The sequence below is a fragment of the Pararhodobacter sp. genome (genome assembly GCF_034676075.1).
Taxonomy (GTDB): Bacteria; Pseudomonadota; Alphaproteobacteria; order Rhodobacterales; family Rhodobacteraceae; genus Pararhodobacter.
Map to the genome: position 1 here is coordinate 1 of NZ_JAUCCQ010000028.1, position 41,185 is coordinate 41,185.

Annotated in this window: 39 protein-coding genes, 1 tRNA gene and 1 pseudogene; 16 read left to right on the forward strand and 25 right to left on the reverse strand. The window is 66.7% G+C overall.

What is annotated here, in order from left to right:
- From VDQ18_RS10395 to VDQ18_RS10430, 8 genes and pseudogenes are all read right to left on the reverse strand, one after another.
- A pseudogene (locus VDQ18_RS10395) lies at positions 1-685 on the reverse strand (hypothetical protein); the annotation flags it as partial.
- Between the two features lie 33 nt (positions 686-718).
- Complete coding sequence (lptB, locus tag VDQ18_RS10400) at positions 719-1,459, reverse strand: LPS export ABC transporter ATP-binding protein (RefSeq protein ID WP_323020872.1); 741 nt, start codon at positions 1,457-1,459, stop codon at positions 719-721.
- Positions 1,460-1,467: 8 nt separating this feature from the next.
- Positions 1,468-1,965, reverse strand: coding sequence for an LptA/OstA family protein (locus VDQ18_RS10405; protein ID WP_323020873.1), 498 nt, complete (start codon positions 1,963-1,965; stop codon positions 1,468-1,470).
- A complete protein-coding gene (locus VDQ18_RS10410; protein ID WP_323020874.1) occupies positions 1,965-2,600 on the reverse strand; it encodes a hypothetical protein in 636 nt (211 codons plus the stop codon). The genes VDQ18_RS10405 and VDQ18_RS10410 overlap by 1 nt, the downstream gene beginning before the upstream one ends.
- 1 nt (position 2,601) lies before the next feature.
- On the reverse strand, positions 2,602-3,213 hold the full coding sequence (locus VDQ18_RS10415) for a ribonuclease D (protein WP_323020875.1): 612 nt from the start codon (positions 3,211-3,213) through the stop codon (positions 2,602-2,604).
- Positions 3,214-3,308: 95 nt separating this feature from the next.
- Positions 3,309-4,193, reverse strand: coding sequence for a formyltetrahydrofolate deformylase (purU, locus tag VDQ18_RS10420; protein WP_323020876.1), 885 nt, complete (start codon positions 4,191-4,193; stop codon positions 3,309-3,311).
- A gap of 164 nt (positions 4,194-4,357) precedes the next feature.
- Positions 4,358-5,026, reverse strand: coding sequence for a dienelactone hydrolase family protein (locus tag VDQ18_RS10425; protein WP_323020877.1), 669 nt, complete (start codon positions 5,024-5,026; stop codon positions 4,358-4,360).
- Between the two features lie 147 nt (positions 5,027-5,173).
- A tRNA-Leu gene (locus VDQ18_RS10430) sits at positions 5,174-5,258 on the reverse strand.
- A 201-nt stretch (positions 5,259-5,459) separates the two neighbouring features.
- On the opposite strand from VDQ18_RS10430, the gene VDQ18_RS10435 reads away from it, so the two are divergent.
- Positions 5,460-6,449 (forward strand): complex I NDUFA9 subunit family protein, encoded by a 990-nt coding sequence (locus VDQ18_RS10435; RefSeq protein WP_323020878.1) that lies wholly within the window; start codon positions 5,460-5,462, stop codon positions 6,447-6,449.
- Positions 6,450-6,470: 21 nt separating this feature from the next.
- Here the strand turns inward: VDQ18_RS10435 and VDQ18_RS10440 are convergent, their stop codons facing one another.
- Positions 6,471-7,274, reverse strand: a complete 804-nt coding sequence (locus VDQ18_RS10440; protein ID WP_323020879.1) for an undecaprenyl-diphosphate phosphatase — start codon at positions 7,272-7,274, stop codon at positions 6,471-6,473.
- 215 nt (positions 7,275-7,489) lie between these two features.
- Here VDQ18_RS10440 and VDQ18_RS10445 point away from each other — a divergent pair, with 215 nt between their 5' ends.
- Genes VDQ18_RS10445 through gltB form a run of 4 tightly spaced genes read left to right on the forward strand, consistent with a single transcriptional unit; the run spans position 7,490 to position 14,652 of the window.
- Positions 7,490-8,926 carry an NAD(P)-dependent oxidoreductase gene (locus VDQ18_RS10445; protein ID WP_323020880.1) on the forward strand — a complete coding sequence of 479 codons (1,437 nt, stop codon included), beginning with the start codon at positions 7,490-7,492 and terminating at the stop codon, positions 8,924-8,926.
- Positions 8,923-9,660: a hypothetical protein gene (locus VDQ18_RS10450; protein WP_323020881.1), complete on the forward strand. Its 738-nt coding sequence runs from the start codon at positions 8,923-8,925 to the stop codon at positions 9,658-9,660. Before VDQ18_RS10445 ends, VDQ18_RS10450 begins: the two co-directional genes overlap by 4 nt.
- A complete protein-coding gene (locus VDQ18_RS10455) occupies positions 9,657-10,100 on the forward strand; it encodes a GFA family protein (protein WP_323020882.1) in 444 nt (147 codons plus the stop codon). The genes VDQ18_RS10450 and VDQ18_RS10455 overlap by 4 nt, the downstream gene beginning before the upstream one ends.
- Positions 10,101-10,113: 13 nt before the next feature.
- Positions 10,114-14,652, forward strand: a complete 4,539-nt coding sequence (gltB, locus tag VDQ18_RS10460; protein WP_323020883.1) for a glutamate synthase large subunit — start codon at positions 10,114-10,116, stop codon at positions 14,650-14,652.
- Positions 14,653-14,740: 88 nt separating this feature from the next.
- Here the strand turns inward: gltB and VDQ18_RS10465 are convergent, their stop codons facing one another.
- The 6 genes from VDQ18_RS10465 to VDQ18_RS10490 are packed head-to-tail and all read right to left on the reverse strand — an operon-like array spanning position 14,741 to position 21,358.
- On the reverse strand, positions 14,741-15,928 hold the full coding sequence (locus VDQ18_RS10465) for an ABC transporter substrate-binding protein (protein ID WP_323020884.1): 1,188 nt from the start codon (positions 15,926-15,928) through the stop codon (positions 14,741-14,743).
- Between the two features lie 44 nt (positions 15,929-15,972).
- The gene (locus tag VDQ18_RS10470) at positions 15,973-17,838 is read right to left on the reverse strand and encodes a long-chain fatty acid--CoA ligase (RefSeq protein ID WP_323020885.1); all 1,866 of its coding nucleotides are present in this window, start codon (positions 17,836-17,838) and stop codon (positions 15,973-15,975) included.
- On the reverse strand, positions 17,835-18,605 hold the full coding sequence (locus VDQ18_RS10475) for an ABC transporter ATP-binding protein (protein WP_107751475.1): 771 nt from the start codon (positions 18,603-18,605) through the stop codon (positions 17,835-17,837). The genes VDQ18_RS10470 and VDQ18_RS10475 overlap by 4 nt, the downstream gene beginning before the upstream one ends.
- Positions 18,602-19,402 carry an ABC transporter ATP-binding protein gene (locus VDQ18_RS10480; RefSeq protein ID WP_323020886.1) on the reverse strand — a complete coding sequence of 267 codons (801 nt, stop codon included), beginning with the start codon at positions 19,400-19,402 and terminating at the stop codon, positions 18,602-18,604. The genes VDQ18_RS10475 and VDQ18_RS10480 overlap by 4 nt, the downstream gene beginning before the upstream one ends.
- Positions 19,399-20,478, reverse strand: a complete 1,080-nt coding sequence (locus tag VDQ18_RS10485; RefSeq protein WP_323020887.1) for a branched-chain amino acid ABC transporter permease — start codon at positions 20,476-20,478, stop codon at positions 19,399-19,401. The genes VDQ18_RS10480 and VDQ18_RS10485 overlap by 4 nt, the downstream gene beginning before the upstream one ends.
- Before the next feature lie 4 nt (positions 20,479-20,482).
- On the reverse strand, positions 20,483-21,358 hold the full coding sequence (locus VDQ18_RS10490; protein ID WP_323020888.1) for a branched-chain amino acid ABC transporter permease: 876 nt from the start codon (positions 21,356-21,358) through the stop codon (positions 20,483-20,485).
- 339 nt (positions 21,359-21,697) lie between these two features.
- Here VDQ18_RS10490 and VDQ18_RS10495 point away from each other — a divergent pair, with 339 nt between their 5' ends.
- Together VDQ18_RS10495 and VDQ18_RS10500 are read left to right on the forward strand one after the other, a co-directional pair.
- Positions 21,698-22,771: a transglutaminase family protein gene (locus tag VDQ18_RS10495; RefSeq protein ID WP_323020889.1), complete on the forward strand. Its 1,074-nt coding sequence runs from the start codon at positions 21,698-21,700 to the stop codon at positions 22,769-22,771.
- On the forward strand, positions 22,768-24,036 hold the full coding sequence (locus tag VDQ18_RS10500; protein ID WP_323020890.1) for a phosphopantothenoylcysteine decarboxylase: 1,269 nt from the start codon (positions 22,768-22,770) through the stop codon (positions 24,034-24,036). The genes VDQ18_RS10495 and VDQ18_RS10500 overlap by 4 nt, the downstream gene beginning before the upstream one ends.
- A gap of 83 nt (positions 24,037-24,119) precedes the next feature.
- Here the strand turns inward: VDQ18_RS10500 and VDQ18_RS10505 are convergent, their stop codons facing one another.
- Together VDQ18_RS10505 and VDQ18_RS10510 are read right to left on the reverse strand one after the other, a co-directional pair.
- Entirely contained in the window at positions 24,120-24,830 is a 711-nt protein-coding gene (locus VDQ18_RS10505; protein WP_107751481.1) for a hypothetical protein, read from the reverse strand.
- Entirely contained in the window at positions 24,802-25,092 is a 291-nt protein-coding gene (locus VDQ18_RS10510; protein ID WP_323020891.1) for a hypothetical protein, read from the reverse strand. The genes VDQ18_RS10505 and VDQ18_RS10510 overlap by 29 nt, the downstream gene beginning before the upstream one ends.
- Positions 25,093-25,332: 240 nt before the next feature.
- Here VDQ18_RS10510 and VDQ18_RS10515 point away from each other — a divergent pair, with 240 nt between their 5' ends.
- The 3 genes from VDQ18_RS10515 to VDQ18_RS10525 all read left to right on the forward strand — a co-directional run bounded on the left by VDQ18_RS10515 (position 25,333) and on the right by VDQ18_RS10525 (position 28,122).
- A complete protein-coding gene (locus VDQ18_RS10515) occupies positions 25,333-26,076 on the forward strand; it encodes a hypothetical protein (RefSeq protein WP_323020892.1) in 744 nt (247 codons plus the stop codon).
- 209 nt (positions 26,077-26,285) lie between these two features.
- Positions 26,286-26,903, forward strand: a complete 618-nt coding sequence (locus tag VDQ18_RS10520) for a ribonuclease HII (protein ID WP_323020893.1) — start codon at positions 26,286-26,288, stop codon at positions 26,901-26,903.
- Positions 26,904-27,015: 112 nt separating this feature from the next.
- On the forward strand, positions 27,016-28,122 hold the full coding sequence (locus VDQ18_RS10525; RefSeq protein WP_323020894.1) for a site-specific DNA-methyltransferase: 1,107 nt from the start codon (positions 27,016-27,018) through the stop codon (positions 28,120-28,122).
- Between the two features lie 243 nt (positions 28,123-28,365).
- Here VDQ18_RS10525 and VDQ18_RS10530 read toward each other — a convergent pair whose 3' ends face one another.
- From VDQ18_RS10530 to VDQ18_RS10550, 5 genes are all read right to left on the reverse strand, one after another.
- A complete protein-coding gene (locus tag VDQ18_RS10530) occupies positions 28,366-28,533 on the reverse strand; it encodes a hypothetical protein (RefSeq protein ID WP_170121818.1) in 168 nt (55 codons plus the stop codon).
- 11 nt (positions 28,534-28,544) lie between these two features.
- Entirely contained in the window at positions 28,545-29,315 is a 771-nt protein-coding gene (locus tag VDQ18_RS10535) for a FadR/GntR family transcriptional regulator (protein WP_323020895.1), read from the reverse strand.
- Positions 29,316-29,426: 111 nt separating this feature from the next.
- Complete coding sequence (locus VDQ18_RS10540) at positions 29,427-30,062, reverse strand: OmpA family protein (protein WP_323020896.1); 636 nt, start codon at positions 30,060-30,062, stop codon at positions 29,427-29,429.
- 128 nt (positions 30,063-30,190) lie between these two features.
- Positions 30,191-31,042, reverse strand: a complete 852-nt coding sequence (locus VDQ18_RS10545) for a bifunctional helix-turn-helix domain-containing protein/methylated-DNA--[protein]-cysteine S-methyltransferase (RefSeq protein ID WP_323020897.1) — start codon at positions 31,040-31,042, stop codon at positions 30,191-30,193.
- 87 nt (positions 31,043-31,129) lie between these two features.
- Entirely contained in the window at positions 31,130-32,305 is a 1,176-nt protein-coding gene (locus VDQ18_RS10550) for a 4Fe-4S double cluster binding domain-containing protein (protein ID WP_416235101.1), read from the reverse strand.
- 102 nt (positions 32,306-32,407) lie between these two features.
- Between VDQ18_RS10550 and VDQ18_RS10555 the strand changes: the two genes are divergently transcribed.
- The 4 genes from VDQ18_RS10555 to htpX are packed head-to-tail and all read left to right on the forward strand — an operon-like array spanning position 32,408 to position 36,253.
- Positions 32,408-33,625 (forward strand): MFS transporter, encoded by a 1,218-nt coding sequence (locus tag VDQ18_RS10555; RefSeq protein ID WP_323020899.1) that lies wholly within the window; start codon positions 32,408-32,410, stop codon positions 33,623-33,625.
- Between the two features lie 39 nt (positions 33,626-33,664).
- A complete protein-coding gene (gene nth / locus VDQ18_RS10560) occupies positions 33,665-34,309 on the forward strand; it encodes an endonuclease III (RefSeq protein WP_323020900.1) in 645 nt (214 codons plus the stop codon).
- On the forward strand, positions 34,306-35,295 hold the full coding sequence (locus VDQ18_RS10565; protein WP_323020901.1) for an adenosine kinase: 990 nt from the start codon (positions 34,306-34,308) through the stop codon (positions 35,293-35,295). Before nth ends, VDQ18_RS10565 begins: the two co-directional genes overlap by 4 nt.
- Positions 35,296-35,350: 55 nt before the next feature.
- Positions 35,351-36,253, forward strand: coding sequence for a zinc metalloprotease HtpX (gene htpX / locus VDQ18_RS10570; protein WP_323020902.1), 903 nt, complete (start codon positions 35,351-35,353; stop codon positions 36,251-36,253).
- A gap of 168 nt (positions 36,254-36,421) precedes the next feature.
- On the opposite strand, the gene VDQ18_RS10575 is transcribed toward htpX, so the two are convergent.
- The 3 genes from VDQ18_RS10575 to VDQ18_RS10585 are packed head-to-tail and all read right to left on the reverse strand — an operon-like array spanning position 36,422 to position 38,822.
- Complete coding sequence (locus VDQ18_RS10575) at positions 36,422-37,552, reverse strand: CaiB/BaiF CoA-transferase family protein (protein WP_323020903.1); 1,131 nt, start codon at positions 37,550-37,552, stop codon at positions 36,422-36,424.
- Positions 37,552-38,238 (reverse strand): DsbA family protein, encoded by a 687-nt coding sequence (locus tag VDQ18_RS10580; RefSeq protein ID WP_323020904.1) that lies wholly within the window; start codon positions 38,236-38,238, stop codon positions 37,552-37,554. The genes VDQ18_RS10575 and VDQ18_RS10580 overlap by 1 nt, the downstream gene beginning before the upstream one ends.
- Positions 38,235-38,822, reverse strand: a complete 588-nt coding sequence (locus tag VDQ18_RS10585) for a DUF721 domain-containing protein (RefSeq protein ID WP_323020905.1) — start codon at positions 38,820-38,822, stop codon at positions 38,235-38,237. Before VDQ18_RS10585 ends, VDQ18_RS10580 begins: the two co-directional genes overlap by 4 nt.
- Before the next feature lie 86 nt (positions 38,823-38,908).
- Between VDQ18_RS10585 and VDQ18_RS10590 the strand changes: the two genes are divergently transcribed.
- Both VDQ18_RS10590 and VDQ18_RS10595 read left to right on the forward strand, forming a co-directional pair.
- Complete coding sequence (locus VDQ18_RS10590) at positions 38,909-39,988, forward strand: A/G-specific adenine glycosylase (RefSeq protein ID WP_323020906.1); 1,080 nt, start codon at positions 38,909-38,911, stop codon at positions 39,986-39,988.
- Positions 39,989-40,010: 22 nt separating this feature from the next.
- On the forward strand, positions 40,011-41,162 hold the full coding sequence (locus VDQ18_RS10595) for an alkane 1-monooxygenase (RefSeq protein ID WP_323020907.1): 1,152 nt from the start codon (positions 40,011-40,013) through the stop codon (positions 41,160-41,162).
- The last annotated feature ends 23 nt before the right edge of the window (positions 41,163-41,185 follow it).

Below are 41,185 nucleotides of genomic sequence, written 5' to 3' on the forward strand. Positions count from 1 at the left end.
GCCGCAGGTCGGGCAGCAGCGGCGCGGCCTCGACCTCGGGCTCGGCGGCGGGCAGAGCCGGGCGCGGGGTCAGACCCTTGAGCAACGCCGCCCGGGCCTCGGCCCCGGCGGGGTCGAGCCCCAGCTCGCGCCCGATCCGCCCCCAATCGCGCCGGGCAAAGAGCGGCAGCAGGCGCAGGGTCGCCGCCGCTTCATCCCGGCCCAGCCCCTTGTCCACCAGTTGCAGCAGCAGGCATTCGGTGACGTTGCGCGCGCCGATCCCGGGCGGATCGCAGCGATGCAGCGCGGCCAGCGCCTGTTCCAGCCGCTCCGGGTCGATGCCCTGCTCCTCGGCCAGCACCTCAAGATCGGTGTCCAGAAACCCGTCCGGCCCCAGTTCGGCAATGAGGAACAGCGCCAGCGCAGCGATCCCGCGCGGCAGGTCCATCCGCTCGATCTGCAGGCGCAGGTCTTCCTGAAACGGCGCGGACCGCGCCTGCGCGTCGATGTCCAGCCCCTCGAACGGGGCCGAGGGGCGGGACGCCGGACGGTCGAGCAACAGGAAGGGATTGCGCGCAGCCTCGCGGGCCAGTTCGTCGGCCAGCTCGCCCGGCCCCATGCGCAGCATGTTGAGCCTGAGCCGAACATCCGGGGTCAGCGCCAGCCGCTGCTGCTGGCGCAGCTCAAGCCGAGGGTTCAGCGCCATCGGGCACCTCCCCCGTCTTCAGCGGCCCCGTCTCTAGCGGAACGAGTCGCCCAGATAGACCCGGCGCACATCCGCATTGCCCACAACCTCGTCCGGCGTGCCGCTCATCAGCACGGTTCCATCATGAAGGATATAGGCGCGGTCGACGATCTCAAGGGTCTCGCGCACGTTGTGATCGGTAATCAGCACGCCGATGCCGCGCGCCGTCAGATCGCCCACCAGCCCGCGGATATCGCCCACCGCGATGGGATCGACCCCGGCGAAGGGTTCGTCCAGCAGCACGAAGGACGGGTTCGAGGCCAGACAACGCGCGATCTCGGCCCGCCGCCGCTCGCCGCCGGACAGCGCCAGGGCGGGCGACTTGCGCAGCTTCTCGATGCGGAATTCGTGCAGCAGCTCTTCCAGCCTTGCGGCGCGGGTGGCGCGGTCGGGCACGGCGATCTCCAGGATCGCCTTGATGTTGTCCTCGACGGAAAGGCCGCGAAAGATCGACATCTCCTGCGGCAGATAGCCGATGCCGAGCCGGGCGCGGCGATACATCGGCCAGCCCGTCACATCCAGCCCGTCGATCGAGACATGGCCGCCATCCACCGGCACCAGCCCCGCCACGCAATAAAAGCAGGTGGTCTTGCCGGATCCGTTCGGGCCCAGCAGCGCCACGACCTCACCCCGGTGCAGATCCAGGTCGATGCCGCGCAGGATCGGGCGGCGCTTGTAGCTTTTCTTCAGGCCACGGATGCGCAATCCGTCGGGCCGGGCGTCGGGTTCATCCATCGGTGGCGTCATTCCATGCGGATGATGGTCCGGACCCGGCCGATCATCCGGCCGGTCCCGGCCCTGAGATCGGCCACGAACCGTTCGCCCGACAACAGGTTCGTCCCCTGCACCAGCATCACCGCCCCGGTCATTTCCAGCGATTGCGTATCGAGGGAATAGACCGCCTCGCGCGATTCCAGCGCTTCGCTGGGCGTCGCCATGGTCACCCCGCCCGAGGCGACCAGACGGCTGATCCGCTGCTGCCCTTCGCGCGCGCCCGCGGCATATTCCAGCCTGAGCAACCCGGCCGAGATCCGCATCTCACCCTGCACCGCCAGCACGTTGCCGGAGAATTCGGTGGCGCCCGAGGTCTGGTCGACACTCAGCTGATCCGCCGTCACCTCCAGCGCCGAGCCGTCCAGCCTGAGCGACTGGCCGAAGCTGATCTGCACCCCCTCCTGCGCCGAGGCGGGAAGAGCGGCAAGCATCAGCACCGCAAGCAGTCGGAGGAAAAGACGCGGCATCAGGGGGCCCCTTGGCTTTCTGGCAGATAGTTCAACCGCACACCGCCCCCGAAAACAAGCACATAACCGGCGCCATCGGTGGAATCGGCCCGCATCTCCATGTTTCCGGCCTGGATTGTGCCTGCGGGTGCGGCCCCTTCGACAGCGCCCGGGGCGCGCACGCGGGTCGAATCTAGCAGCCCGTCCAGCCGCTCGGTCGCCAGCCGGTAGCCAGGGCTCACCGCGACTTCCAGCCCGCCGGCCAGCTCGAAACTGCCCCGGCCGCGGTCGATGATCCCGTCCTGCGCCTGGGCATGCATCGTCTCGCCGTCGCGGCCTTCGAGCTGCAGATCCAGCCCCGTCACCTCGAGCCGCATGGTCGCGCCGGGGTCGGAACGCGCGGTCTCGGCGACGATGGTCAGCGCCGCGCCATCCTCGGTCACACCGGCGAAACGGGCGCCCGACAGGCGCGGATCGCGGGCGCGGTCCTCGACGTCGATCTCGGCATTGGTGATGGCCTGCGTGGGATCGACCGTGCGGGCCAGCAGGAAGACCAGCGACAGCAGGGTCAGCGCGGTCAGCGGCAGCAGGACTTTCAGGATCCCGACGGTCCTGCTGTAGCCTGCCCTGCGCTGTCCGGGTTCCGCCAATGCCATGTCAGTGCGCGAAGATATCCACCTCGGGCCAGCCGCCAAGGTCGAGCTTGGCGCGCATCGGCAGGAAGTCGAAACAGGCCTGCGCCATCTCGGTCCGGCCCTCACGCGCCAGCATGCCCTCCAGCACCTCTTTCAGCCGGTGCAGGTAAAGGACGTCCGAGGCCGCGTAATCCTTCTGCGCCTGGGTGATTTCGACCGCGCCCCAGTCGCTGGATTGCTGCATCTTGGAAATGTCGACGTTCAGCAATTCCGAGAGCAGGTATTTCAGCCCGTGCCGGTCGGTATAGGTCCGCACCAGCTTGGAGGCGATCTTCGTGCACCAGACCGGCGCGGCCAGAACGCCGAAGCGATGCTCCATCACCGCGATGTCGAAGCGCCCGAAATGGAAGAGCTTCAGCACCTTGGGATCGGCCAGCAGACGGGTCAGGTTCGGCGCCTCGGTTTGCTCCTGACTGATCTGCACCAGATGCGCATTGCCGTCGCCGCCCGACAGCTGCACCAGGCACAACCGGTCGCGATGCGGGTTCAGGCCCATCGTCTCGCAGTCAATGGCCACCACCGGGCCGAGGTCCAGACCGTCGGGCAGATCGTTCTGGTAGAGGAAATTCGCCATGAGGAAGGTCTTTCGCCGGGAATGCGAACCCATCTAGTCCCGGGGGCGGGCCACGTCAATTCTGCGCGCCCCCGGGCCCCTGGCTGGCGGCGGGTTCAGCCCATCCGGTCCGAGGCATAGGCCCCGGGCGAGGCCGGGAAGACCACGGTGCGATGGCCGTTCTGGAAGACGCGATGCTGGGCATGGGCATGGACCGCCCGCGCCAGCACCTGCGCCTCGACATCGCGGCCGAGCGAGACGTAATCGGCCGGGTTCTGCGCATGGGTCACGCGCACCGTGTCCTGTTCGATGATCGGACCCTCGTCCAGATCGGCGGTGACGTAATGCGCCGTGGCGCCGATCAGTTTGACGCCGCGCTGATAGGCCTGCTTGTAGGGGTTCGCGCCCTTGAAGCTGGGCAGGAAGGAATGGTGGATGTTGATGATCCGCCCCGACATCTTGGTGCAGAGCGCATCGGACAACACCTGCATGTAGCGCGCCAGCACGATCAATTCGGCGCCCGAACCCTCGACCACCTCCAACAGCCGGGCCTCGGCCACGGGCTTGTTCTCCTTGGTGACGTTGATGTGCCAGAAGGGCAGGTCATGGTTCACCACCACCTTCTGATAGGTCATGTGGTTCGACACCACGCCGACCAGCTCCACCGGCAGGGCACCGATCCGCCAGCGATAGAGCAGGTCGTTCAGGCAATGACCGAAGTTCGACACCATCAGCAGCACCTTCATGCGGCCGCTGGTGTCATGGATCCCCCAATCCATGTCGAAAGCCTCGGCCACCGGGGCGAAGCCCGCGCGCAGGGCCTCGATGGTGGCCCCGGTCTCGGCGGCGAAGCTGATTCGGGTGAAGAACTTGCCGCTCTCCAGATCGTCGTACTGGGCGGCGTCGGTGATGTTGCATCCCGCCTCGGCCAGATAGCCCGAGATTGCGGCAACAATCCCGCGGCGCGAGGCGCAGCGGACGGTCAGAACGTAAGGAATCATGGCGGGGCTTCCTGAAGGGAGGGGCTGGCGTCGGTCGATCCTGAGGGATTCTGCGACGCGGCATAAGACCCCGACACAACGCCGGCGACACAAATCACGCGGCCTGCGACGCCGAAACCGAACCGCTGACGCCGATCGTCAACTTCGGTTCCCGCCCCGCCCCGTCAGCCCAGCGTGCGGCCGAAGAAATCCAGCGTCCGCTGCCAGGCCAGCGCTGCCGAGGGCGCGTCATAACTGGCCCGCTGGTCGCAGTTGAAGCCGTGGCCCGCGCCCTCGTAGACGTGGAACTCGGCCCCGGGCACGGCGGCGCGCACCGCCTCGTAATTCTCGGGCGGGATGCCAGTATCCTCGGCCCCGTAGTGGAATTGCACCGGGCAGCGCGGCGGCTGGGCGATCAGCTTGTTGACCATCCCGCCGTAGAAGCTGCTGGCGCCCGCGAAGCCTTCCAGCTGAGACGCCGCCGCATAGGCGACCGAGCCGCCCAGGCAGAAGCCGACGATCCCGGTCTTGCCCGCCCCCGCCAGATGGTCCCGCGCCGCCGCCACGTCGAGCAGGCATTTGCCCATGTCGAAGAGCGGGATCATGCCGCGGGCACGCGCCACCTCGTCGGGGGTATAGCCGGTCTGGAAATCGGGCTCGATCCGGTCGAAGACCGCCGGGGCAACGGCCCGGTAACCCGCCTCGGCCAGCCGGTCGCAGATCGAGCGGATATGGCTGTTGACGCCGAAGATCTCCTGCACGACGACAATGCCGCCCCGGGGCGCGCCCGCAGGCTCGGCCAGCCAGGCGCCCAGTTCGAAGCCGTCAGCGGCGGTGAGGGTGATATCGGTCATGCGGGCAACTCCTGCTTTTAGATGGCAGGGTGCCGAATAAAGCCGGGCGACGCCAGCCTGTTGTTTCCAGCCTCTTGTTCAGCGCGGCAGAGGCCCGGAAAAGCGAAACCCCGCAAGGCAGAACCTTGCGGGGCTTACGAGGACGCTTGGTGCCCAGAAGAGGACTCGAACCTCCACACCTTGCGGTACAGGTACCTGAAACCTGCGCGTCTACCAATTCCGCCATCTGGGCTGATTGCGTGAGCGGTGGATTATCCGGGGGCCGTGGGAGTGTCAACGGGGGCCACGAAAAAATCCGCGGCTCCGGCAAGAAATTTCCCGCGCCCCTCTCGCCGCAACGCAGCGACAGGCGGCGGCGCGGACCGCTTTGGACTTGTCCGCAAGGGGGGGCGGCGGTATTGAGCATCAAGTCTATAAAGGCGCGGAGGGCGAGATGACGAAACTGGTCACGATCCTGGGCGGTTCGGGCTTTGTCGGGCGCTATGTCGCGCGGCGCATGGCACAGGCCGGCTGGCGGGTTCGCGTCGCGACGCGGCGCCCGAACGAGCGGCTCTATGTCCGCACCTACGGCTTTGTCGGTCAGGTCGAGCCCGTGCTCTGCAACATCCGTGACGAGGCCTCGATTCGCGCCGTGATCCGCGGCGCCGATGCGGTGGTGAACTGCGCGGGCATCTTGCTGGAATCGGGCAAGAACACCTTCGACGCGGTGCAGGCCAAGGGCGCCGGCACCGTCGCCCGCCTCGCCGCCGAGGAAGGCGTGAAGCAGCTGGTGCATCTGTCGGCCATCGGTGCCGATGCCGAAGCCGAGAGCGATTATTCCCGTACCAAGGCCGAGGGCGAAGCCGCGGTTCTGGCCGCCTTCCCGGGCGCGGTGATCCTGCGGCCCTCGATCATCTTTGGCCCCGAGGACAATTTCTTCAACCGCTTCGCCGGGATGACGCGCTTCTCGCCGCTGCTGCCGATCGCCGGCGGCAAGACGCTGTTCCAGCCGGTCTATGTCGACGACGTGGCCGAAGCCGCCGTCAAGGGCGCGATGGGCGAGGCGCCGGCCGGTGTCTATGAACTGGGCGGCCCCGAGGCGATGAGCTTCCGCGCGCTGATGGCGATGATGCTGGACATGATCCGCCGTCACCGCATCATCGTGAACCTGCCGAACTGGCTGGCCAGCGTCACCGCGGCCCTGTTTGGCACGGCGCAATTCCTGACCGGGGGCCTGTTCACCAACCGCGTGCTGACCCGCGACCAGATCCGCGACCTGGGCCAGGACCGCGTCGTCACGCCGGGCGCCAAAGGTCTGGCCGATCTGGGCATCCGGCCGACGCCGATGGACCTGATCCTGCCGACCTATCTGTGGCGCTTCCGCCCGGCCGGTCAGTACGAGGCGATCAAGGAATCGGCGAGCGGGCTGCGCGGGCAGGAATAAGCCCGCGCCCCCTGTCCGGCCTCAGGCATAGGCCATCCACAACAGCACCACCCCCAGCACGATCCGGTAGATCACATAGGGGGTGAAGCTGACGGCGGCCAGAAACCGCATCATCAGCTTCAGCGCGATCAGCGCCGCCACGAACGAGATCGTGGCGCCGATCAGCCCGTCCAGCGCGGCGCGGGCATTGGCCGTCTCGACCAGATCCAGCGCCGTCAGCACGCCCGAAGCCATGATCGTCGGGATCGACATCAGCATGCTCAGCCGCGCCGCGTCGTGCCGCTCGAACCCCAAGAAGCGCGCGCCGGTGATGGTGGCACCCGACCGCGAGGTGCCGGGGATCAGCGCCACCGCCTGCCACAGGCCCAGCACCACCGCGTCGCGCAGCGTCCAGCTTTCGGCCCGGCGCTGTTCGCTGCCCATCTTGTCGGCGGCATAGAGCACCACGCCGAAGCCCAGCATGGTCCAGCCGATCACCGCCATCGAGCGCATGCTGTCGACCAACCCGGTCACCTTCAGCACCAGCCCCAGCAGGATGACGGGAATCGTCGCCACGATCAGCAGGAAGGCCATCCGCGCGCCCGGCGAATCAAGCCGCCCGCGCGCCAAGTCCGGCAGCCCGCGCCAGACCTGAGCGACATCCTGCCGGAAGTAGAGCATCACCGCCAGCAGCGTCCCCACATGGACGCTCACATCCAGCGCAACCCCCTGATCCTGCAGCCCGGTGAGCTGCGGAAACAGGATGAGATGGGCCGAGCTGGAGATCGGCAAGAACTCGGTAATGCCTTGAATTAACGCGAGAATAAAGATGTGATAAAGGGGCATGAAGGCCATCCAGACTGGAGTCGGCGGCACCTTACGCCGTTTTATGAAAAGCGGAAGTGACAAATGGTAGGTAAGTCATGCTGACATATTTTCATGCAACACCCTCCAGATTCGACCACTTGCGAGGAAAATAAGTTGGATATAGGTAACTCATACTGACTTTTATTGCGGCGCGGTTCGGAGTATGCCAGCGCGACATTTCGGGAGGCCCAGCCATGGCAACACAGCGCATGCTTCAGTTCGTCACCAAGTCGAAGCAGATGCCCAGCAAGCGGGCGGCCGACGAGCGGCGCGAGGACTTCGCCGAGATCTACCGCGAATTCGCCGCCGAGAAGGCCGAGGAGCAGGCAAGCCGCTGCAGCCAATGCGGCGTGCCCTATTGCCAGACGCATTGCCCGCTGCACAACAACATCCCCGACTGGCTGATGCTGACCGCGACCGGCCGGCTGCAGGAAGCCTATGAGCTGAGCCAGGCGACCAACACCTTCCCCGAAATCTGCGGCCGCATCTGCCCGCAGGACCGGCTCTGCGAAGGCAATTGCGTCATCGAGCAATCGGGCCACGGCACCGTCACCATCGGCGCGGTCGAGAAATACATCACCGATACCGCCTGGGAAAACGGCTGGGTCCAGCCCGGCAAGCCGATGGTCGAACGTGACCAGTCGGTCGCCATCATCGGCGCGGGTCCGGGCGGTCTGGCCGCGGCGGACAACCTGCGCCGCGCCGGCATCCAGGTCACCGTCTATGACCGCTATGACCGCGCGGGCGGCCTGCTGACCTATGGTATCCCCGGCTTCAAGCTGGAAAAGCCGGTCGTCATGCGCCGGATCGAACAGCTGGAAGCGGCGGGCGTGCAATTCGTGCTGAACTGCACCGTCGGCCAGGACATCAGCTTCGACGCGATCCGCGGCAAGCATGACGCGGTGCTGATCGCCACCGGCGTCTACAAGTCGCGCGACCTGGAAGGTCCGGGCGCGGAACTGGGCGGCATCGTCAAGGCGCTGGACTATCTGACCGCCTCGAACCGCAAGAGCTTTGGCGACGAGGTGCCGAATTTCGACTCGGGCCTGCTGAACGCCGAGGGCAAGCGCGTCGTCGTCATCGGCGGCGGTGACACCGCCATGGATTGCGTGCGGACCGCCGTGCGTCAGGGCGCGACCTCGGTCAAGTTGCTCTACCGGCGCGACCGCGACAACATGCCCGGCTCGCAGCGCGAGGTGCAGAACGCCGAAGAAGAGGGCGTCGATTTCGTCTGGCTGACCGCCCCCGCCGGGTTCGAGGGCGAGGACAGCGTGTCCGGCGTCGTGGTGCAGAAGATGCGTCTGGGCACGCCCGACGCCTCGGGCCGCCGCTCGCCGGAACTGATCGAGGGCGCCGATTATCTGGAACCCGCCGATCTGGTCATCAAGGCGCTGGGTTTCGAGCCCGAGGCCCTGCCGACCCTCTGGGGTGTGCCGGAACTGACCGTGACGCGCTGGGGCACGATTCGCTGCGACCATGCCACGCATGCGACCAGCCTGCCCGGCGTCTATGCCGTGGGCGATATCGTGCGCGGCGCCTCGCTGGTGGTCTGGGCGATCCGCGACGGGCGCGAAGCGGCCGAGTCGATCCTGTCCTATCTGGCCCAGCCCGCGGCGGTGGCTGCGGAATGATCCAGGCGCGGCACCCTGCGCGCCCTGCCCTGACCCGTCGCGGCCTTGCCGCGGCCGGGCTGGGTATGGCCGTGCTGGTGGCCGCCAGCGCCGCGCGGGCCGAGGATTTCGTCCCGCCGTCGAACTGCACGGCCTATCTGGCGGTGCAAAGCCGCTCCTGTACCGTCTCGCACCATTACACCTGCGCGGATTCGCCGGGCGACCTGTGGCGCATGGATTTCGACGAGGCGGGCGCCTTCTACCTCGGCCTGATCAATGACGAGGCCCAATGGGTCGAAAGCCGCGGACTGCCGGACGGCAGCCTGTCGCGAACGATCTTCCCGGCCCGCGACGAATCCTCGGTCACGACGCTGCTGGAAACCGGCTATGACGACTGGGATTTCGACGAGATCCGCGATGGCGAGCAGATCCGCGTCACCGGCTTTGACCGCCTGACCGGCGAGACCGCGGTGATCGACGGCGAGGAATTGCTGCGGACCGAGTTCGAGACGCAGTATTACGATGCGGCCGGCCTGCTCATCAGCACGACGACCGGCCGCGAATACGTCTCGGCCACGCATCGGCGGTTCTTTTCGGGGATCCGCACCTGGCGCTCGGGCGATCAGGAAGACACCACCGACAGCTCGCCGGCGGAATTCCTCTATCCCGGCGATCCGGGCTTTGCCTCGACCCAGCCGCGGCACAATTGCGGGCCGATGCTGAGCGCCCTGCCCTTGGCGGAGGATCACGCATGATCGAGACCAGAACTGGTGGCTGCCTCTGCGGCGCCGTGCGCTTCGAGGCCGACCTCACCAAGCGCGAATTCGGCGCCTGCCATTGCGAGATGTGCCGCCGCTGGACCGGCTCGGCGCTGCTGGGGATGACCGTGCCCACCGGCAACATTCGCTGGACCGGCGAGGAGCATATCGCCACCCGCCAGACCAGTTCCTGGGCGATGCGCGCTTGGTGCCGCGACTGCGGCTCGAACCTTTATTTCCGGGTTACCGCCGACAGCGAATGGGCGGGCGATACCGAGATTCCCATTGGCCTGTTCGACGATGCGAACGGGCTGACCCTGTCCAACGAGATCTACATCGACCACAAACCCGACAGCTACAGCTACGCGGGTGAGGGGCGAACCCTGTTGACCCGGCAGGACTGCATCGACCGATTCAGCCAGCTTGCCAGCGAGTGAGAAGGAGACTGCCATGACCGTCTATGATGAAAACTGGGTCGCGGCCGAAGAAGCCAAGCGTCAGTGGATGGATGCCAACGGTCTGTACAAGACCGATGACGAGCATGCCTCCTGCGGCGTCGGCCTCGTCGTCTCGATCAACGGCAAGCCCTCGCGGCAGGTCGTCGTCAACGGCATCAACGCGCTGAAAGCGGTCTGGCACCGGGGCGCGGTCGATGCCGACGGCAAGACCGGCGACGGCGCGGGCATCCATGTGCAGATCCCGGTCCCCTTCTTCCACGACCAGGTGCGCCGCACGGGTCACGAGCCCGACCTCGACGCGCTGATCGCCGTGGGCCAGGTCTTTCTGCCGCGCACCGATTTCGGCGCGCAGGAGCGCTGCCGCACCATCGTCGAGGCCGAAGTGCTGCGGATGGGCTATTACATCTATGGCTGGCGCCACGTGCCGGTCGATACCTCGGTTCTGGGCGAGAAGGCCAACGCCACCCGCCCCGAGATCGAGCAGATCCTGATCAAGAACACCAAAGGCACGGACGAAGAGACCTTCGAGCGCGAGCTCTATGTCATCCGCCGCCGGATCGAGAAGGCCGCCGCCGCGCAGCAGATCCAGGGCCTGTATCTGTGTTCGCTGTCCTGCCGCTCGGTGATCTACAAGGGGATGATGCTGGCCGAGCAGGTCGCCGTCTTCTACCCCGACCTGATGGACGAGCGTTTCATCTCGTCCTTCGCGATCTATCACCAGCGCTATTCGACCAACACCTTCCCGCAATGGTGGCTGGCCCAGCCGTTCCGCATGCTCGCCCATAACGGCGAGATCAACACGCTGAAGGGCAACGTCAACTGGATGCGGTCGCACGAAATCCGCATGGCCTCGTCCGCCTTCGGCGAGATGGCCGAGGATATCAAGCCGATCATCCCGGCGGGCACCTCGGATTCGGGCGCGCTGGACGCGGTGTTCGAGGTTCTGGTGCGCTCGGGCCGTTCGGCGCCGATGGCCAAGACCATGCTGGTGCCCGAAGCCTGGTCCAAGGCCACGGTCGAGCTGCCGCAGGCCTGGCAGGATATGTATTCCTATTGCAACTCGGTGATGGAGCCCTGGGACGGCCCGGCGGCGCTGGCCATGACCGATGGCCGCTGGGTCTGCGGCGGCCTCGACCGCAACGGCCTGCGTCCGATGCGCTATGTGGTGACCGGCGACGGCATGCTGATCGCGGGCTCGGAAACCGGGATGGTGCCGGTCGACGAGATGACCGTGCGCGAAAAAGGCGCCCTCGGCCCGGGCCAGATGATTGCCGTCGACATGAAAGAGGGCAAACTCTACCGCGACGTGGCGCTCAAGGACCGTCTGGCCGCCAGCCAGCCCTTCGGCGAATGGACCGACAAGATCGTCGAGCTGAACAAGCTGCTGGCCGATGTGCCGGAACTGCCGATGTTCGACGGCGAATCGCTGCGCCGCCGCCAGATCGCTGCCGGCTATTCGATGGAAGAGGTCGAGCAGGTCCTGACGCCGATGGCCGAGGACGGCAAGGAAATGATCGCCTCGATGGGCGATGACACGCCCGCCGCGGTCCTCAGCAAGGTCTACCGCCCGCTGAGCCATTTCTTCCGCCAGAACTTCAGCCAGGTGACCAACCCGCCGATCGACAGCCTGCGCGAAAGCCGGGTGATGTCGCTGAAGACCCGCTTCGGCAACCTCAAGAACGTGCTGGACGAAAGCAGCGCGCAGACCGAGATCCTGGTGCTCGAATCCCCGTTCATCGCCAACGAGGAATTCAAGGTCATGGTCCGCCAGTTCGGCGACGGCGTGGCGATGATCGACTGCACCTTCGAGGATGGCGCAGGCGAGGACGCGCTGCGTCAGGGGCTGGAGCGGATCCGCGCCGAGGCCGAGGATGCCGTGCGCTCGGGCAATTCGCACATCGTGCTGACCGATGAGAAGCAGGACCCCGGCCGGGTCGCCATGCCGATGATCCTGGCCACCAGCGCCGTGCATTCCTGGCTGACCCGCAAGGGGCTGCGGACCTTCACCTCGATCAATGTCCGGGCCGCCGAATGCATCGACCCGCATTACTTCGCGGTGCTGATCGGCTGCGGCGCGACCACGGTGAACCCCTATCTGGCGCAGGACACCATCGCCGACCGCATCAGCCGCGGCCTGATCGAGGGCTCGCTGGTCGACGCGATGCGCCGCTACCGCGACGCCATCGACGCGGGCCTGCTGAAGATCATGTCGAAGATGGGGATCTCGATCATCTCGTCCTATCGCGGCGGGCTGAACTTCGAGGCCGTGGGCCTTTCCCGCGCCATGGTCGCCGAGTATTTCCCCGGCATGCACAGCCGTATCTCGGGCATCGGTCTGCACGGCATCCAGATGAAGGTCGAGGAAGTGCACGACAAGGGCTGGAAGGCCCCGGTCGGCCCGCTGCCGGTCGGCGGCTTCTACAAGGCGCGCCGCTCGGGCGAGAAGCACGCCTGGGAAGCCCAGACGATGCACCTGCTGCAAAACGCCTGCGAGCGCGCCTCCTATGACCTGTGGCGCAAGTATACCGCGGCGCTGCAGGCGAACCCGCCGATCCATCTGCGCGACCTGCTGGACTTCAAGCCGCTGGGCCGTCCGCTGCCCATCGAGGAGGTGGAATCCATCACCTCGATCCGCAAGCGCTTCGTCACCCCGGGCATGTCGCTGGGCGCGCTGAGCCCTGAGGCGCACAAGACCCTTAACGTCGCCATGAACCGGATCGGCGCCAAGTCGGACAGCGGTGAGGGCGGCGAGGATCCGGCACATTTCTTCCCCGAGCCCAACGGCGACAATCCGTCGGCCAAGATCAAGCAGGTGGCCTCGGGCCGGTTCGGCGTCACCGCCGAATACCTGAACCAGTGCGAAGAACTGGAGATCAAGGTCGCGCAGGGCGCCAAGCCCGGCGAGGGTGGCCAGCTGCCCGGCATGAAAGTGACCGAGCTGATCGCGCGGCTGCGGCATTCCACCAAGGGCGTGACGCTGATCTCGCCCCCGCCGCACCACGACATCTATTCGATCGAAGACCTCGCGCAGCTGATCTACGACCTCAAGCAGATCAACCCGCGGGCCAAGGTGACGGTCAAGCTGGTGGCCTCCTCGGGCGTCGGCACGATTGCCGCCGGTGTGGCGAAAGCCAAGGCCGACGTGATCCTGATCTCGGGCCACAACGGCGGCACCGGCGCCAGCCCGGGCACCTCGATCAAATACGCGGGCCTGCCGTGGGAGATGGGCCTGACCGAGGCGCATCAGGTCCTCGCCATGAACAACCTGCGCGACCGGGTGACGCTGCGCACCGACGGCGGTCTGCGCACCGGGCGCGACATCGTCATGGCGGCGATGCTGGGGGCCGAGGAATTCGGCATCGGCACCGCGGCGCTGATCGCCATGGGCTGCATCATGGTGCGTCAGTGCCAGTCGAACACCTGCCCGGTGGGCGTCTGCACCCAGAACCCGGAACTGCGCGCCAAGTTCACCGGCAACGCCGACAAGGTGGTGAACCTGATCACCTTCTACGCCTCGGAAGTGCGGGAAATCCTCGCCTCGCTGGGCGCGCGGTCGATTGACGAGATCATCGGCCGGGCGGATCTGCTGGCGCAGGTCAGCCGCGGGTCGGCGCATCTCGATGACCTTGACCTCAACCCGCTGCTGATCACCGTCGATGGCGCGCGCTCGATCCGCTACGACCGCGACAAGCCGCGCAACGCCGTGCCGGACACCCTGGACAGCGAAATCATCCGCGACGCCGCCCGCTTCTTCGAGGAAGGCGAGAAGATGCAGCTGAGCTATGCGGTGCGCAACACGCACCGCACGGTCGGCACCCGCGCCGCCAGCCACATCGTCAAGAAGTTCGGAATGCGCAATGCGCTGCAGCCCGATCACCTGACGGTCAAGCTGGCGGGCTCGGCCGGTCAGTCGCTGGGCGCCTTCGCGGTGCGCGGGCTGAAGCTGGAAGTCTTCGGCGATGCCAACGATTACGTGGGCAAGGGGCTGTCGGGCGGGCTGATCGTGGTGCGTCCGCGCATGTCCTCGCCGCTGAAAGCCTCCGAGAACACGATCATCGGCAACACGGTCCTTTATGGCGCCACCGACGGCAAACTCTTCGCCGCCGGTCGCGCGGGCGAGCGCTTCGCCGTGCGCAACTCCGGCGCCTCGGTGGTGGTCGAGGGCTGCGGCTCGAACGGGTGCGAGTACATGACCGGCGGGGTCGCCGTGATCCTCGGCTCGATCGGCGCCAACTTCGGCGCCGGGATGACCGGCGGCATGGCCTATGTCTATGACCCCGAAGGCGCGGCCGAGAACCTGATCAACATGGAATCGCTGGTCACCTGCCCGGTGACGGTGGCGCATTGGGAAGATCAGCTGAAGTCGCTGCTCGAACAGCACGTGGCCGAGACCGAAAGCGCCAAGGGCGCCGAGATCCTGCGCCGCTGGGATGTGGAGAAGGCGAATTTCCTCCAGGTATGCCCGAAGGAAATGCTGGTCCACCTGCCGCACCCGCTGGCCCACGAGGCCCAGGCGATGCCGGCGGAATGACGCCGTAGGGTGCGTGCTCGCACGCACCGCTTATCAACGAAAAAAGGGGCCGCCACCGCGGCCCCTTTCCTTTTGTCCGGCTGACGGATCACTCCATCGGCACTTCCTGCATCGTGTCGCCGTCGATCTCGGCCAGCGTGTTCCAATGCCCTTCGCCGACCTGGCTGATGAAGATGTTGTTGGCGCCCTGATGGCCGGTGCCGAAGTTGATATGCGTGCCCAGCAGCGGATCGTCGTAATCGAGCGCTTCCATCGCCGCGACGAAGCCCTCGGTCGTCAGGTCCGGTCCGGCGGCTTCCAGCGCCATCACCATCTGTTCGGCGGCCGTGTAGCCCAGCATGGCAAAGCCCGAGGCCGGCTGGCCATAGCGCGCTTCATAGGCGGCGATGAAGGCGGCCGGGGCCTCTTCATCGGCGCGGGCCCGCAGGTCCTGCCACCCGGCCGAGGCATAGAGCCCGTCGGTCACGCCGCCCGGCACCATGGCCACCGGCTCCAGGAACCCGGCCGAGGAGGTGAGGAAGCTCACGTCGGTCCAGCCCAGCCGCTTGGCGGTGCCGACCACGGTGATCCCCTGCCGCACGCCCAGCGCCTGGGTGACGATCTGGCAGCCCGCGTCGCGCAGACGGCTGACGGCGCCGACGAAATCTTCCTCGTCGGGGCGGTGGGTGGTCTCTTCGCCGAAGGTCAGGCCCAGCCGCTCGGCCGCCTCATGCGAGGCCAGCGCGATCTCCTCGCCGAAATCGGTCGGCAGGTACATCGCGCAGACGGTCGTGGCGCCGGTGGTGTTGTGCAGATATTCGACCCCGGCCTGGATCTGATCGTAATAGCTGGAGAAGCCGGTGAAGTTCATGCCGGGCGGGTCGGGCAGGATCGCCCGGGCCGCGGTCAGCGGGTTCAGGTTCGGCACACCCCGGCGTTCCATCAGCGGGTAATGCGCCAGATTATGCGGCGTGCCCAGGTTCAAGAGCATGGCGAAGACGCCGTCCCGCTCGATCAGTTTGTTGTAGGCCTGGGTGGCGCGGGGCAGCTGATAGCCGTGATCCTCGACGATGTAGCGGATCATGCGGCCATGCACGCCGCCGTTTTCGTTCACCATGTCGATATAGAGGTTGGCGCCGTTCACCGCGGGCGTCGAGACCGCCGCGAACACGCCCGACAGGTCATGCGCGCCGCCGATCAGGATCTCAGTATCGGTGACGCCGCGCGTCTGCGCACCGGCGCCGGCAGCCAGCGCCGTGAAGGCGGCCGCCGTCAGAAGCATCTTGGTCGTCGTCATGTCTTCCTCCCCTTTCGGACCCCCGCGGGGCCCCTTTGCGATCGTCAATACATGGCGTCGATCAGCGCCTTGTGCCGCTGCTCGACGGTTGCGCGTTTCAGCTTCATCGTGGCCGTAAGCTCCTCATCCTCGGCCGTCAGAAGCACGTCGATCAGGCGGAAATCCTTGATCTGCTCGACGCGCGCGAACTCCTTGTTCACCTCCTCCACCTCGCGGCGGATCAGGTCCAGCACCGGCTCGGCGCGGCACAGCGAGCGGAAGTCGCTGAACGGCACCTTGTGGTCCTGGGCGTATTTTTCGACGTTTTCCTGATCGATCATGATCAGGCAGGTCAGATACTTGCGGCGGTCGCCGATGATCACCGCATCTGAGATGTAATGGCTGAACTTCAACCGGCTCTCGATCTCGGCCGGGGTGATGTTCTTGCCGCCCGCGGTGATGATGATGTCCTTCATCCGGCCGGTGATGGTGACGAAGCCCTGGTTGTCGATGCGGCCGACGTCGCCGGTGCGCATCCAGCCGTCCTCGGTAAAGGCCTCGGCGGTCTTGTCGGGCTTGTTCAGATAGCCGGTGAAGACGTTGAGCCCCTTCACCTGGATCTCGCCATCCGGGGCGATCCGCGTCTCGATCCCGGCGCAGGTCTGGCCGATGGAGCCGACCTTGTTGGCCCCCGGCAGGTTGATCGTGCCGATGCCCGAGGTTTCGGACATGCCCCAGCCCTCGTAGACCGGGACGCCGATGGCGAAATACCAGCGCAGAAGATCGGGCGAGATCGGCGCGGCGCCGGTCAGGCCGTGGATGATGCGGTCCATCCCCAGCATGCGGCGCAGATTGGCCAGCACCAGGAAATCCCAGATCCGGTAGCGCAGCGCCACGCCCGCGGGCACCGGCCGGTCGTCCAGCAGGCATTCCGCCCGTGCCCGCCCCGCCTTCAGCGCCTGGGCGAAGGCCCAGCGCCCGATCAGCGTGCTTTCCTGCGCCATCAGCAACACGCGGGAATAGATCTTTTCCCAGACCCGCGGCACGGCCACGAAGCCATGCGGCGAGATTTCCCGCAGGTTGTCGAAGACCGTCTCCGGGCTTTCGGCGAAATTCACCGTCGAAGAGACGATGAGCGGCGTGTAGAGCGAGACGATGCGTTCGAGGATATGGCAGAGCGGCAGGAAGCAGAGCTGTTCCGCGCCCTTGGTGAAGGGCAGGTTGTAGAGGCTGACCTCCATCCCGGCCATGATGTTTTCCTGCGTCAGCATCACCCCCTTGGGGTTGCCCGTGGTGCCCGAGGTATAGATCAGCACCGCCGTATCGCCCGGCTGCACCGCGTCGATGGCGGCATCGAATTCGGCGGCCGAGCCACCCCTGCCCCGCTCGACCAGATCGCTGAGGAACAGGCATTTCTCATGCTGGAAGTCGTGCAGGCCGACCTTGTCGAAGATCACGACCTGCTTGAGGCCCGGCATTTGCCCCTCGACCGCCAGAAACTTGTCGAGCTGTTCGTCATTCTCGACGAACAGGATCTGGGTGTCGCTGTCATTGACCAGATAGGCCAGCTGCGACGGCGAATCGGTGGTGTAGACGCCCGAGGAAATCGCCCCCAGGCATTGCGCGGCCATGTCGCACTGGATCCATTCCAGCCGGTCCTCGGACAGGATCGAGATCACCTGCCCCTTCTGCAACCCGAGCGCCCGCATGCCGAGCGCGATCTCGCGGACGCGGTCCAGGTAATCGGCCCAGGAATAGGCCTGCCAGATGCCCAGCTCCTTGGCCCGGTGCGCGGTGGCGCTGCCGTTCTCCTGGCAGCGGGCGCGCAGCAGGGCGGGAATGGTGGTGTGGCCGTCGATATGCACCGGGCGCTGGCCCGGCTGGGCGTTGACGCGGACGCCCTTGATAACCGTCTGGGGAAGCGTGCTCATCGCCAGGTCTTCCTCTTTTTCCAGCGCCGCTCGCCCCGCGCGCCTTCGTTGGCGTGGCCCAGATAGAAACTGCGGATATCCTCGGAGGCCGCGAGCTTCTCGGCGGTGTCCGACATGACGATGCGGCCCAGCTCCATCACATAGCCCTGATCGGCCAGATCCAGCGCCACGGCGGCGTTCTGTTCGACCAGCATCATCGTCACGCCCTCGTCCTGGTTGAGGCGCCGCAGGATGGTGAAGATCTCCTGCGTGAGAAGCGGCGACAGGCCGAGGCTGGGCTCGTCCAGCAGCATGATCTTCGGGCGCAGCATCAGCCCCCGGCCGATGGCCAGCATCTGCTGTTGCCCGCCGGACATGGTGCCCGCCTCCTGCCCCCGGCGTTCGGCGAGGATCGGGAAATAGCTGAACACCATGTCCCGGTCGCGGGCGATCTCGGCCTTGTCGTGGCGGGTATAGGCGCCGAGCGCGAGGTTTTCCTCGACCGTCAGCAGCGGGAAGACCTCGCGCCCCTCGGGCACCTGCACGATGCCGCGGCGCACCACCTGATGCGGCTCGCGGCCCTGGATTTCCTCGCCTTCGAACAGGATCTGGCCCTTCTCGGGGTCCATGATGCCGGAAATCGTCTTCAGGAGCGTCGTCTTGCCCGCACCATTGGCGCCCAGCACGGTGACGACCTGACCCTTGTGAACCTCAAGGCTGACGCCCCGGATCGCCATGATCGGGCCGTAGAAGGTTTCGAGGTTCCGCACCTCCAGCAGCGCGCTCATACCCGCACCCCCGCCGCGTTCGCGGTTTTCGAGATGGCCGAGGTCCCGAGATAGGCCTCGATCACCGCCGGATGCGCCTGCACCTCGGCGGGCGTGCCCTCGGCCAGCTTGGCGCCATCGGCCAGCGCCAGCACCCGGTCGCAGACCTTGCTGACCAGCCCCATGTCATGCTCGACCATCAGCACGGTGATACCCATCTGGCGGCGGATGTCGTCGATCCACCAGCGCATGTCCTGCGTTTCCTCGACCGAGAGGCCCGAGGCGGGCTCGTCCAGCAGCAAGAGCCGGGGCTTGGTGGATAGCGCGCGGGCCAGCTCCACCACCTTGCGGACGCCATAGGGCAGGCCGGCGATGCGCGTGTCGCGGTAAGGCTGCAGGTCCAGAAAGTCGATCACCTCCTCGACCGCGTGGCGATGCTCGCGTTCCTCCTGCCGGATGCGGCCGGTGAACAGCATCTGCTCGACCAGCGTGCTGCGCCGGTGCCGGTGCCGCCCGACCAGCAGGTTCTGCAACACCGTCGCCATCTCGAAGAGTTCGATGTTCTGGAAGGTCCGGGCGATGCCGAAATTGGCGATCTCATGCGCCTTGTGGTTCAGCAGGTTGTGCCCGTCGAAGGTGATCGACCCCGACACCGGCCGATAGAAACGCGAAATCATGTTGAAAACGGTGGATTTCCCGGCGCCGTTCGGCCCGACCAGGGCAAAGACCTGCCCCTCCTCCACCGCCATGCTGAGGTTGTTGACCGCCGTCACGCCGCCGAACTTGAGCGTCACGCCATCGAGGGAGAGCAGGCTCATCTCAGGCGCTCCGTCTTCAGATAGGATTTCTGGCGGCGGAACATGTCGCGGCGGGCGAAGGGGAAGAGCTGCAGCCAGGTGCGGATCTTCAGCCAGCGACCGTAAAGCCCCATCGGCTCGAACAGGATGAAGGCGATCAGGATCATGCCGAAGACGCCCGTCTCCAGCCCGGGGATCGAGGTGGAGCCCAGCTGATCGGTAACGATGGACAGGAGTTGCGGCAGGAAGGCGATGACGATCGCGCCGAGGAAGGCACCGTGGATGAAGCCCAGGCCGCCGATGATGATCGCCATCAGCAGCTGGATCGAGATCAGGAAGTTGAACGTCTCATTGTTGAAGGCCCCGGCGAAAAGGCCCATCAGCGCGCCCCCCAGCCCGGCAAAGGCGCAGCTCAACCCGAAGGCCAGCGTCTTGGTGCGGGCGACGTCCACCCCCATCGCCTGGGCCGAAATCTCGGAATCGCGGACGGCGGCGAAGGAGCGGCCCAGCGGCGAGCGCAGCAGGTTTCGGTAGAAGAAGGTCACCATCAGCGCCGTGCCCAGCGCGAGGTAATACCAGGTCTCGGGCGCGGCCCAGCGGTTGATCTCGATGCCGAAGATCCAGATCTCGGGCGCGAAATAGCCGTTCACGCCGCCGGTCCAGGGGGACAGGATGACGATCAGGTCGTCCATCAGGATCGACAGCGCCAGGGTGAAGATCGCCAGATAGACGCCATGCAGCCTGAGCGCCGGGATGGCGATGATCCCGCCGATGATGCCGGTGAACACCCCGGCCAGCAGGAAGGCCGCGAGGAACGGCAGCCCCAGCTCCATGAAGTTGACGCAGGAATAGGCCCCCATCGCCATGAAGGCGGAGTGGCCCAGACTCACCTGCCCGGTCTGCCCGGTCAGCAGCATCAGCCCCAGCCCCGCCACCGCCCAGATCAGCACGTTGGTCATCTCGCCCAGATAGAAGCTGTCGATCACCCAGGGCAGGGCCAGCAGCACCAGCAGGAGCGCCGCGTAGAGCGAGAAGTTCCACCAATCGGGGAACAGGCGGATGTCGTGGTCGTAACTGGTCTTGAAATGAAACCGCATCCGCTCAGACCTTCTTCACGCGGACCTGCGCGAACAGCCCGTGCGGGCGGAACACCAGAACCAGGATGAGCAGCGCATAGGGCGCGATCTGCGAATAACCGGCAGGGAAATAGCGCGCGGCGAAAGGTTCGATGATGCCGACGATCAGGCCGCCCATCAGCGCGCCGGGCAGCGAGCCGAATCCGCCGATCACCGCCGCGGCGAAGGCCTTGATGCCGATGAACCCGGCCGAGATGGCCAGCGTCCCCTTGGACGCATAGAGGATCCCCGCCACACAGGCGACGACACCCGCCAGCGCCCAGACCGCGCCCTGCACCCGTTTGACCGGGATGCCCATGTAATAGGCCGCCATCTGATTCTGGCTGGCGGCCTGCATGGCCAGGCCCAGCTTGGTGCGCTGGAAGAATTGCCACAGGCCCAGCGTCATGGCGAGCGTGACGATGATCACCGCGATATCGGCCATCGACAGCACCACGCCACCCATCCGCACGTCGCCCAGCGCCAGGGGCGAATGCAGGTTCTGCGGCTCGTGCCCCCAGATGACCCCCGCGACGAAGCGAATCACGAAGCCCAGCGCGATGGTCAGGATCACCACCGCCGTCTGGCTCTGCCCGAACATGAAGCGCAGGATGGCGATGTCCAGCAGATAGCCCAGCGCCCCCATGATCAACAGCGCCAAGGGCACGGCCAGCCAGAAGTTCAGGCCCATGTATTGCGGGTTGACCAGGCCCACCATGACGAAGGCGCCCAGCATCATCAGATCGCCCTGGGCGAAGTTCACGGCCTCGGTCGCCTTGTAGATCAGCACGAATCCCAAGGCGACGAGACCGTATACGCAGCCGTTCGCGAGACCGCTTAACAGCAGTTGCAGCACATCCATGGATGGTCCTCCCAGACCCGCGTCGCCCCTGACCCGGCGTTGGCCGCCGGTGCCGGTCCTCCGGACGCGTCAATCCAGAATTGCTGCAACCCTCCTGCGATTCAACCGTTTTTCGACCGGTTGGGAAAAAGCGACGTCGGGGAACCCTGCGTCCCGACACCATGGCAAAAGTGTGGCAAAGGTTTGCACACATTTGGATTTGTAGCCCCGGCGGAAACAAAACTCTTCTTCTGCGTGCATTGCGGGGTTATTCTTCACGTGTGTTCGACCGTATTTTTCGCTGCCCTGACCAGTACGGGTCGTATCGATCTGCTGCAAAGCTAACCTTTGGGGGTTCTCATGCCAAATCTCGCTGCCGAAAAGTTCAACCCTGAATTGCTCTCGCTGTTCAGGGACTCAACTCTCGGCCTTTATCTGGACGGCTTCGAGGATGAGATCTTCGCCCGTGGCCGCGTCCGTCACCTTGCCCCCGGCGCCCATCTGGAAATGACCGGCGATGCGCCGCTCAATGTCGTGCTCGACGGTCGTCTGGCCGGTGCGCGGGGCTGGTACGGGCCCGGCAACCATTTCGGCGCCGACCAGAACGACCTTCTGGCGGTCGACATGCCGGCCCGCGTCTGGTCGCTGGACAGCCAGAACGCCAGCCGCGAGCAGCACCGCATCATCGCCAAGGCGCTGATCGGCGCCGATGCCGCCGAACTGGCCGCGACCCCCCCCGACCACCTGCCCGACCCCGAGACGCTGTGTAACCACGAACACCCCGAGATCCGCCGTCAGGCCGCCCGTCTGCGCCGCGCCACCCCCGCCAGCACCGCCGAGGCGATCCTGAAGTTCGTCCACGCCATGCCCTACCGCTTCGGCGCCTGGCAGGAGCGCGCCTCGGACACGCTGGTGCGCGGCGTCGGCATGTGCACCACCAAGACCAACCTGCAGGTCGCGCTGATGCGGGCCGCGGGGCTCGAGGCCGGTTTCGCCGAAATTCCGATTTCCACCAGTGTGTTGGGCAAGCTGATGCCGACCGGCTGGCTGGCCCTGCAACGCCCGACCGTGCGCCATTACTTCGGCGCGGTGAAGCTGGGCGGGCGCTGGCACGGGGCGGATGCCTCCTACGATTACGCCAGCTACCGCATCTTCCTGGAGATGTTCCCCTGGATGGCGCCGCGCGAAGAGCCGGTCCTGACCGAGGGCAGCCCCTACATCCCGTCGATGGAGATCCAGCACCTCGACCTCTTCGACATCACGGTCGTGCCCTCAATCGCCGAGGAGATGGGCAAGCGCAGCCGCTTCCTGACCCGTCATTTCGAGGCGCTGAACACCCGCGTAGACCGTGCCCGCGGGGCGCATCTGAAATGGCGTCCGGGCCTCGACCAGACGGCCCAGACCAGCGCGCAGGATGACGAGGTGCGTGCATGAGCCTTTACGACTGGGACTTCCGGGCGCCCACGCCGTCGAGCATGGGCGACCACGACGTGCCGCGCGCCTCGGACCGGCTGGCGGGCAAGCGCATCGCGCTGCTCGTCACCGGCGGCATCGCGGCGATGAAGACCCCGGAAGTCGCGCGCGGCCTGCGCCGCCACGGGGCCGAGGTCGTGGCCTTCGCCAGCGAGGACGCGCTGCGCTACGTCGCGCGTGAGGCGCTGGAATGGGCGACGCTGGGTCCGGTGGTGACCGGCCTGACCTGGCGGGCCGAGCATCTGAGCGATTCGCAGCCCTTCGACGCCTATCTGCTGGCCCCCGCCACCCATTCGACCATCGCCAAGATGGCGCATGGCATCGGCGATTCGGTCGTCACCTCGACGCTGATCTCGGCTTTGGGACGGATGGAACAGGGCCGCGCGCAGGTTCTGGTCGCGCCGACCATGCACGGCACGATGCATAACGCGCAGCTGGTGGACAATGCCCGCCGTCTGGCCGCGCAGGGCGTGCATCTGATCGCGCCGCGCGACGCCTATGGCAAGCACAACCTGCCCGATACCGAGTTCCTCTGCATCGCGGTCGGCCGGGCGCTCAGCCAGTCGCGGCTGCGCGGGCGGCGGATCATGGTCACGGCGGGCCCCACCCCGGTGCCGATTGACGGTGTGCGGCGCATCGTCAACCGCTTCCGCGGGCGTCTGGGCGCGCAGGTGGCCGAGGAACTGACCTGGCGCGGGGCCGAGGCCGAGCTGATCCTCGGCGATGGCGCCTGGCGGCCGAAGACGCCGATGCCGATCACCGTGACCCGCACCTATGACGAATACCGCGACACGGTGGTCGAGCGGGTCAAGGCCGGGGTCTGGGCCGGGGTCTTTTCGGCAGGCGTCGCCGATTACCGGCCGAAACAGGCGGTGCAGGGCAAGATCGCCTCGGGCCAGTCCAGCCTGATGCTGGAACTGGAGCCGACCGAGAAGGTCATCGACATGGCCATGGCCGCCGATCCCGACATGCACACCGTCGCCTTCAAATACCTCGAAGGCGTCAGCGAGGAGGAACTGGTCCGCGTCGCCGCCAAGCGGCTCGACCGCGCGGGCGTTGTCGTCGCCACGCGGGGCGAGGATACCCGCGGCACCGACCAGCGCGCGTTGATGGTCTATCCGCATGGCGTCACCCCGATCGAGAACAAGCGGGCCATCGCCAGCGCGATTGCCGACCACCTGGAAGGCCTGGCCGGGCAAGCGGCGATGCTGAACGCTGCCGAATAGCCCCGCAAAACGACCGGCACGGCCCCCGTCCCGCCCCTTCCCTCGGGGGGCGGGACGGTCTTTTCCGGGGGACCGCGTCGCGGTCAGATCATGCGGATCACGTCCTTCTCGACGGCCAGCATGTAGCCCTGTCGGGGAATGTTGCGCACCAGAAGCTCGCTGACGATCTGGTTGCCCAGCGAATCGCGCAGCCGCTTGATGCGGGTGGCGCCCGCCGCTTCCTCGCAATCCGACTCGCGGCGTCCGGTGATCACCGCTTCCAGCGAGGTGCCGGTCAGCATCTCGTCATCCATCCGCGCCTCGGCCAGCACCGCCAGCGCCTCGACCGCGGCTTCGGTCAGGTTGAATTCCAGATCGTTGATATAGACCTTGCGCTCGGACCGGCTGATCACCAGCGAGGACACCTGGATCCCGGTCTTCTGCACCACGGCCAGCTTGCGGTTGAGGGCGATCAGCGCCAGCACCAACACCAGCGAGGTGATCAAGAGCAGGCTGGCGAAGACGATCAGCACGAAGATCACGCCGCGGTAGCTGACCAGCACCTCGGTGAAGGTGGTGCCCGACTGCGCCAGGATTTCGAGCAGCCGCAGCTCCGCCTGCCCGGTCAGGTCGGAATTCTCGGCAAATATCTGCAGGACGCGGGCGTTGAACTCGTTGGTGTCCGGCAGGTTCAGGAACAGCAGAATGGCGGCCGCCGCCAGGATGAGGACGATGGCCGCCAGACCGAGCTGAATCGCCCGGGACCCGCCGCGGGTGAGGGAATTCTCAGTAAGAGAGGTAGTGTCCACCGGTATAGCCCGAGTTTGCTGGCGCAGAGTTGCTGGTCACTGTGGACACAATATTCTGCAAGGTCCAGCCGGACGACGACAGGCGGGATTGAAGATATTGCGAGGCGGCCTGCGCGCTGCAGCTGTTTCCGGGGATCTGGGCGACCCCATAGGCCAATTGCACCGGGTTCTGACGCGATGCGCGGTATTCCGCAAAGCAGGCAGCCTGGGCGGGAAGGGCCAGCGTTACCAGCAGGGCCAGGGAGAGAATCGGCAGTTTCATGCGCATGTCGGGGTCCTTCGGGGGAATGGCGGGATCTTCGGCAAAGATGCGCCGACCCCCTGCGCTATGCAATATCGGGGCGATGGAACCCTCGGACGAGACAGGCGTTATCGGATAACCGACCCGCGATATTGCCTGTCACGACCGGTACGCGCAGCGTGAAGCCATGCCGGTAAGGCCTCTCTGAGTCCCTTCGTGGCTGGGCCCTTGCCGACCCGTCAACCCGCATCCCTGAAAGGTCAGGTCATGACAGTTACCAATCCCCTCCGCCGCTTTGCGGCCGGGCTGCTGCCGCGTCGGGCGACGATGCTCGCCGCCGCTGCCGCCGTGGCCTTCGCCGGTGTCAGCGCCGCCCCCCGTCCGGCCCAGGCCGACAATGCCGAGGACATCCTGCGCTTCCTTGCCGGGGCCATCGTCATCGGCGCCATCGTCAATGCCATCGACGACAACAGCACGCCCGCCTACACCGGCCGCTGGACGCTGCCCGGCCAGTGTTTGGAAACGATCCGCGTGAACGGGCGCAACATCGATTCCTACAACGCCCGCTGTCTGAACCGCGCGGGCTACGACAACCTGCCGCGCAACTGCCGCTACGAATTCCGCGTCAACAACGGCCGCACCCGCACCGGCTATATCGCCGAATGCCTCTATGACGCCGGTTACAGCCGGTATTCCGGGGGTGGCTGGAGCCAGCCGCCGCGCTGGGACGACCGCTGGGACAACGACCGCCGTCCTCCCTATGGCGGGCGCTACCCCGACCGTCGTCCGCCCTATAGCGGTGGCCCGGGCTGGCAGCAGCGCCCCATCGCCCGCCTGCCCGACCAGTGCAGCATGCATTTCCGCATGAACGGCAGCCGGGTCGATGGCTATTGGGCGAACTGCCTGGAGAACGCGGGCTTCTACAACCTGCCCGGCCATTGCCAGGTCCGCTCGACCGACGGTCAGCGCATCTATACCGGCCAGTGCCTGCGGCAGGAGGGCTTCCGGTAACCTGCAGAACATTTGCAGATCATCGGTCCAATGTAAGCGTTTCGTAACGATTGCCCGCAATGGTGAGAACAGTAACGAGTGGGTCGGTGCCGGCGCCGGTCAATGTGTAAACGGGCATGCCAAACCCCCGGTCTTCGGGCCGGGGCGGGGCGGGTCGCAAGACCCGCCCTTGCTGTTGCCCAGCCTCGCCGCGCATGGTTCAACGGCGCATGACAAACCCACGCCCCCGCCCCGACCTGTCGCTGGAAACCGCCCTTGGCCTGCCGCTGGTGGCCGGTGTTGACGAGGTGGGCCGCGGCCCGCTGGCGGGCCCCGTCACCGCCGCTGCGGTGATCCTGGACCCCGCCCACCTGCCCCAGGGCATCGACGACAGCAAGCGCCTGACCGAACGCGCCCGCGAGCGTCTGGCGCTGGAGATCCGCGCCAGCGCCCTGGCCTTCGCCGTGGCCCATGCCAGTGTCGAGGAAATCGACGCGCTCAACATCCTCGAGGCCAGCCACCTCGCCATGCGCCGGGCGCTGGCTGCGCTGAGCCCCGCCGCCCAGCACGCGCTCATCGACGGCAACCGCCTGCCCAAGGGGCTGGAGATCCCGGCGCAGACCGTGGTGAAGGGGGACGCGATCAGCCTGTCCATCGCCGCGGCCTCGATCCTGGCCAAGGTCGAACGCGATGCGATCATGCGTGAACTTGCGCTCGCAAACCCTGGATATGGTTGGGAAAAAAACATGGGCTACCCCTCGGCCCAACACCGCGTTGCACTTGAGCAACAGGGGGTCACCCCACATCATCGCCGGAGCTTCGGCCCCGTCCGCAAGATGTTGTGTTAAGAACGCAAAATAAACACCTGATTCAAAAAGGAATTGACGGGACGCCCGTCTTGAATCATCTTGGCCCATAACGGAGCGCTGCAAAAAAAGATGGCGCCCAGATGAGGCAGTGATGACAACGAAGACCCGGGCGCCGGTGGCTGAAAAGCTACCGCTCGACCAAATTCTTGCGGGCGATTGCATCGAGATCATGAACAGCCTGCCCGAGGGCAGCGTTGATCTGATCTTTGCAGACCCGCCGTATAACCTTCAGCTGAAGGGCGCCCTGCATCGGCCGGACAATTCCGCCGTCGATGCCGTGACGGACCACTGGGATCAGTTCGCCAGTTTCGCCGCCTATGACGCCTTTACCCGCGCCTGGCTGAAAGCGGCCCGGCGCCTGCTGAAACCCGATGGCGCGATCTGGGTGATCGGCAGCTATCACAACATCTTCCGGGTCGGTGCGGCCCTGCAGGATGCGGGTTTCTGGGTGCTGAACGACGTCATCTGGCGAAAGTCCAACCCGATGCCCAACTTCAAGGGCAAGCGGCTGACCAACGCCCATGAGACGATGATCTGGGCCTCGAAGGCCGAGGCATCCAAATACACCTTCAACTACGAGGCGCTGAAGGCCCTGAACGAGGGCATCCAGATGCGCTCGGACTGGGTGCTGCCGATCTGCACCGGGCACGAGCGTCTGAAGGACGAGAACGGCGACAAGGCGCATCCGACGCAGAAGCCCGAAAGCCTGCTGCACCGGGTGCTGATCGGCTCCACCAACCCCGGCGACGTGGTGCTGGACCCGTTCTTCGGCACCGGCACGACCGGCGCCGTGGCCAAGATGCTGGGCCGCCATTTCATCGGCATCGAGCGCGAGGAGAACTACCGCAAGGCCGCCACGGCGCGTCTGGCGCGGGTGCGGCCCCTCGATGCCTCGGCGCTGGAAACGACATCCTCGAAACGCGCCGAACCGCGCGTGCCCTTCGGCCAGCTCGTGGAACGCGGGTTGCTGAGACCGGGTGAGGTTCTGCTCTCGCCGCGCGGAAAGCCGGCGAAGGTGCGGGCCGACGGCTCGCTGGTGTCCGAAGCGCACCGGGGCTCGATCCACCAGGTCGGGGCCGCGCTCGAAGGCGCGCCCTCGTGCAACGGCTGGACCTACTGGCAATTCAAGCGGGATGGCCAGCTGATCCCCATCGACATCCTGCGTCAGCAGATCCGGTCCGAGATCGGCCGCGACTGACGCGCATTTGTTTACCGCCAGCGTCCTGTCGCCAGATGGGACGCCACTTTACCCCCCGGCTTCGGCCGGGGGCTTTTTTTTACCTTGATCTAGCGCTTGTGCCTGGCGGTCAAGGGCCAAGACCCGCAACCGGCGGCGATCGGCGCCCAACCGCCGGACAGGCGAAAACCGGCGCCGGGCTGCGGCGCCGGTTTCGGCTGTCGGGATCGGGAACCGCCGGGCCGGATCGCCCGCAGCCGGGGCTCAGGCGTCCTTGTCGGCGTTCTTCTCGGCGGCTTTCTTCATCCGCGCCAGCAGTTCCGCCTTGTCCGGGGCGCCGCCCAGCTTGCCCTTGGGATGTTCGACGACCGTCTTGTTGCGGGGCTGTTTGCCGGCGCCGCTGCGCCCGCCCGATTTGCTGTAATCTGCCATCTTCTGTCCTTTCAGTCCCGCGCCAGCTCGTGCTGATATCTGAGCCGCGCGACATCCTCGTTGCGATCCGCCTTGCGCAGGTCGCTCAGCGTTTGTTCCACATAACTCATATGATGCTCGGCCGCAGCCCGTGCGGCGACGGGATCGCGCATCTGAATGGAAACGTTGATCGCCCGGTGCTGTTCCAGCAACAGATCGCGCGTCGTGCGCTGCCGGAACATCTGCTGCCGGTTGTAGAAGACCCCCGCCTTCAACAGGTCGAACATGGCCCGCATCATGTGCAGCATGATGATGTTGTGGCTGGCCTCGATGATCGCCAGGTGGAATTCGGCGTCCAGTTCGGCCTCGTCGGCCGGGTTGCGCTTCTGATGCGCCGCTTCCATCTTGCGAAACACCGTGTCGATGACCTTGAGGTCGGTCTCGGACCCGAAGCGCGCGGCGCGGTCGGCGGCCATGCCCTCCAGATCGCGGCGGAAGCTCACATAGTCGAAGACCGCCTCGTCATGGCTGGCGAAAAGCTGGGTCAGCGCGCCGGAAAAGGCCGATCCCAGCATGTCGGCCACGAACACGCCCGAGCCCGCCCGGCTGACCACCAGCCCCCGCGCCTGCAGATCGGCGATCGCCTCGCGCAGGGAGGGACGGCTCACGCCCATCCGTTCGGCCAGCTCGCGCTCGGCCGGCAGACGCTCGCCCGGACGCAACAGGCCGCGCAGGATCAGAAGCTCGATCTGGCGAACCACCCCCTGCGACAGCCTTTCCTGATGAACCGGTTGAAACGGCATGACTCTCCCTCGATTGGTCAAGAGATATGACCGCAGCCGGCGTCAAGCAATGGGCTATCAACGAAAAGGGGCCGGGCGCATGGCCCGGCCCCTGTCGCGATGTCCCGGCGATCAGCTGGGACGGATGGTGATGACCACGCGGCGGTTCTGCGCCCGGCCCGACGCGGTGTCGTTCGAGGCGATGGGCTGCGATTCGCCCATGCCGCGCGCCTGCACCCGGTTGCCCGGCACGCCCGCGCCGATCAGCACGCCGGCGACCGCATCGGCGCGGCGCATCGACAGCTGCTGGTTGTAGGATTCCGACCCGGTCGAGTCGGTATGCCCCGTCACATAGACGATGCTCATCGGATACGAATTGATGTTCTGCGCCACGCTGCGCAGCATCTGCGCCAGATCCGGGCGGACCGAATAGCTGTCGGTGGCGAACAGGATGTCCTGCGCCATGGTCACGGTGATTTCCTGCCCGGTGTTGACCACCGTGGCGTTCGAGCCGAGCTGCGCGCGCAGTTCCGCCGCCTGCCGGTCCATATGCGCGCCGATGGCACCGCCCGCGATGGCACCGAGGCCCGCGCCGACCAGCACCTCGGGGGTGCGGTTGCCCTGGCCGGTGGCCAGACCCAGCAGACCGCCCGCCAGCGCGCCGGTCATGGCGCCGGTCTGGGTGCGGTTCATCTCGCCCGTCGAGGTGGTGCAGGCTGCGGTGAGCGAGAGCGCGGCGAGGGCCGCGAACGCCTTGGATGCCATCATGGAAATACTCCTTCGGAATGGTTTTGCAGAAACCCTAGCGAAAGGCGTTTCCGGGCGACAGAGCCCGCAGCATGCCGCTCGCGTCAAGATTGCTTGATCGGCGGGTTGCCGCCAGCGGCATCGGCGGCTCAGGCCGCCTCGTCGCGCGCCGCCTCCCAGGCCAGCATGGCGCGTTTGAGCGGCAGACCCCAGTGATAGCCGGTCAGGGCACCCGATTTGGCCAGCGCCCGGTGGCAGGGGATCAGCCAGGAGATCGGGTTGCGCCCGACCGCCGCCCCCACCGCCCGGTTGGCGGTCGGCTGGCCGATGGCCCGGGCGATCTCGGAATAGGTAGTGACCTGGCCCGAGGGGATGGTCAGCAGCGCCTCCCAGACCTTGATCTGGAAGGGCGCGCCGATCAGGTAGAGCGGCGTCTCGCTCAGCCCGCCCGTCGTGCCAAAGGCGCTGTCGACCCAGGGCTTCAGCCGCATCGGATCCTCGACGAACCGCGCCTTCGGCCAGCGCCCGGTCAGATCGGCAAAAGCCGCCTCCGCCCCCATCTCGGCGGCGAAACCCATGCCGCAGAGCCCCTTCTCGGTCCCCATGACCAGCGCCGGACCGAAGGGGCTGTCGAACCAGCCCCAATGGATGGTCAGCCCCGCCCCGCCCTTGGCGTAATCGCCGGGCGTCATTGCCTTCCAGCGCAGGAACAGATCGTGCAGCCTCCCCGGCCCCGACAGCCCGCTGGCATGCGCCGCCTCCAGCACGGTGAAGCGCTCGGCCAGAAGCCGCCGCGCATGGCCCAGCGCCAGATATTGCTGATAGCGCTTTGGCGAGACGCCGACCCATTGCGTGAAGACCCGCTGGAAATGCGCCGGACTCATCCCCAGCCGCCCGGCCAGCTCTTCCAGCGAGACCCGTTCGCCCGCCGCGTCGATCTCGGCAATCGCCCGGCCGATGACCCCGTAATGATAGGCCCGCTCGTCCTGATCCCCGTCCATCGCCCGCCCCTTCATTCTGCTTCAAATACGCCCTTTGGGACCAATCTACTCCCCGGGCGCGCGGGCTTCGACCCGGAACCTGCGCTTTCAGCCCGCCCACCAGTCGCGCGGCTTCAGCCGCTTGGCCCGGCCGGATCGGTCGTCGAGCCACAAGGCCAGCCGCCGGAACCGCGACAGCGCCAGTTTCAGCCAGAGCCGGTTCCTCAGCCTGCCGAAGTCCCGGTTGAACGGGCAGACGCGCAGGCAGATCGCGCAATCGGAGGCCAGTTTCGCCCAATAGCCAAAGCATTTCTCGGCGTCCGAGGTCCATTTGACCACGCCCTTGATGGCGCTTCGGTTGGTCCCGCCGGCCTCGGGCGCGCCGAAGGGCAGCGCCTTGACGGGGCAGGCCTCGGCGCAGCGGGTGCAGATATCGCAGACCGCCTTCACGCCCAGCGGTTTCGGCGCGTCATGGGTCAAGGGCAGGTCGGTGAAGATCTTGGAGAACCGCAGGCGTGGCCCGAACTCGGCCGTGATGACCAGCTGGTTGCGCGCGTATTCCCCCAGCCCCGCCTTCACCGCGAAGGGAATGACCAGCCCGGTATCGTTCATCGAGGCGACAGCCCGATAGCCCATGTTGCGGATGAAGGCCGCCAGCTGCATGACGATGGCCGCCTCGTGGCTGTATTCCCGCCCTGTGGCCGCCCCCGCCAGGGCCGAGGGATAGGTCTGCACCAGCGGCGCATCCATCTGGTGGCCCAGCACGATGACATTGCCCAGGCCGGGCGGCAAGTCCACCGGCGCCTCGGAAAAATCGCGGGTATCGACCTGCGAGGCATAGATCCAGCGCGGGTCCATCGCCGTGATTCCGCACAGGTCCGCGCCGAAGAACTTTGCCACCCGCTTGATTTCGGTCGCCATCGCCTGCGGGTCCTCGACCGGCACCTGAACCGGCGCCACCGGCGTATCGGGGCGGATCGGCGCCTGAAACCCCTCGCGCACCCCCTCGGCCGCGGATCGGTTCGAGATGATGTCGCTGACCAGCCAGGCCGCGTTCCTCAGCGCGAAATCCTTCTGCTGGAAGCCCTCGCCCTTTCGCGGTGTGGCGTCGATCCGGTAGCTGCCGAAGAACGCATCCGTCTGTTTCGAGCGCACCGAGGAATCCCAGAACGCCCGGGTGAAGATGTCGTCACGCTGGCGGAACCGCTCGAAATCCGCCGTCACCTCGATCCCGGCGGCGGCATCGAGCGGATCGGGCGGCAGGTTGTGACCGGGCATGCTCATGGCCCCGACGCTACGCGCCGGGCCCCGGTCAAGTCAAAGCCTCTGGACGCAGGCCCTGCCCCGCGCCAAGGTAGCGCCAACAGACCGCCTGGACCGACGCGCATGACCCTGCTGATTTCCTTCGCCGCGCTTTTCGTCTCGGTCTTCTTCCTGCAGCTGGGGCTGGGCGGTGTCGTGCCGCTGGATGCGCTGTCCGGCACCGCGCTGGGCTTCACGACCGAGCAGATCGGCACCATGGGCTCGGCGCATTTCCTCGGCTTCTTCGTCGGCTGCTGGTGGGCGCCGCGGCTGATGGGCGAGGTCGGCCATGCCCGCGCCTTCGCCGCCTTCACCGCCGCGGGCACCACCGGGATCCTCGCCCATATGATGTGGCTCGACCCCTGGGCCTGGGCCGGGATGCGCATGCTCTCGGGCCTCGCCGTCGCCGGGTGCTACACGATCATCGAGGCATGGCTGCAATCCAAGGTCACGAACGAGACGCGCGGCCGGGCGATGGGCGTCTACCGAATGGTCGATGTCTCCGGCAACCTCGGCGCGCAGGTGCTGATCGCCTTCCTGCCGCCCGCGGCTTACGTCAGCTACAACCTGCTGGCGCTTTTCATGTGTTTCGCGATCTTCCCGCTGCTGCTGACCCGGTCCGAGGCCCCCTCGGCCGGGGCCGCCCCGCGCCTGAGGCCGAAACTCGCCTGGAGCAAATCGCCGCTGGGCGCCGTGGGCGTCGTCGTGTCGGGCATCACCGGCGCCGCCTTCCGCATGGTCGGCCCGCTCTACGGCATCGCCGTGGGGTTGGAGGCCGATCGCATCGCCCTCTTCCTGTCCGCCTATGTCGTCGGCGGCGCGCTGGCGCAATTCCCGGTCGGATGGATCGCCGACAAATACGACCGAAGGCTGGTGCTGATCGGCATATCCGTGGCCTCGATCCTGGGCTGCGTGGCGATGATCGCCGGGGCGCAGGGCAATGTGGTGACGATCTTCCTGGCCGCCGCCTTCTTCGGCTTCACCACCTTCCCGATCTATTCCATCTCGACCGCGCATGCCCATGACTTCGCCGAGCAGCACGAGCGGGTCGAACTCAGCGCCGCGCAGATGTTCCTCTATGCGGTGGGCGCCATCGCCTCGCCGGTGATCGCCTCGGCGCTGATCTCGGGCTTTGGCCCCGCCTCGATGTTCATCTTCATCGCGCTGGCGCACGTGCTGCTGATTGTCTTCGGGCTTTACCGCATGCAGGTCGGCCGCACGCCCCCCGCCCGTACGCCCTATGTCTACACGCCGCGCACGTCCTTCCTGATCGGGCGTTTGCTCCGGCGGCGTGACGACTAGGCCCTTGCGCCACGGCCCCGGCCGGGGCAAGGAACCGACATGGCCGCGCAACTCGATTACCTCACCCTGAAAGAGATCTTCCGCCGCTTCCAGGCGGCAGAGGCCGAACCCAAGGGCGAACTCGACCACACCAACGCCTTCACCCTGCTGGTGGCCGTGGCGCTTTCGGCGCAAGCCACCGATGTGGGTGTGAACCGGGCGACCAAGGCCCTGTTCCCCATTGCCGATACGCCGGAAAAGATGCTGGCTTTGGGCGAGGACGGGCTGATCGAGCATATCAAGACCATCGGCCTGTATCGCAACAAGGCGAAGAACGTCATCAGGCTCTCGCAGATCCTGGTCGATCACTACGGTGGCGAGGTGCCCTCGTCCCGCGCGGCGCTGCAATCCTTGCCCGGCGTCGGGCGCAAGACCGCGAATGTGGTCCTCAACATGTGGTGGGGCGTCCCGGCGCAGGCGGTCGACACGCATATCTTCCGCATCGGCAACCGGACCGGCATCTGCCCGGGCAAGGATGTCGAGACGGTGGAACGCGCCATCGAGGACAACATCCCCGCCGAATTCCAGCAACACGCCCATCATTGGCTGATCCTGCACGGCCGCTATGTCTGCAAGGCGCGAAAACCCAATTGCCCCGCCTGCCTGATCCGCGACCTCTGCCCCTTTGAGGAGAAAACCCTGTGAAGAAGTACCAGGTTGCCGGCATCGGCAATGCCATCGTCGACGTGATTTCCACCGTGGACGACCATTTCCTCGACCATATGGGGATCCACAAGGGCATCATGCAGCTGATCGAGCGCGAGCGCGCCGAGACCCTGTTCGGCGCCATGCGCGACCGGCAGGAGGCCGCGGGCGGCTCGGTCTGCAACACGATCGCGGGCGTCGGCGCGCTGGGGCTGAAAACGGCACTGGTCGGCCGGGTGCGCGACGACAGCCTGGGCCGGTTCTTCGCCCAGGACACCGAACGCACCGGCACCGCCTTCGTCAACCCGCCGGTGGCGGGGGGCGAACTGCCGACCTCGCGCTCGATGATCTTCGTTACGCCCGACGGCGAGCGCTCGATGAACACCTATCTCGGCATCTCGGCCGAAGTCGGCCCCGATGACGTCGATGAGGCGGTGATGGCCGACAGCGAGGCGGTGTTCCTGGAGGGCTATCTCTTCGACAAGGACAAGGGGAAAGAGGCCTTCCTGAAAGCCGCCCGCGCCTGCCACAAGGGCGGCGGCCGCGTCGGCATCGCCCTGTCGGACCCCTTCTGCGTCGACCGCCACCGCGACGACTTTCGTCGTCTCGTGGCGAACGAGATGGATTACGTCATCGGCAACGAAAAGGAATGGACCTCGCTCTACCAGGCCAACGACCTCGATGAGGCGCTGGCCCAGGCGGCCGAGGATTGCGGCATCGTCGTCTGCACCCGCTCGGGCGATCCGGTGGTGCTGATCCAGAACGGCCACCGCGTCACCGCCCCGGTGCGCACCGTGGTTCCGGTCGATGCCACGGGCGCGGGCGACCAGTTCGCGGCGGGGTTCCTCTATGGTCTGGTCACCGGCCATTCGATGGAGACCTGCGGCCGCATGGGCAACATCGCCGCCGCCGAGGTCATCGGCCATATCGGCGCCCGGCCCCGCGCGAATGTGCTGGCGCTCTACAAGGGCGAAGGGCTGATCTGATCTTGCAGCGCGCCCGGCACACCCCATATCGGAAACCGTAAGAACGGAGGCGATGATGGGCTACGTCAAGACCGGGATCCTGATGGCGGCAATGACCGCCCTGTTCCTCGGCATGGGCTATCTCCTTGGCGGGGGCACCGGCGCGCTGATCGCGCTGGTGGTGGCGGCGGGCATGAATGCCTTCAGCTACTGGAATTCGGATTCGATGGTGCTGCGCATGCATAACGCGCGGCCGGTCGATGCCCATACCGCGCCCGAACTGCAGCAGATCGTCATGGACCTGTCGCGCAACGCCGGCCTGCCGACGCCGAAGGTCTATGTGATCGAAAGCGACCAGCCGAACGCCTTCGCCACCGGCCGCAACCCGGATAACGCCGCGGTGGCAGTGTCGCGCGGGCTGATGGAGCGCATGAGCCGCGAAGAAGTGGCGGCGGTCGTCGCCCACGAACTGGCGCATATCAAGAATTACGACACGCTGACGATGACCATCACCGCCACTTTCGCGGGCGCCATCTCGATGCTGGCGAACTTCGCCATGTTCTTCGGCGGCAACCGCGAGAGGGCCAATGCCATCGCCATGATCGCAATGATGATCCTCGCGCCCCTGGCCGCGGCGCTGGTGCAGATGGCGATCTCGCGGTCGCGGGAATACGAGGCCGACCGGATCGGCGCCCAGATCGTCGGCAACCCGCTGTGGCTGGCCGATGCGCTGCGCAAGATCCAGGGCTATGCCAGCCGGATCGACAACGACGCGGCGGAACGCAACCCGGCGTCGGCGCATCTGTTCATCATCAACCCGCTGCACGCCCATGCCCGCGACAAGCTCTTCTCGACCCACCCGGCGACCGAGAACCGCATCGCCGCGCTGGAAGCCATGGCCCGCGAACAGGGCACCCGCCCCGCGCCCCGCCAATCGGCGCGCCCGGTGTCCCGGCAGAACCCCGGCCCCTGGGGCTGACCCCGCGCCTGTGGGTTCTGTCGGACCGGGGGGCCAGCCCCCGGACCCCCGGGATATTTAGAGCGCAAAGAAGCGCAATTTACCCTCTATCAAGGTTAACGCGCTCCCTACGCGGGGAGCGCGCTCTGGTCATCTTTGTTCTGCAAATATCCTGGGGGGTTTGGGGGGCTAGCCCCCCAATTTCCCGTCCGCCTCGCCCAGCACCGGCGCCGGACCGGGCGCGCTGCACCGCTCGCCGTCGATCACGAAGGGCGAGCGTACCCCTTCATGCGGGCCCAGCGACAGCTTCATCCCCCGCGCCGCGACCTGCGGATCGGCGAAGACCTCGTCCATCGTGTTGATCGGCCCGGCCGGGATGCCCTGCGCCTCGCAGGCGGCCAGAAGATCCGCCTTGCTCCAGTCGCGGGTCTTCTCGGACAGCAGCGCCACCAAAGCGGCGCGGTTGGCCACCCGGTCGGCGTTCTTCAGATAGGCCGGGTCGGTGATCAGCCCCTCCAGCCCCAGCACCCGGCAGAGCCGCTGGTACTGGCCATCATTGCCGGTGGCGATGATGATATGGCCGTCCGCGACCTCGAACACCTGATAGGGCACCAGATTCGGATGCCAGTTCCCGGTCCGCCCCGGCGGCTGGCCCGAGGCGAGGTAGTTCATCGCCTGATTGGCCATGACCGAGACCGCGCAATCCAAGAGCGCCATGTCGATATGCGCGCCCTGCCCGGTGCGTTCGCGTTCCACCACCGCCGCCAGGATCGCCGTCGAGGCATAGATCCCGGTGAAAAGATCCGTCACCGCCACGCCCACGCGATGCGGCTCGCCCTCGGCCGGGCCGGTGATCGACATCAGGCCGGACATGCCCTGGATGATGTAATCGTAGCCCGCGCGATGGGCATAGGGGCCGTCCTGCCCGAAACCAGTGATCGAGCAATAGATCAGCCGCGGGAACTGGGCCTTCAGGCTCGCATAATCCAGCCCGTATTTTGCCAGACCGCCGACCTTGAAATTCTCGATCAGGATATCGGCATCGGCCAGGAGCGCCTTGACCGTCGCCTGCCCCTCGGGCGTGCGAAAATCGGCGGTGACCGAGCGTTTGCCGCGGTTGGCGGAATGGAAGTAGGCCGCGACGGGGGTTCCGTCGCGGTCGATGAAGGGCGGGCCCCATTGGCGGGTGTCGTCGCCTTCGGGCGCCTCGACCTTGATCACCTCGGCCCCGAGGTCGGCGAGCGTCTGCCCGGCCCAGGGACCGGCGAGGATGCGGGCCAGTTCGACGACCCGCAGCCCCGCGAGCGGCTTGGCGGACATCAGCTCAGCAGCGGATCGAGGATCGCGCGGAACTCGTCCATGCTCATGTTGGAATAGGTCGTGCCGTTGATCACGAAGCTGGGCGTGCCCTGGATGCCGTATTCGGTCATCCCCTCCTGATAGACCTGCATCATCGCCGTGGCGAGGTCGCGGTCGGTCAGGCATTGGTTCAGCTCGTCGTCGGACATCCCGGCGCGGCGGCCGATGCGGCGCAGGTTGTCGGCCACGGCGTTGCCATCGGCACCGCGGGCCCATTGGTTCTGCTCGTCATAGAGCATGTCCGAAATGCCGAAATAGCGCATCTCGCCGCCGCAGCGGGCGACCAGCGCCGCCCAGAGGCCATAGGCGTCGAAATAGACCTCGCGGTATTCGAAGCGCACCTTGCCGGTGTCGATGTACTCGGATTTAAGCGTCGGCCAGACATTGGCGTGGAAGTTCGCGCAATGCGGGCAGGTGTAGGAGGCGAATTCGATGATCGTCACCTCGGCGTCGGGATTGCCCATCACCAGGTCGATCACCCGCGAGGTATCGACCGCGCCTTCGCTGGTCTGCGCCTGAGCGGCGTTCGGCAGCAGCGTCTGCGAGAGCGAGGGCGCGCGGCCACCGGTCAGGCTGTTGTAACCGGCATAGGCGCCGGCGGCGACCACGGCGGCGCCCCCGGAGAGGAGAAGCGAGCGTCGGTTCATGGATCTTCCTTTCTGTCGCCGGCAGGGCCCTTTGCCCCGAGCCGGTCCTGTCGCAAGAGAACTTGGGTGGCGAGCCGCTCGAGCGCGCTTTTCAGCCCGCTGTCGGCCACCCCCTCGGTCAGCCCGTCCAGCACGCCCTGCGCGCGGGCCAGCGCCTGGGCCGAGGGGCGGGTGATATTCGGCCCGTCGAAGGGGCGCTGGGCCTCGGCCAGACCCGCCATCGTGCCGCGGGCCGAGGTCTGGGTCACGCGGATCCGGGCGATCGCGGCATAGCCGTAGATCGCGTTGACCCGTTCGCGCAGCTTGTCGGCCTGCATCTGCACCAAGGGCGCCGCCGCGCCCGAGGTCAGCAGCGTCAGCGTCGCGCCCAGCCCCTGTTTGGCGTAGCTGACATTGACCGGACGGCAGAGCGGCGCCAGGTCCGGCCCGGCCACTTCCGGCCAATGGGTCAGCAGGCGGGTCACGGCGAAGCCGCGGGTTTCCCCCGCCTTGCGGATCGGATCGCGCAACAGCCCCGCCGCAGCCTCGAACCCCCGCATACGGCGGGGACCCCGGGGGCCGGATCTGTCGGCGGGTTTGCTCATGCGGCGGGCGGCTTTCCTGTCGGTCGCGAATATCTTAGTGAGTTCGCAGACCTTGGCCAGAGGGTCCAGCGAAGGGAGCGTCAAGAATGCGTGACGGAATCGAGAGCGCGGCCGTCGCCCCGGCGCTTCTGCGCTGGTACGATTCCGCTGCCCGGGTGCTGCCCTGGCGCGTCGGTCCCGCCGAGCGCGCGGCGGGCGAGATCCCCGATCCCTATCGCGTCTGGCTGTCCGAGGTGATGCTGCAACAGACCACAGTGGCGACGGTGAAGGGCTATTTCCACCGCTTCACGACCCGCTGGCCCGATGTACAGGCGCTGGCCGCGGCCGAGGATGCCGAGGTCATGGGCGAATGGGCCGGGCTTGGCTATTACGCCCGCGCCCGGAACCTCATCGCCTGTGCAAGGGCGGTGGCAGCGCGGGGCGGTTTCCCCGATACGCTGGACGGCTTGCGCGCCCTGCCGGGGATCGGCGCCTATACCGCCGCCTCGGTCGCGGCCATCGCCTTCGACCGGGCGGAGACCGTGGTCGACGGCAATGTCGAGCGTGTGGTCGCCCGGCTTTTCGCGGTGACGGAACCCCTGCCCCGCGCCAAGCCGCAACTGGCGAAGCTGGCGGCGCGGCTCACGCCGCAGGAACGGCCCGGCGATTTCGCGCAGGCGATGATGGATCTGGGGGCGACGATCTGCACGCCCCGCAACCCGCGCTGCGCGGAATGCCCGCTGGAAGGGTTCTGCGCCGCCGCCCATCAGGGCATCGCCGCCGATCTGCCGATGAAGACCGCCAAGGCGCCGAAACCCACCCGGCGTGGCTTTGCCTATGTCGCGATCCGGGCCGACGGCGCGCCGCTGCTGGAGACCCGGCCGCCCAAGGGCCTGCTGGGCGGCATGCCCGGCTGGCCCGGCAGCGACTGGGGCGAGGCCCCCGCGCCGCGCCCGCCGCTGGCCGCCGACTGGAACGAACTGCCCGGCGTGGTGAAGCACACCTTTACCCATTTCCACCTGGAGCTGACCGTCCTGATGGCGCATGTGCCGCTGGGCGCCAATCCGCAGATCGGCGATTTCCGCCCCGGCTTCGACCCCGGCGACCTGCCCACGGTGATGCGCAAGGTGCATGACCACGCGTCCGCGGCATCAAGCGATCTTTTCGGCCCGCGCCCCGGGGCGTAGACTCGGGGGATCGGAGGCCCCCATGTCCACAGCCCGCCCCCTCGGTTCCGTCATCCAGGCCCTGCCCTTCTGGGCCTCGCTCGGCTTCGTGCCGCTGGTCTGGGCGGGCGCGGTTTATGGCGGCTGGATGGTGGCGCTGGTGCCGCTCTATACCTTCGGGCTCTTCACGCTGCTGGATGCCGTGACCGGACTCAACACCGCCAATCCCGATACCGAGACCCCGGTGCAGGAGTTGCGCTGGTATCGCGCCATCACGCTGATCTGGTTCCCGGTGCAGGCGTTCCTGATCTACGGGCTGATCTGGTACGTCACCCAACGCGGGACGCTCGCCTGGTGGGAAATCCTGATCCTGTTCCATGCACTGGGCGTGGTCACCGGCGGTATCGGCATCACCTATGCCCACGAGTTGATGCATCAGAAAACCCGGGTCGAGCGCTGGCTGGGCGACCTGTTGCTGGCCACCACGCTCTATTCGCATTTCCGGTCCGAGCATCTGCGGGTCCATCACCTCTGGGTCGGCACCCCCGCCGATCACGTCACCGCCCGCTACAACGAGGGGTTCTGGCGCTATTTCCTGCGGGTGCTGCGCGGCTGCCCGGGTTCGGCCTGGCGGAGCGAGGTGGCGATGCTGGCCCGCGCCGGCAAGGGACCTTTCGACCCGGCCAATCCATTCTGGCGCTATGCGGTGTTGCAAGCGCTGGCGCTGGTCGCCGCCGTTCTGGCGGGCGGCTGGCTGGGGCTTCTGCTGTTCCTCTTTCAGGCGCTGACCGCCATCACGCTGCTGGAACTGACCAATTACATCGAGCATTACGGCCTGACCCGCCGCCATCTGGGCGACGGTCGTTATGAACCCGTCCGGCCGCACCACAGCTGGAACGCCTCGCACCGGGCCTCGAACTGGCTGCTGATCAATCTGCAACGCCATTCCGACCATCATTACAAACCCGACCGCCGCTATCCCCTGCTGCAGACCTATGCAGAGGCCGAGGCGCCGCAATTGCCGCTGGGCTATCCGACGATGGTGGCCGCTGCGGCGATCCCGCCCCTCTGGCGGCGGATCATGAACCCGAAGGTCCGCGCCTGGCGGCGGCATTTCTACCCCGATATCGAGGATTGGACCGCGTACAAGACCGGGACCACTCCGATGCCGCGCGGGCTGTTGAAGGGTCAGTAAAGCCCCGTCACCGTCGCCAGATC

Bases quoted from the DNA above. Each gene is read 5' to 3' on its own strand.
- lptB (WP_323020872.1), bottom strand. From the start codon at position 1,459: ATGGATGAACCCGACGCCCGGCCCGACGGATTGCGCATCCGTGGCCTG.
- VDQ18_RS10405 (WP_323020873.1), bottom strand. From the start codon at position 1,965: ATGCCGCGTCTTTTCCTCCGACTGCTTGCGGTGCTGATGCTTGCCGCT.
- VDQ18_RS10410 (WP_323020874.1), bottom strand. From the start codon at position 2,600: ATGGCATTGGCGGAACCCGGACAGCGCAGGGCAGGCTACAGCAGGACC.
- VDQ18_RS10415 (WP_323020875.1), bottom strand. From the start codon at position 3,213: ATGGCGAATTTCCTCTACCAGAACGATCTGCCCGACGGTCTGGACCTC.
- purU (WP_323020876.1), bottom strand. From the start codon at position 4,193: ATGATTCCTTACGTTCTGACCGTCCGCTGCGCCTCGCGCCGCGGGATT.
- VDQ18_RS10425 (WP_323020877.1), bottom strand. From the start codon at position 5,026: ATGACCGATATCACCCTCACCGCCGCTGACGGCTTCGAACTGGGCGCC.
- VDQ18_RS10435 (WP_323020878.1), top strand. From the start codon at position 5,460: ATGACGAAACTGGTCACGATCCTGGGCGGTTCGGGCTTTGTCGGGCGC.
- VDQ18_RS10440 (WP_323020879.1), bottom strand. From the start codon at position 7,274: ATGCCCCTTTATCACATCTTTATTCTCGCGTTAATTCAAGGCATTACC.
- VDQ18_RS10445 (WP_323020880.1), top strand. From the start codon at position 7,490: ATGGCAACACAGCGCATGCTTCAGTTCGTCACCAAGTCGAAGCAGATG.
- VDQ18_RS10450 (WP_323020881.1), top strand. From the start codon at position 8,923: ATGATCCAGGCGCGGCACCCTGCGCGCCCTGCCCTGACCCGTCGCGGC.
- VDQ18_RS10455 (WP_323020882.1), top strand. From the start codon at position 9,657: ATGATCGAGACCAGAACTGGTGGCTGCCTCTGCGGCGCCGTGCGCTTC.
- gltB (WP_323020883.1), top strand. From the start codon at position 10,114: ATGACCGTCTATGATGAAAACTGGGTCGCGGCCGAAGAAGCCAAGCGT.
- VDQ18_RS10465 (WP_323020884.1), bottom strand. From the start codon at position 15,928: ATGACGACGACCAAGATGCTTCTGACGGCGGCCGCCTTCACGGCGCTG.
- VDQ18_RS10470 (WP_323020885.1), bottom strand. From the start codon at position 17,838: ATGAGCACGCTTCCCCAGACGGTTATCAAGGGCGTCCGCGTCAACGCC.
- VDQ18_RS10475 (WP_107751475.1), bottom strand. From the start codon at position 18,605: ATGAGCGCGCTGCTGGAGGTGCGGAACCTCGAAACCTTCTACGGCCCG.
- VDQ18_RS10480 (WP_323020886.1), bottom strand. From the start codon at position 19,402: ATGAGCCTGCTCTCCCTCGATGGCGTGACGCTCAAGTTCGGCGGCGTG.
- VDQ18_RS10485 (WP_323020887.1), bottom strand. From the start codon at position 20,478: ATGCGGTTTCATTTCAAGACCAGTTACGACCACGACATCCGCCTGTTC.
- VDQ18_RS10490 (WP_323020888.1), bottom strand. From the start codon at position 21,358: ATGGATGTGCTGCAACTGCTGTTAAGCGGTCTCGCGAACGGCTGCGTA.
- VDQ18_RS10495 (WP_323020889.1), top strand. From the start codon at position 21,698: ATGCCAAATCTCGCTGCCGAAAAGTTCAACCCTGAATTGCTCTCGCTG.
- VDQ18_RS10500 (WP_323020890.1), top strand. From the start codon at position 22,768: ATGAGCCTTTACGACTGGGACTTCCGGGCGCCCACGCCGTCGAGCATG.
- VDQ18_RS10510 (WP_323020891.1), bottom strand. From the start codon at position 25,092: ATGCGCATGAAACTGCCGATTCTCTCCCTGGCCCTGCTGGTAACGCTG.
- VDQ18_RS10515 (WP_323020892.1), top strand. From the start codon at position 25,333: ATGACAGTTACCAATCCCCTCCGCCGCTTTGCGGCCGGGCTGCTGCCG.
- VDQ18_RS10520 (WP_323020893.1), top strand. From the start codon at position 26,286: ATGACAAACCCACGCCCCCGCCCCGACCTGTCGCTGGAAACCGCCCTT.
- VDQ18_RS10525 (WP_323020894.1), top strand. From the start codon at position 27,016: ATGACAACGAAGACCCGGGCGCCGGTGGCTGAAAAGCTACCGCTCGAC.
- VDQ18_RS10530 (WP_170121818.1), bottom strand. From the start codon at position 28,533: ATGGCAGATTACAGCAAATCGGGCGGGCGCAGCGGCGCCGGCAAACAG.
- VDQ18_RS10535 (WP_323020895.1), bottom strand. From the start codon at position 29,315: ATGCCGTTTCAACCGGTTCATCAGGAAAGGCTGTCGCAGGGGGTGGTT.
- VDQ18_RS10540 (WP_323020896.1), bottom strand. From the start codon at position 30,062: ATGATGGCATCCAAGGCGTTCGCGGCCCTCGCCGCGCTCTCGCTCACC.
- VDQ18_RS10545 (WP_323020897.1), bottom strand. From the start codon at position 31,042: ATGGACGGGGATCAGGACGAGCGGGCCTATCATTACGGGGTCATCGGC.
- VDQ18_RS10550 (WP_416235101.1), bottom strand. From the start codon at position 32,305: ATGAGCATGCCCGGTCACAACCTGCCGCCCGATCCGCTCGATGCCGCC.
- VDQ18_RS10555 (WP_323020899.1), top strand. From the start codon at position 32,408: ATGACCCTGCTGATTTCCTTCGCCGCGCTTTTCGTCTCGGTCTTCTTC.
- nth (WP_323020900.1), top strand. From the start codon at position 33,665: ATGGCCGCGCAACTCGATTACCTCACCCTGAAAGAGATCTTCCGCCGC.
- htpX (WP_323020902.1), top strand. From the start codon at position 35,351: ATGGGCTACGTCAAGACCGGGATCCTGATGGCGGCAATGACCGCCCTG.
- VDQ18_RS10575 (WP_323020903.1), bottom strand. From the start codon at position 37,552: ATGTCCGCCAAGCCGCTCGCGGGGCTGCGGGTCGTCGAACTGGCCCGC.
- VDQ18_RS10580 (WP_323020904.1), bottom strand. From the start codon at position 38,238: ATGAACCGACGCTCGCTTCTCCTCTCCGGGGGCGCCGCCGTGGTCGCC.
- VDQ18_RS10585 (WP_323020905.1), bottom strand. From the start codon at position 38,822: ATGAGCAAACCCGCCGACAGATCCGGCCCCCGGGGTCCCCGCCGTATG.
- VDQ18_RS10590 (WP_323020906.1), top strand. From the start codon at position 38,909: ATGCGTGACGGAATCGAGAGCGCGGCCGTCGCCCCGGCGCTTCTGCGC.
- VDQ18_RS10595 (WP_323020907.1), top strand. From the start codon at position 40,011: ATGTCCACAGCCCGCCCCCTCGGTTCCGTCATCCAGGCCCTGCCCTTC.